The organism is Lacrimispora amygdalina, from assembly GCF_900205965.1.
Lineage (GTDB): Bacteria > Bacillota > Clostridia > Lachnospirales > Lachnospiraceae > Lacrimispora > Lacrimispora amygdalina_A.
Genome location: NZ_OAOF01000021.1, coordinates 1 through 57,671, shown reverse-complemented (window position 1 = coordinate 57,671; position 57,671 = coordinate 1). Strand labels below are relative to the sequence as shown.

Below are 57,671 nucleotides of genomic sequence, written 5' to 3'. Positions count from 1 at the left end.
GATGAGCTGAAAGCGGATGTGGTACCAATTGACATGTTAATCGGTTTTGCAGAATCTGATGACGGAATTCGTGTTTTCGGAGCAGATACTGCAAAGAATATTGCTGGACATGCTAAAAAAATCAAGTCTGCAGGTGCAATCTATTGTGATTGTCCGGCCTGTGCGGCAGCAACGGCAATCCTTGAAAAGAAAGATGTTATTCTGGGATAGACATGGTGTTATAAGGAGGGCCGTGAATTATGATGATTCTTTCGGTTATTAATTTAATTCTTTTACTTATAGGAATATTTGGCATAGGAATGGGCATGTATGCTTTATTTCTTGCTATTAAAGCACTCAAAATTTATATAAAGAAGAATACATGATTGATATGATAAAAAACCGGCTTAATTGCCGGTTTTTTATTATCCAGTTGCATGGAAATGTAGAATCATTAATATATTTGTCGGGACCAGCATAATTTATAGTATAGATTAATTTTATAAGGAGGAAAAAGGAATGAATAAAGAATATCTGATAAGATGGATAAAAGCTGCAGGAATCAGAGCGATAAAAACAATGGCACAGACCGCACTTGCCACAATAGGAACCACAGCGGCTATGTCGGAAGTCAACTGGGTAATGGTAGCTTCTACGGCAGGACTAGCCGGTATTATCTCACTTCTTACGTCAATAGCCGGACTACCTGAATTAAAAGTGGAACAGGAAGATATAAGCATAAAAAAAGCCCCGTAATCACGAGGTTTTCTAACAGCTCCCGGGGGGACTCGAACCCCCGACCCACGCATTACGAATGCGTTGCGCTACCAACTGCGCTACGGAAGCAATCCGGAATTTCGGCAAGTGCCGAACCTTTGACAGTATAACAAATAGAATGTGAAAAATCAACCCTTTTATGAAAAAAAACTTAGATTATGTAATCATTGCCAAACGTTCCATAAAAAGCTATAATTAACATAAAAGAACCAGATGTCAGTTTATATTTCTACAAGGAGTCTGACTTTTATGCATGCTAAGGATGAGATCAGGATTAGAAAATTGGATATGGCGATTCCTGTACTCCTATGGCTGTTTCTGATTATCTGCTGTTTGAGTTTTCTAATCTATATGATACGGAAAAATGAAATAGAAAACAATTATGATTATTATAGTGCAGCAAAGCAAAATCAGTCTACGGTAAAAAGCCAAATTGAAGGAGATATACGCCTTCTGAAAACAATGGCAGCAGGTTTTAGAGGCATGGATTCTGAACATGCCAGACAGCTTCCGGAAATCATTGACCGTATGAATCATTCGAAGGAAGGCATGAAGATTGAGTATGCTAAAAAACTTGACTGGTCAAGGTTAGACAGAGAAGATACCTATTTGACTGTAATGATAAAGGGGGACAAGAACCAGCCCCTGGGATACCTTTATGCAGGGAATGCCCGTTATATGCTGAACCAGATGTTAAATACCCAGACCCTGGCAGGAGTGGGGATCTGCGCTGTTTTAGATAACAAAGGGTATTACATAGCAGCGAATGGTAATCGTGATGCAACAGACTGGAATAGTATAAGAAATAAGACTTATGAAATGATAACCAATCACCAGCAGACATCATCGGAGTTGAATTTTACAAAGAATAAGCATGATTTTACTGTTCTAATTCCGTTGGAATACAATGACTGGTATTTGTTGAATGTTTTTCCTAAATCGGGTTTGCAGGGTATATATATGGAGATGGCTGTTGGGATCGGAATTATGATTTTGATATCCTCAGGTTTATTTTTTGTCTTTTTCTACAAGCAATACAGGACAATTACAGCGAATCAGAAGACATTGGTGAACATCGCCTATACGGATTCCCTGACCCGCAGCCGGAATTTTCATTCATTTAAAAAAGAAGCGGTGCGAATCCTGCGGACCGCTGACTTAAAGCGCTATGCGGTATGGTATTGTGATATCAAAAAATTTAAAATTATTAATGATGTTCTCGGGTATGAGGAAGGAGACCGCATTCTTATAGAGATTGCTGATCTGCTGCAAAAATGCTCGGGGCAGAATTCCCTGTTCTGCAGAGTGTCTGCAGATAATTTTGCAGGTCTATACCAATATGAATTGCGGACGGAGCTGCAGAACTGCTTTCAAAAGCTGATTGAAGAATTTCGACAAAAGGAGTTGTCTTACAATAAAAGAATTGCTACGGAGCTTTGCATGGGAGTTTATTTCCTGGAAGAAGAGGACAGGAATGTATCCATAGATAACATTGTAAATCGTGCCAACATTGCACAAAAATATACAAAAAATCTCCCCGGTAATCAGTTTGGTATTTACAACAAGGAAATGCGGGACAAGGTTGTGGATGAATCAGAGCTGGAATCCGAAATGGAAGGTGCTATTAAAAGACAGGAATTTCGGATCTTTATACAACCTAAGGTCTCTATACAGAAGGATAATGAGATTGTAGGGGGAGAAGTACTGGTAAGATGGGAAAACCCCAGGAAAGGAACCATACTGCCTGGGCAGTTTATTCCAATTATGGAACGGGATGAAAAAATTATTATGCTGGACCGCTATATGTTTGAAAGATCATGCCAATGGCTGCACCAGTATTTAAAATCAGGAAGAAAACCGATTAATCTGGCTGTGAACGTCTCAAAAGTTGGGATACTGAGAGATGATTTTGTCGATTATTATGGAAGTATTAAGGAGAAATACGAGATTCCTGACGGTGTGCTGGAATTGGAATTTACAGAAACGGTTATGCTTACTGATGATACTGTTTTTAATGGTCTGGTGGCAAGACTTCATGAAAAGGGATTTATCTGTTCCCTGGATGATTTCGGAGCAGGCTACTCTTCTTTGAATCTTTTAAAGAATCTATCCATAGATATTGTTAAACTGGATATTATGTTTTTCAGGAAAAGCAATGATATCAGAAGGGAACGCATTGTTATATCCAATATTATTCGAATGGCGAAGGAACTTCAGATTAAAACGATTGCAGAAGGGGTGGAATACACGGAAACAGTCGACTTCCTAAAGACAGCAGGTTGTAATATTGTACAGGGATACGTATTTGCCAGACCGATGCCGGTGGAGTCCTTTGAGAAACTTCTTAATGAAACAGTGACTCTGGTTCCACAAGATGAATAGAAGGCGGTGAATACATGAACAGAGAAATAATCAGACAGCATATTTGTGTCAGCGGAAGAGTTCAGGGAGTGGGCTTCCGCTTTCGGACCATGCAGTTTGCCAGTCAGCTAAAACTGGCAGGCTGGGTGAGGAATCTGGATGATGGACGTGTGGAGTTGGAACTTGAGGGGGAACGAGAGAAAATTGATCATTTATTCGAGCTGTTAAAGGGAGATCGCTTTATCAGAATCGAGAATTATGAAGCAGATCTAATACCTGTCAGACATGAATCTGTTTTTCAGATAAGATGAAATTGAAATATAAATAATCCTGGTATTTACAAGGGAACTTGTATTTACTGGGATTTTTTTATAAATGTGTACAGACTATGAACGAGATCATCGTATTTTGAACATGAGATAGACGTCCACCGCCCTAAATATTATCTCGAAACCAGCCAGAAACCGCTGCCCATAATTATTTAGGCGGATTTAATTTTATAAAAAAAACCAACAAAACAACAATGCTGACGCATCTAAATAACATAATAATAAAGGAGGCAGTAATGAATAGAGTTAAAATTGATACCATATTTGATTTGATAAAAAACAAAGAACCGCGTGGATTTGAAATTTTGTACCAACAGTATTTTCGTCTTATGTACGGCGTGGCATATTCGATTACCGGTAACGAGGATCTGAGTAAGGACGCTGTCCAAAATACGCTTATCAAGCTATTTAGCCTCGAACCTTACAAATTTCCCAAAGCACATGCGCTGACATGGCTGTATTCTGTGGTTAAAAATGAATCGCTTATGCTGCTCCGTAAGGAAAAGCATGCTATTGACATTAGTACTATCGCCGAAATACTGCCAGTTGATGACAAAAGTATCGAGGATTTTGTCGATATGGAAAACTACTACAGTATGATTTCATCTCTGAACGAAAAACAACAGCAGATTGTTACGTTGAAGGTATTGGGTGGTATGAGCCATAAAGAAATATCTCACATGTTGCAGAAGCCGATCGGTACAATTCAATGGACCTATAATATGTCCATTAAAAAACTGCGTGCCGTGCTTTCTACTATGGCTGCGCTTGTCATCATGCTAGGCACAGGCTTTGTTTATAAACTGATTCGAGCATTTGATATAGAATACATTGAAATCCCGGAAATGGAGAAGCCTGGCAATATCCCAACACCACCAGTAATTGATGCGTGGGTTATTGTGCTCGGGATAAGTTTTTTGTTGTCGGTGACAGCTTTAATCGTATTTTTTAGAAATTCAGACAAATTGCCAACAAAACGCAAAGCCAGACGCATCTAAAAGATAGGAGCAAAACAAAATGTTAAAATAAAATTAAGAGGAGAATAACAATGAAAAAAAATAAAACAATCATGTTGATGACACTTGGGTGCGTTATGTGTCTCAGTATAACTGCTTACGCCTATATTAACACCGACTCGAAAGAATCCATTCTAAATAAAACGCCTATAACAGCGCCAGCACAGGAAAGTGAAATCCCCGATGGTACTGAAGCGCCTGGTGTTGTGAAGTTCAAAGGCAAAATTGCCAGCATTGATGGAGACGAAGCAATCGTGACGCCCGATGAAGGTGAAGATATCCGCAGCTCGGGAGATGCTATTCGTATTAATATCGCTGATTACAGCAAACCACTTAATGTAGGCGATACCGTGACCATTTATTATGACGGCATAATTATGGAAAGCTATCCGTTGCAGATCAATCTCCTTGGCATTAACGATGAAATGTTCCATATTAAAGAACCTGGCAACAGTGAGGATTGCCGCCCGAATAATTGATATAGCTATTCGTGCAAAGAAAGAGTTGGCGTATAAATTGTATAGGGTTAATTTCGTGTTCGTGATTTTATCGGGAATGTTCAGCCAGTATATACTGTAAAAAAAATCAAAGTGGTGTCAAACCCAAAAAAAGAGGGCGATCCAGATCATTCCGGAAGTCCTCTTTTTCCTTGTAAATCAAAGGTTTTAAGCAGATAACGGGAATCGGACCCGCCTCCTCAGCTTGGGAAGCTGATGTTCTACCAATGAACTATATCTGCATATTTTTGCTGTTTGACACATTCTGTATTATAGCATAACAGTCTGGAATATATCAATAGTTTTTTCTGAAAATTGGTAAAAAATTCCCCATCAACTTGCCAAAAATGGAAAAACCATTGTATAATGGGTTTTGATAATACAAGATGTGGAGGAGTATCATGGCGAAAACGCAGTATAATGCGGATAGTATTACCGTGCTGGAAGGCCTTGAGGCGGTGCGGAAACGTCCGGGAATGTATATAGGAAGTGTTGGGACAAAGGGACTGAATCATCTGATTTATGAAATTGTTGATAATGCAGTGGACGAGCATCTGGCTGGTTTCTGCAGTCATATCTGGGTGACACTGGAGGCAGACGGGTCCTGTACAGTCAAAGACTCCGGACGAGGAATCCCGGTTGAGATGCATAAAAAAGGTGTTTCTGCAGAACGGGTTGTTTTATCCACTCTTCATGCAGGCGGCAAGTTTGACAATGATGCTTACAAAACCAGCGGAGGGCTTCATGGTGTTGGTTCTTCCGTGGTAAATGCTTTATCAGCTTACATGAGTGTCAAAGTATATAAGAATGGTCTGATTCATTATGACAAATATGAGCAGGGCATACCAACGGTGGATCTGGTGGATGGCCTGCTTCCCACGTTAGGGAAAACCAAAGAGACAGGAACGGAAATCAATTTCCTCCCTGATGAGACAATATTTGAAAAGATACGTTTTAAAGCAGAATGGTTAAAAAGCCGTCTACACGAAACGGCGTACTTAAATCCCAAACTTCATATCACTTATTCCAATAAGAGACAGGGAGAAGAGGAAAAAGTAGAATTTTACGAGCCGGAAGGAATCGTGGCTTATGTAAAAGAGTTAAATGATGGAAAAGAGGCTGTTCATGATCCGGTCTATTTTAAGGGAATCGTTGATAAGGTCGAAGTGGAGGCTGCGATTCAGTTTGTAGACACCTTCGAAGAGAATATACTTGGATTCTGCAACAATATCTTCACCCAGGAGGGCGGAACCCATCTGGCAGGTTTTAAGACCCGCTTTACCCAGCTGATTAACAGCTATGCAAGAGAACTTGGAATTTTAAAAGAAAAAGATTCTAATTTTACAGGAGCAGATACCAGAAACGGTTTAACGGCTGTCATCGCAGTCAAACATCCCGATCCGATATTCGAAGGACAGACAAAGACAAAGCTGGCCAGTGCAGATGCCACAAAAGCTGTTTTTACGGTGGCAGGCGAAGAATTGCAGCGATATTTTGACCGGAATTTAGAAGTCCTTAAGTCTGTTATCAGCTGTGCAGAAAAATCAGCTAAAATCCGAAAAGCGGAAGAGAAAGCTAAGACAAATATGCTCAGCAAGTCAAGATTTTCTTTTGACAGCAATGGTAAACTGGCCAATTGTGAGAGCAGGGATGCATCAAGATGCGAGATATTTATCGTAGAGGGAGATTCGGCCGGCGGCTCTGCCAAAACGGCCAGAAACAGACAGTATCAGGCTATTCTGCCCATCCGGGGTAAAATCCTGAATGTAGAAAAAGCCTCCATTGATAAGGTTCTGGCCAATGCGGAAATCAAGACGATGATTAATACCTTTGGCTGTGGCTTTTCTGAAGGCTACGGCAATGACTTTGATATTACGAAACTCCGTTATGATAAGATTATACTCATGACGGATGCCGATGTGGATGGCAGCCATATTGATACGCTTCTGTTAACCTTTTTGTATCGTTTTATGCCTGAATTAATTTACGATGGTCATGTTTATATCGCCATGCCGCCGCTGTTTAAGGTGATTCCAAAACGGGGCGAAGAACAGTATCTGTATGATGAAAAAGAACTGGAACGTTACCGGAAAACACATACCGGTGATTTCACCCTGCAGCGCTACAAGGGTCTTGGAGAGATGGATGCAGAGCAGCTTTGGGAGACAACTCTGGATCCCGAACGGCGTGTCTTAAAACAGGTGGAGATTGAAGACGCACGAATGGCCTCAGAAATAACAGAAATGCTTATGGGAAGTGATGTACTTCCACGACGGCAGTTTATCTATGAGCATGCGGACGAAGCTGAGATTGATGCGTAAGGAGAAGGAATATGTCAGAAAAAATTATTAAAACAGAATATTCCGAGGAAATGCAGAAAAGCTACATGAACTACTCCATGAGTGTCATTACAGCAAGAGCAATCCCGGATGCGAGAGATGGATTAAAACCGGTGCAGCGCCGCGTGCTTTATGATATGAGCGAACTGCATCTAAATCATGATAAACCTCACAGGAAATCAGCGCGTATTGTGGGTGATACCATGGGTAAATATCATCCACATGGAGACAGCTCCATCTACGAAACCCTGGTGGTGATGTCTCAGGTATTTAAAAAAGGAGTTCCACTGGTAAACGGTCACGGTAACTTCGGCTCAATAGAAGGAGACGGGGCCGCAGCCATGCGATATACAGAAGCCAGACTGGAAAAGTTTGCGGAAGAGGTCTATTTAAAAGATCTGGATAAAACCGTAGATTTTATCCCCAACTATGATGAGACGGAAAAAGAACCGGAGGTTCTGCCCGTAAGAGTCCCCAATCTGCTGATCAACGGCGCAGAAGGAATTGCAGTCGGAATGAGCACAAGCATTCCCCCTCATAATTTAGGAGAAGTGGTGGATGCAGTTCAGGCGTATATTGACAATCCGGATATATCCATAGGAGAACTGATGGACTTTCTGCCTGGGCCTGATTTTCCCACAGGCGGAATTATTGCAAATAAAAGCGATCTTCCGGCTATCTATGAAACAGGAATGGGAAAGATCAAGCTGCGGGGAAAAATAGAGGTAGAGCTTGGAAAGCGAAAAGCAGATAAAGACAAGCTGATCATTACCGAGATTCCGTATACTATGGTCGGAGCCGGAATTAATAAATTTCTGATGGATGTAGCAGATCTGGTGGAGAATAAAAAGCTTACCGATGTAGTAGATATCTCCAATCAGTCGAATAAGGAAGGAATCCGGATCGTTCTGGAGCTTCGTAAGGACGCTGATGTAGAAAAGATCCGTAATATCCTCTATAAAAAGACGAAACTGGAAGATACTTACGGCGTAAACATGCTGGCAATCGCAGGCGGAAGACCGGAAACTCTTAATTTAAAAGGGATTCTTAAAAATTATCTGGAATTCCAATATACCAATGCGACCAGAAAATATCAGGTTCTCTTAGACAAAGAACTGGAAAAGAAAGAGATTAAAGAAGGTCTGATAAAGGCCTGCGATATCATTGATTTGATTATCGCTGTATTAAGAGGATCAAAAAATCTAAAGGATGCCAAAAACTGTCTGATGACAGGTGATACTTCCAATATTTCCTTCCGGGTAAAGGGTTTTGAAGCAGATGCGAAAAAGTTATCCTTTACAGAGAAGCAGGCAAGTGCAATCCTTGAGATGCGTTTATATAAACTGATCGGACTGGAGATTCTCCAGCTGGAAAAGGAATTTAAGGAGACTCTTGCAAAGATAAAAGAATATGAAAAAATCCTCTCCAGCAGAAAGAACATGGCGCAGGTCATTAAAAAAGATTTAAATTATATTAAAACAGAATATGGTACTCCCAGAAAGACCTTAATTGAGGATGGCAAGGAAGCTGTCTATGACGAGGCAGCAGTCACTGTATCAGAAGTCACCTTTGTGATGGACCGGTTTGGATACTGCAAAGTACTGGATAAAAATACTTACGACAGAAATAAAGAAACCATTGAAACAGAGAATCCTTTTGTGGTAAACTGTTTGAATACGGATAAGATCTGTATATTTACCAATACTGGGAATTTACACCAGATTAAAGTACTGGACATACCAGGCGGGAAACTGCGGGATAAAGGGACTCCCGTTGATAACTTAAGTAAATTTGACGGAACCAGGGAAGAAATCATCTATTTATCCCATGCAGCCGGATTAAAAGGGAAGAAATTCCTTTTTGCTACCAGACAGGCTCTGATCAAGATGGTTCCCGGAGAAGAATTTGAGACAAATAACCGTACCGTAGCCGCTACCAGGCTGTTAGATGATGATACGCTCATCATGGTGCTTCCATATGAGGGACAGACAGATACTGTGCTTCAGACCTCTTCAGGTATATTCCTGCGCTTTACAACAGAAGAAATACCTGAGATGAAAAAGAATGCCAGAGGTGTAAGAGGGATTAAACTTTCACCAGGAGAAACTCTGGAGACGGTTTACTTACTGGGAGATGAACCGGTGATACAATATAAAGAAAAAGAAGTCCATTTAAACCGCTTAAAGATTAGCAGGAGAGATGGAAAAGGCAGCAAAGTACGCCTTTAATGCTTTACTGCAACACACATTTAAAGGAAATGTCCTCGAGCCGCGTACAAATGTATTTTTCTCACGAATAAATATTGATTTTTTTTTCACTTTGTTATAGGATAGTTAAGAATTTAGCGTATTATAGTATTACAAAATGAAAAGAAATGAGGAGAAAGCGATGGAAAAGAAGTTGCGAGTTGGTATATTGGGAGCTACCGGTATGGTTGGTCAGAGATTCATATCTCTGCTTGAGAACCATCCATGGTATGAGGTGGTGACAGTGGCAGCCAGCCCCCGTTCAGCCGGAAAGTCATACGAAGAGGCTGTTGGAGACCGCTGGAAGATGACATCTCCTATGCCGGAAGCAGTGAAACACTTAACAGTCATGAATGTGAATGAGGTCGAAAAAGTTGCTGCAGAAGTGGATTTCGTATTCAGTGCAGTTGACATGACAAAAGAAGAGATCAAAGCGATTGAAGAAGCTTATGCAAAGACTGAGACGCCGGTTGTGTCCAACAACAGCGCCCATCGATGGACGCCGGATGTACCGATGGTAGTTCCTGAGATTAATCCGGAGCATTTTGAAATAATAAAAGACCAGAGAAAACGCCTGGGCACACAGCGGGGATTTATTGCAGTAAAACCCAACTGTTCCATTCAAAGCTATGCACCGGTTCTGACTGCATGGAAGGAGTTCGAACCGTATGAAGTAGTAGCTACGACTTATCAGGCAATTTCAGGAGCTGGAAAGACTTTCGCAGACTGGCCTGAGATGGAAGGCAATATTATTCCATATATTGGCGGTGAGGAAGAAAAAAGCGAGCAGGAGCCGCTTCGGCTCTGGGGAACTATAGAGAATGGTCAGATTGTTAAGGCCGCAGAGCCTGTAATTACGTGTCAGTGCGTCCGGGTACCTGTTCTCAATGGCCATACAGCAGCAGTTTTCGTGAAATTCCGCAAACAGCCTGAAAAGCAGGAATTAATCGACCGTCTGGTGAACTTTAAGGGACTTCCCCAGGAATTGGATCTTCCAAGTGCTCCAAAGCAGTTTATTCAGTATTTAGAAGAAGATAACCGTCCCCAGGTAACGCTTGACGTAGATTTTGAAAACGGAATGGGTGTTTCTGTCGGCCGGTTAAGAACAGATTCTGTTTATGATTATAAATTTATTGGTCTGTCCCATAATACAGTACGCGGGGCAGCCGGAGGCGCAGTACTCTGTGCAGAGCTTTTGACAGCTCAGGGATATATTAAAGCCAGAGATTAACTGGATTATGAGGCTCTCTCTGTCCAGGAGGGAGCTTTTATAAAATAGGTATATGGAGGAAGTAATATGGCATACAAAAAAGAGCTTTGGGGTAACATGCCGGATGGCAGAGAAGTGTATCTGTATACACTGGTGAATGAAAACAGAGTTTCTGCTTCATTTACAAATCTGGGTGCAATTTGGGTAACCATGCTTGTACCTGACAGGAGCGGAAAGGAGACAGATGTGGTATTAGGGTATGATTCTGTATCTGATTATCTGCTCAACCCGCCGCATTTCGGGGCTCCCATTGGAAGAAATGCCAACCGTATTGCCGGTGCAAAGTTTACCATTAATGGAAAAGAATATAAACTTGCAGCCAATAACAGCACCAATAACTTACATAGCGGACCGGATCTTTACCGAACCCGTCTGTGGGACAGCGAAGTGGAAGAAAATGAGCTTGGAACCAGCGTGAGCTTTTCTCTGTTTTCACCGGATGGAGATCAGGGATATCCCGGCAATGCCAATATTACCATAACGTATACCCTGACAAAGGATAACAGCCTGGAGATCTCTTACCATATGATCTGCGATGAGGATACGGTAGCAAACTTTACCAATCACAGCTATTTCAATCTGGATGGACATGATGGCGGTAATGCATTAAAGCAGCGTGTCTGGATAGATGCCGATACATATACAAGAGCCGATGAAATCTCAATTCCCACTGGAGAATTTACTCCGGTAAAGGGAACGCCCATGGATTTCACTACCATGAAACCAATTGAACAGGATTTTCATTCAGATTATGAAGATCTTGTTTTTGGAAACGGCTATGACCATAACTGGGTACTTAATCATCCGTTAAAGGAGCTGGCGTTAAGTGCAGCTGCGGAGTCGGATCAGACGGGTATCCGGATGGAAGTTTACACCGATCTTCCGGGTATGCAGTTTTATACCGCTAATTTTTTAAATGACCAGATGACTGGAAAAGGCGGTGCTGTTTATAACAAGCGCTGCTGTTACTGCTTTGAAACCCAGTATTATCCCAATGCAGTGAATACACCGGAATTTCCTTCCCCAATCTTAAAAGCAGGGCAGGAATATCAGACAACGACTATATACAAATTTTCCACAATTCAGTAAAGAACTGATAAAAACTCAGGGACGCAGATGACTGCGCCCCTGTACCTTTGTGAAAGGATGCTTTTTGTATACATATGAATAAAGTGAATGAAAATGGAATAAAGGCACTATCAGTCATAGGACTGATTATCACGACGATTATCTGGGGAAGTGCGTTTGCCGTGATGAAAAATTCGGTAGATGTTATATCTCCGACTTATCTGCTTGCGCTGCGGTTTACCATCGCGTTTGCAGCACTTTCTGCAGTGTTCTGGAAGCGGTTAAGGGAAGTGGGGAAAAAAGAGGTTTACTGCGGAGTGATACTAGGCTTTTTTTTATTTACCAGTTATTTTTTTCAGACCTATGGACTGAAGTATACCACTGCCAGTAAAAATGCATTTATAACCACATTATACGTGATTCTGGTTCCGTTTTTGCACTGGTTTTTTAATAAGAAAAAACCATTAAAAAACAATCTGGGAGCAGCTGTGATTGCTGTTATCGGACTTGCCTTTATTTCGCTTGAGGGAGACTTAAGCGTGAATGTGGGAGACTTACTGACTCTTATTTGCGGACTGTTTTTTGCTTTTCACATCGTTTTTGTCGGGCGATATGCAGAAACTTATGATCCCATTATAATGACAGTACTGCAGATGGGAGTGGCGGCAGGATTAAGCTGGGTAATTGCTCCTTGTCTGGAGGGAAGTTTAAAGCTTGCTGTAATCGACCATTCGATGGCTGTCAGTCTTTTATATCTTGGTATTTTCAGTACCATGATCTGTTTCCTTCTTCAAAATATGGGGCAGAAGCATTTAAGCCCGAATACATCTTCTATTATTCTGTCCTTTGAGTCGGTTTTTGGATTGCTGTTCTCCGTTTTTCTTCTGGGAGAGCCGGTAACTTTAAAGCTTCTCACGGGCTGCGGCCTGTTGTTCCTGGCAGTTATACTGTCTGAATACAGAAAACCAGTTTCCCAACGTTAGCTCTCCATACTCTTGCAGACATCAACCCATTCTATAGCATGAGCAAATAAAAACAGTTCTTCATTTGTCAGTTCAATGGCAGAATTAGAACTGCCGGCGGCTGGAAAAACAGAAGAAAATCTCTGAAGTGACACATCTAAGTAGGTGGCCGCACAGTCCGGATTGGCAAAGGGACATACGCCCCCGATCTCATGACCGGTCAAGGCCGCCACTTCGTTTGCTGCCAGCATTTTTGATTTAATTCCAAATGTTTTTTTGAATTTTGCATTATCAATCTTCATGTCTCCAGCTGTTACCACCAGAATGCAGCGGTTTTCTTCACGGGCGTGAAAAGACATGGTTTTGGCAATTCTTGCAGGAATCACGTCAAGTGCCTTTGCCGCTAATTCTACAGTTGCACTGGAGACTGGAAATTCCATAACATCGCAGTCTCTTCCGGATTCTTTAAAATATTCTTTTACCTTCTGTATTGACATAAGACGAACACTCCTTTGCTTTAATGTAATAGAATTTTAAGTAAATTGTTAATCATTGTACCATTGATATTCAATTTTATCAATGTTATAATAAATTTTGATGTGCCTTTTGGTGAGAGTTGTCAGAAATATTTGCTATTCATGAAGTTTAATGGTATAATAGAACGGTTACTATCACAAAACAGTAGGGAGTTATATGTCAAAATCGTTATATATCGCAGAAAAACCAAGTGTGGCCCAGGAGTTCGCAAATGCGCTTAAGATCAACGGAAGACGCAGCAACGGATACTTGGAAGCTGACCAGGTAATTATCACCTGGTGCGTGGGACATCTGGTCACGATGAGCTATCCGGAACGCTATGATCCTAAATATAAGCGATGGAGCCTGTCCACCCTGCCGTTTCTTCCAAAAGAATTTAAATATGAAGTGATTCCAAACGCAGCCAGGCAATTCGAAATTGTGAGCGGTCTGCTCAACAGAGCTGATGTGGATACAATCTATGTCTGTACTGACTCCGGAAGAGAAGGAGAATACATATACAGACTGGTTGCCCAGATGGCAGGTGTGAATCAGAAAAAGCAGAAGAGAGTCTGGATTGATTCCCAGACAGAAGAAGAAATTTTAAGAGGGATACGTGAGGCAAAGGACGAGGCGGAATATGATAATCTTTCGGCTTCCGCGTATCTGCGTGCAAAAGAAGATTATCTTATGGGAATTAATTTTTCACGTTTGCTTACACTAAGATATGGGCAGCATATATCAAATTATTTAAAGAGCGGGAAGAATACCGTTATTTCTGTCGGGCGGGTTATGACCTGCGTGATGGGAATGGTGGTGCGGAGAGAACGGGAGATCCGGGATTTTGTTAAGACACCGTTTTACCGTGTGATCGGTACATTTACCAGAGAAGATCTGGATTTTGACGGGGAATGGAAGAGTGCACCAGGTTCTAAATTTTATGAATCACCCTATCTTTACAAAGAGAATGGATTTAAAGAGCGAAAGCATGCGGAAGAATTGATTGAAAAGCTTTCCCAGGCAGATCCCATGGAGGCATGCGTTGTTTCAGTGGAAAAGAAAAAGGAGACCAAGAACCCGCCGCTACTTTATAATCTGGCTGAGCTTCAGAATGACTGTTCTAAGATGTTTAAGATCAGTCCTGATGAAACACTGAAAGTGGTTCAGGAGCTTTATGAGAAGAAGATGGTCACTTACCCCAGAACGGATGCCAGGGTTCTTTCTACCGCAGTGGCCAAAGAAATCTATAAGAACATCAGCGGTTTAAATGGATTTTCGCCTTTATCAGAGGCTGTAAAAGAGGCATTAGACCGCGGGTCCTACAAAACGATCGATAAAACCCGATACGTCAATGACAAGCAGATCACAGACCATTATGCCATAATTCCCACAGGTCAGGGACTTTCATCTTTAAGAAGCTTAAACCCTCTGGGGGCAAAAGTTTATGAAGTCATTGCCAGAAGGTTTTTGAGTATTTTCTACCCGCCAGCCATTTATCAGAAGTATGCGCTGGAACTGGAAGCAGACAAAGAGCACTTTTATTCCAATTTCAGGGTAATGCTGGAAGCTGGATTTTTAAAAGTGGCCGATGTGTCCGGCAGCAGAAAAAAAGCGGATGAGAAGGCTTCAGATACTTCTCCTGAAGGTGAAAATCAGGATGAGAATAATTCCGAGTCATCTCAGAAACAAATGGACAATCCTGCTTTTATTGCCATGCTTGGCTCGTTGAAAAAAGGTATGAAGCTGCCGATTAAAAAGCTGGTGATCAAAGAAGGAGAAACTTCTCCGCCAAAACGCTATACATCAGGATCCATGATTCTCGCCATGGAGAATGCGGGACAATTGATTGAAGACGAAGAACTGCGTGCCCAGATCAAGGGCAGCGGAATAGGCACCAGTGCGACCCGGGCTGAGATTTTAAAAAAGCTGTTTCATATTGGTTATCTTTCGCTGAATACGAAAACCCAGGTGATTCTTCCTACTTTGCTAGGAGAGATGATTTTTGATGTGGTGAATGCCTCCATCAGACAGCTTCTTAATCCCGAGCTGACCGCCAGTTGGGAAAAGGGATTGACCTATGTATCAGAGGGCAGCATAACCTCAGAAGAATATATGCAGAAACTGGAGAATTTTGTTGCCGGACGTACCGCTTGGGTATTAAAGCTTAATAATCATTATGATCTGCGTAATGTATTTGATGCTGCGGCAGCTAATTATAAAAAACAGAAATAGGAGATTATAACATGAAAAAAGAAGATATGACAAACCAGGACCTTTTTGATACCAACCATACATTGGCCAAATTATTATTTGAACAGACCACCTATCCATGGGAAATCATTCCTAAGATCAGCGAATTTATCGTTTCTCTGGGACAGCGCCTTCCAAAAGACGAATACGTTCATGTAGGAAAAGCAGTCTGGATTCATAAATCTGTAAATCTTCCGCCAACAGCTTGTATGGGTGAGAATGTGATTATCGGAAAGAATGCCCAGATCCGTCATTGTGCATTTATCAGAGGTAACGCAATCATCGGTGACCGTGTAGTCGTTGGAAACTCATCAGAGATAAAGAATTCCATTCTTTTTGATGAAGTGCAGGTTCCTCATTTTAATTATGTTGGAGATTCTATTTTAGGATATAAGTCCCATATGGGTGCATCCTCCATTGCTTCTAATGTGAAAACAGATAAATCTCTTGTAACTGTACATGCAGAGGATGAAGACATCGAAACTGGTCTTAAGAAGTTTGGAGCAATCCTTGGTGATTATGCAGAGATCGGCTGTGGTGCTGTTTTAAATCCTGGAACAGTGATCGGACCAAAGGCAGCTGTTTATCCGCTTTCCTGTGTCAGAAGCTGTGTAGATGGCAATAAGATCTACAAAAATCAGGGAGAAGTCGTAGAAAAAAATATAACTGAGGAATAAATTCGACATGAACGAAAGAAAACATATCCAGGCGGGTAAAGATAAATTCGGTTCCAGAATAGGATTTATTCTTGCTTCTGTCGGATCGGCGGTTGGCATGGGAAACATATGGATGTTTCCTTACCGGCTGGGACAGTATGGAGGAGCAGCCTTTCTGCTGGTATATTTTGGATTTATATTTTTGTTCGGTCTTGTTGGCTTATCCGGTGAGTTTGCTTTTGGCAGACTTACCGGCACTGGCCCCATCGGCTCTTATGACTATGCTTTAAAGACAAGGGGAAAACGGGGTGGATCTTTCCTGGGAGCGATTCCTTTGATCGGTTCATTCGGTATTGCCATTGGCTACGCGATTATAGTGGGCTGGGTTTTAAGATATTTATGGGGGTCCTTATCCGGTGTTATATTAAAAGAAGAAACAGCAGATTATTTTTCCAGGGCGACCGGTCATTTTGGCAGTGTACCCTGGCATCTTATCGTTGTGATCATAACTGTAACCGTACTGGCAGGCGGGGTATTAAAAGGGATTGAGAAAGTAAACGCAATTATGATGCCTGCTTTTTTTATCCTTTTTTTACTGATTGCAGTCCGGGTATTTTTCCTTCCAGGTGCATTGGAAGGATATAAATATCTTCTGGTACCAAGGTGGGAACTTTTAAAAAAGCCGGAAACCTGGGTTATGGCTATGGGGCAGGCGTTTTTTTCTCTGTCGATTACAGGATCAGGAATGGTGATTTATGGAAGCTATCTGGACAAAAAAGAGAATATACCAAAAGCGGCTGTTACCACCGCTTTTTTAGATACCATTGCCGCTCTATTGGCAGGTTTTGCAATTATTCCTGCAGTATTTGCATTTCAGATGGATCCGGCCAGCGGACCGCCGTTAATGTTTATCACCTTACCGAAGGTGTTTGCAAAGATTCCGGCGGGCAGAGTGATAGCAGTATTATTTTTCCTTTCCGTATTATTTGCAGGAGTCACTTCTCTGGTGAATATGTTTGAAGTATGCTCAGAAGCGATTCAGACGCACCTGCATGTTCCTAGAAAAGCAGCCATTGCATTTGTGGGCACCATTGTATTCGTCATCGGCCTTTTCATTGAATATGAACCGTATATGGGCGCCTGGATGGATTACATCACTGTTTATGTGGTACCTTTTGGTGCTGTGCTGTGTGCTGTAATGATATACTGGGTTCTGAAAAAGGAGACAATCCTGGAAGAGTTGAATAAGGGGCGGAAAAAACCTCTTGGATCTTATTTCATTTTTACAGCGAAGTACATTTACGTGTTATTGGCGCTGCTTGTATTTATATTAAGTATCGTATATAAGGGAATCGGCTGATATTTTTTAAATAAAAGAATCCCGGGATGTTCTGTCTGAAAAGACAATCATCCCGGGATTCTTTATTTTTCTTTATTTTGTTCCGAATATACGGTCGCCGGCGTCTCCGAGACCTGGGCAGATATAAGCATTTTCATTTAACTGACGGTCCAGATGTCCTACATAGATCTGAATATCCGGATGCGCTTCATGAAGCCGTTTTAAGCCTTCCGGAGCAGCAATAATTGCCATGAACTTGATGTGTTTTCCGCCGTACTGCTTGATAAAATCAACAGCTGCAGTAGCAGATCCGCCGGTTGCAAGCATAGGATCCGTAACAACAATGGTTCTCTGCTCGATGGGGCTTGGAAGCTTGCAGTAATACTCATGAGGCTCATGAGTTTTTTCATCCCGGTATAATCCGATGTGTCCTACCTTGGCAGATGGTACAAGTGCCAGTATTCCGTTTACCATACCAAGACCTGCTCTGAGGATTGGAACAACTGCCATCTTTTTACCGGCAATCATAGGAGTCATACAGGTCTCAATGGGAGTTTCCACCTCCACATCCTGTAAGGGAAGATCCCTTAATGCCTCAAATCCCATCAGCATGGCGATTTCCTCAATCAAAGCCCGGAATTCGTTGGTACCTGTTCTCTTGTCTCGTAAAATTGAAATTTTATGCTGAATAAGTGGGTGGGTAAAAACTGTTACATTGTCCATAATTGAATCCATAATAAGTTAATTCCTTTCTTTAATCTCTTGCTGTATCAGGAGTTTCAGGCAGTATCAGGTTCATAAAGACACCTATGACAACAGCGATGAAAAGACCTGAGATGTTTAATGTTACAGAACCTATTACAATGTTAAGTCCTCCAAGCTGGGCCAGTCCCAGTCCGAATACCAGAATAAGGCCAACGATAGTTAAATTTCTGCTGTGTGTAAAATCTAAATCGGATTCTGCCAGAGAGCGAATGCCCACAGCAGCAATCATTCCAAACAGCATGATCTCCACGCCGCCTTTTACCGGACCCGGGATTGTCTGAAGGATTGCGCCGACTTTTCCAAAAAGCCCCAGAATAATGGCAAATACGGCAGTGACACGCAGGAGTCTTGGGTTGTAATTTTTGGTTGTTGCCAGAACGCCGGTATTCTCAGAATAAGTCGTGTTGGCAGGTCCGCCTAAAAATCCTGCAAACAGGGTAGCGACACCGTCGCCCATTAATGTGCGGTGAAGCCCTGGATCCTTGAGGAAATCTTTACCTACAACCGTTCCGTTGGTGGTGATGTCTCCAATATGTTCCATAAATGTAACGCAGGCAATGGGGGCGATGGAAAGTATGGCACCTAAGCTGAATTTTGGAACAGACATAAAGGGTACACCGTTTAAATCCTTTGTTACAAATGGGATATTAATCCATGATGCAGCTGTAATGGCGGAATAATCCATGTGGTAAATACCCAATGCTCCTAAAATGATGCAAAGGATATAACCGGCCGCTATTCCGATGAGAATCGGAACCAGCTTGAAAAAACCATGAGCGAAGATAGAACAGAGAATTACTACGAATAATGTAAATATGGCAATTCCCAGATTCAGCGCAATAGCAGGTGTTACTCCGTCAGCCAGACTTAAATTACCAGTTGCATCACTGACTGCCGTACCTGCCAGATTGATTCCTATGACTACAATTACAGGACCAGTTACTACAGGAGGAAAAATCTTCTTGATTTTCTCTGCACCAATACTGTATGCGATCAAGGCGAAGAGAAGATAAACCAGACCGGCAAAAATAATTCCACCCTGTACTAAAGGTACGTTCTCAGGGATCACGGTTCCTTCTGGTCGGATAATTGCTGAAACCGCGGCCAGAAATGCGAATGATGAACCGAGAAACACAGGAACTTTAAATTTAGTACAGCAGTGGAATATTAAGGTGCCAACGCCTGCAGAGAATAATGCCAGCGATGGATTGAGACCTGTCAGTAAGGGTACCAGCACGGTTGCGCCGAACATGGCGAAAAGATGCTGAATGCTGAGCAGATAGTCTCGGGTTGTCAATTTTGCGTTGTTACTCATGATAATACCCCGTTTCTTTTTATTTTTCCGTCCTATTTTATCAGAGAAAGGGATAATTGGCAACTATTTTTGTTATTTTGTCTCAGGAGTATATTCAATAAGCGCAAAATCCCCCAAAGCATGAGGTAGTGGTATAGAAACAATAATGGTACCTTTGTCCTCATAACTAAAGGATTCCGGAAAAACGGAGTTTTCTTTCTGAGACTGTCCGGAAGAAAAATCAGCATCCTGGAAAATGCTGGTATACGTCCCTGAGTCCATACTGGTCCGCGCATCCATCAGTACACTGGTAAGTTCGGCAGAAGTCTGATAAAACTTACACTGGTCAGAGAGCACATATTGTGCAAGGAGTTTTGGATCTACATAATCCGAAAGCCTGATGTTTTGGAGTGTCTTTAAATCCACTACGCTGGTATAATACAAATTCGTGGGATGAGCAGCCCCGTCAACAGACAGCATTCCGGTATAGACAACACTGACCCGGTTTCTGTCTGCAGAAATAATATCAGCACTGACAGTGAGGCTGTCTTTTGCAGGATCAATGGAATAAGCATTGATGATTTCCAACGCATTATTTTTTAAAAGAGCGTTGACTGCCTCTAACTTGGATTCATCTTCTAATTGGGTAAGGACTGGATACTCAATTGTCACCTTGTCATTCTTAAAAATATAAACAGCGGTGGCAATACCGGATTTCGTATCTGTGCTTAAGCTGCTGCTTTCCGGCTCATTGTTAACCTCTATGGCAGTGGTAGTAAGATTCTCGGCAGCGGAACTTCCGGTTGTCTGAATTCCTGACAAATCAGGTTTTACATAGTTTCGGTGGCTGCACCCGTAAAGTGTCAGTGCGGACAGAAGGGCAGCGATTAAAAGAATATGATGTTTCGTGATTATCACCTCAGATCAATTTATTTTTTCTTATAGCAGTATATCATAATACCGGAATCTTTTCATGGAATATAAGATAAAATTAAGGAGAAATTTGGAAAAAAAGAGAAAAGACTCCGCAAACCTAACTGAATTCGGTTTGCGAAGTCCTGATCCCTGCCAAGGGTGTAGTGCCGGCAGTGGGACTTGAACCCACACGATGTTGCCATCAACGGATTTTGAGTCCGCCTCGTCTGCCATTCCGACATGCCGGCCTGCTCTTACAACGTTCATTATTCTATCACAGGATTTTCCATTTGGCAAGTATTTAAATTGAAAAACGGCAAAATATATTGTATGATAGATAAAAGCTATTGGTAAGGAGGTGTCTGGGCGATGACATGTAAAGAGGCAGAACGTCTGGTTATTCCATATATAAACGGGCAGCTGACAGATGAGGAACTGGAGGAGTTTCTGAAACACACGAAATCCTGTGCAGATTGCATGGAAGAACTGGAAATATATTTTACCATAGAGGCAGGAATCATGCAGCTGGATTCAGAAACCGGGAACTATAATATCAAGGGAGCACTTGAGGCTGCATTAGAACAGTCCAGACAAAGGCTTCAATTAATACAGCTGATCAAAATAGCAAGATATGCGGTATCTACCGTGAGTGTCATGGCACTTATCATTACAGTCCTTCTTCAGTGCAGAATCTGGCTGCAGTTGGGCTTGCTTGGATAGGAGAACAGATGAACAGAAAAAAAGCAGTACTGATTGACGGAGCCACTATGCTGGAGAATGCTTATTATGCACTTCCAGCCGATTGTGTAAAAGGAATACGCAATGTTGTGGTTCGTATAATAGAAGAAAAACAAACGGAGTATATGGCCGCCGCATTTGGCAGTGTTCTGAACAAAAAGCCGGCAGCGCAGGATTGGAAGGAAAAAGAAGAACTGTTAAAAGAAACATTTCATTCCCTGAACATTCCTGTATATACCGTTGAGGGAGCGCGGGGAAAAGACCTTATTGCTTCCCTGGCAAAGAATTGTGAGGCGGATGGTAAAGAGGTTGTTGTGCTGACTGGCAGCGAGGAACTTCTGATAACTGTAAAAGAGCATGTAACTGTCTGGATTCCTGATCTGGGAGAACAGGGGCTGGAATTAAAAGCCTGGTCTGCAGATGAAGTTAAGGCACAGTTTGGTGTGGAAGCGGAACAGTTAAACGATGTATTTGCTCTGGAACGAGGGGCAGATTTAGGACGTAAAACGGCTTCCAGGTTAATTTCACAATATGGTTCCCTGCAAACCCTTTATGAGCAAAAAGAGAATGTACAGTCAAAACAAATTAAGGATGCCCTGGTTCTATATGAGGCGCAGATAAAAAAAGAGGCGGAAGAACTCGTTATCAAAAGTGATTACGACCTCCACTTAGATGAGACGAAATCCATTGCTGAGACAGAGATTTCTGAAATTATGGAGATGGATTTTGAACCGGCCCAGTTCCCGGAAGAAGGACAGGAACCCGCTTCCTCTGGATGGCGGATAAAAGAAGTTACATCTCTTTCTGAAGCAGAAGCTGTTTTTGCAGGATGCGGCTCAGACAGCAGTGCGGGTATGCAGCTGGCAGGAACGGATAAAGAAATTACTGCTCTGGCTCTATGTCTGTCAAATGAGGAATGCTGGTGCTTTACTGCCCAGGGAGAGATCACGTCACATTATCTGAAGGAAAAGGCACTAAAGTTGTGCAAACGGGCAGGAGAAGTTATATTTCTTGATTTAAAAAGCCAGCTGCCATTTTTGAATCTGAATGAGGAAACAACGGTATTTGATGCATCGGTTGCAGCCTATTTGTTGGACCCTCAGAAAAGTTCCTACGAATATCATGAACTGGCAGAGAGTTACCTTCAGTTATCCCTTCCCTCCCGGACAGAACTGTTGGGGAAACGCTCAATAAGCCAGTCGATGATTGAAAATCACCAGCAGGCAGTTACCTGTATCTGTTCGATGGCAGCCGTTTCTTTTTTGTGCGGAAAGATTTTGAGGGAAGAACTGAAAAAGACGGATATGGAACAGCTGTTTTATGAGATTGAGATGCCACTGATATTCAGTTTGTTTTCTATGGAAGAAACGGGAATCCGTGTTGAGCGGGACAGATTGAAAGAATACGGAGACAGGCTGAAAATCAAAATCAAAGAAACAGAACTGAAAATATATGAGCAGACAGGTGAAACGTTTAATATCAATTCACCAAAACAGCTGGGAGAAGTTCTTTTTGAAAAGATGAAGCTTCCAGGCGGGAAAAAAACAAAAACAGGTTATTCCACTGCTGCGGATGTGCTGGAAAAACTGGCCCCTGACTATCCGGTCATAAGCCTGATTCTGGATTACAGGCAGCTGACTAAGTTAAACTCTACCTATGCCGATGGACTGGCTTCCTATATCGGACCGGATGAACGGATTCACGGTACCTTTAATCAGACGATTACGGCTACCGGGAGAATCAGCAGTACAGAACCTAATTTGCAGAATATTCCTATCCGCATGGAACTGGGAAGAGAGATCAGAAAGGTTTTTGTTCCGAAAGAGGGCTGTGTTTTTGTTGATGCCGATTATTCCCAGATCGAACTGAGAGTGCTGGCTCATATGTCGGGGGATAAAAGACTGATCGATGCTTATCAGCAGGCAGAGGATATTCACGCCATCACTGCCTCAGAAGTCTTTCATGTACCGCTTAACGAGGTGACCTCTCTTCAGCGGCGGAATGCAAAGGCAGTGAACTTTGGGATTGTATATGGAATCAGTTCATTTGGATTAAGCGAAGGTTTAAGTATAACCAGAAAAGAAGCTACGGAGTATATTGAAAAATATTTTGAAACCTATCCCGGAGTAAAGGCTTTTCTTGATAAACTGGTGGCGGATGCCAAAGAAACCGGATATGCAGTCAGCATGTTTGGAAGACGCCGTCCGGTGCCGGAACTGAAATCCTCTAACTTTATGCAGCGGTCATTTGGAGAACGTGCAGCCATGAATTCCCCTATACAGGGAACCGCAGCGGATATTATTAAAATTGCCATGATCCGTGTGGACCGTGCATTAAAAAAACAGGGACTGAAGTCCAGAATCGTTCTTCAGGTACACGATGAACTTCTGATTGAAACCCACATGGAAGAACTGGACCAGGTAAAGAATCTGCTGGTGGAAGAGATGAAGCAGGCTGCAAAACTGGCAGTGCCTCTGGAGGTTGATGCCAATGTTGGAGAATCCTGGTTTGATGCAAAATAAAGGAATGGTGGATTGTATGAACGTAATTGGACTGACAGGCGGAGTGGGAGCCGGAAAAAGTCTGGTCCTGTCGATATTGAAAACAAAATTTAATGCAAAAGTAATCGAAGCAGATAAGGTGGCACATGAACTGATGTTGCCGGGAGAAGAAGGGTATTTTCGGTTAATTGAAGTGATGGGGGAAGCAATTCTTGATTCTGACGACATCATTGACCGCACTGCATTGGGTAAAATAATTTTTAAAGATACATCTTCAAGAGAGCTGGTTAATTCCCTGATCCATCCTCTTGTATGGAAACGGATCGGAGAAAAAATTTCTGCTTCCCAAGCCGGGCTTATTGTGGTAGAATTTGCAATTATGGGTGAAGAAGCAAAAGACCTCTTTGATGAGATATGGTATGTACGTGCGAAAGAGGATGTCCGAATCAGGCGCCTTTCAGAGAACAGGGGTTATACGAAAGAACATTCGGAAGAAATTATCAAAAGTCAGGTCTCGGAGCAGGAGTATGCAGGACTTTGTGACCGGATCATCGAAAACAATGGTTCTGTCATGGATTTAGAGAACCAATTAGGGGAAATATTAAAAAGCAGGGGATCGAAAACAATATGAGACTGGTAAGCATTGCTAGCGGGAGCAGTGGAAACTGCATTTATGTAGGTTCTGACACAACTCATATTCTGGTTGACGCCGGAATAAGCAACAAGAGAATTGAACAGGGCTTAAATGAAATCGGGTTAAAAGGAAGCGAGCTCACTGGAATTGTGATCACTCATGAACATTCTGATCATACCAAAGGGCTGGGAGTGCTGGCCAGAAAATATGGTGTTCCTATCTACGGAACGAGGGAGACTCTGGAGGAAATTTCCAAACAGAAATATCTGGGAGAATACCCCCGGGAATTATTTTGTGCCATTCGTCCTGATGTGGATTTTTTTGTGGGTGATTTAGAGGTCAAACCGTTTTCCATTGACCATGATGCGGCCAATCCGGTAGCTTACCGGATTCAGCATGAACATAGGTCCGTTGCAGTGGCAACGGATATGGGCCATTACAATCAGTACATTATCGAGCATCTGCAGGGACTGGATGCGGTTTTATTAGAATCCAATCATGATGTGAATATGCTTCAGGCAGGACCTTATCCTTATTATCTGAAACGAAGAATATTAGGAGATCATGGTCATTTATCCAATGAAAATGCGGGACGGCTGCTGTGCTGCATTCTTCACGAGAACTTAAAGAAGATTCTGCTGGGTCATTTAAGCAAGGAGAATAATTATGAAGAGCTTGCTTATGAAACCGTAAAGCTTGAAATCTCAGAAGGAGATAATCCATTTAAGGCATCTGATTTTTCCATAGCCGTTGCAAAACGGGATCAGATGTCGGAAATTATCACTATATAAAGAGGAGATGCATGATGAATAAGACGATTATTACAGTAGTTGGCAAAGACACAGTGGGGATTATTGCTAAGATTTGTACGTATCTTGCAAACAACCAGGTGAACATATTGGATATTTCCCAGACCATTGTACAGGGATATTTTAATATGATGATGATTGTTGACATGGATGAAGCAGCGAAGCCTTTTGGAGAGCTTGCAGATGAACTGGAGCAGATAGGCGATGAGATCGGTGTAAAGGTAAAATGCCAGAGGGAAGATATTTTCACAAAAATGCATCGGATCTGATTACGCAGTAAGGCTTAAGAAAAGGATGGGTTTTCAATATGTTGAATATGTTTGAAGTAAATGAGACCAATAAGATGATCGAACAGGAACTGCTGGATGTGCGTACCATCACCATGGGCATCAGCCTCCTTGACTGCTGTGACAGCGATTTACAGGCAGTAAATGAGAAGATCTACAATAAGATTACCACTGTCGCTAAAAATCTGGTACCGGTTGGTAAAGAGATCGAGAAGGATTTTGCAATTCCCATTGTAAATAAACGGATTTCAGTAACCCCAATTGCCATGGTCGGAGGTGCAGCATGTAAAACTCCGGAGGATTTTGTTACCATTGCACAGACGCTTGACCGCGCTGCAAAAGAAGTAGGTGTTAATTTTATCGGCGGATATTCTGCATTGGTCAGCAAGGGCATGACAACAGCAGACAAAAACCTGATCTGTTCCATTCCAAAAGCGCTAGCCTGTACAGACCGCGTCTGCAGTTCTGTAAATGTAGGCTCTACAAAAACAGGAATCAATATGGATGCCGTTGCACTTATGGGCAGGATCGTACTGGAAACAGCAGAAGAGACGAAAGAGAATGATTCTCTTGGCTGTGCAAAACTGGTTATATTCTGCAATGCGCCGGATGATAACCCATTTATGGCTGGTGCCTTCCATGGTGTGACAGAAGCAGATGCCATCATTAATGTAGGTGTCAGCGGACCGGGCGTAGTAAAACGGGCGATTGAAGCTGCCAGAGGAAAGGACTTTGAAGTCCTTTGCGAGACCATTAAACGGACTGCATTTAAGATTACCCGTGTGGGGCAGCTGGTTGCACAGGAGGCTTCTAAAAGGCTGAATGTTCCATTTGGTATCATTGATCTTTCTCTGGCTCCCACACCTGCAGTCGGTGACAGTGTGGCTGAGATTCTGGAAGAGATCGGTCTGGAACGTGTTGGTGCTCCCGGTACCACTGCAGCTCTTGCTCTACTCAATGATCAGGTTAAAAAAGGCGGAGTTATGGCTTCGTCCTATGTAGGAGGATTAAGCGGAGCCTTTATACCAGTCAGTGAAGATCAGGGAATGATCGATGCAGTTGCCATGGGTGCTCTGAATCTGGAAAAGCTGGAAGCCATGACCTGTGTCTGTTCCGTAGGACTTGACATGATTGCCATTCCCGGAGACACCTCTGCTTCTACCATATCAGGAATCATTGCAGATGAATCAGCAATCGGCATGGTGAATCAGAAGACAACGGCAGTTCGAATCATTCCGGTAATCGGTAAGACGGTTGGCGAAACGGTTGAATTTGGCGGACTTTTAGGATATGCTCCTGTTATGCCTGTAAACCAGTACTCCTGTGAGGCGTTTGTCAGCCGGGGGGGAAGAATCCCTGCGCCGATTCACAGTTTTAAGAATTAAGTATGGAACAGATAGAAAAGAGAAAACTGGCAAAAGCGATTGGAGAATTTCTTGATGAATTCCTGGTCCGCATCATTATCAGCAACCCAACTGAGAAACAGGGGGTGTCGAAAGTGAAGATCCGTCCCCTGAAACAGAAGGAGCTGGTGCTGTTTCAGGCGGAAGAGTTGAAAGGAAACCAGGCATTTCATAAGAATCTTCGGGAATCAGAATGTGCAGACTATGTTACGGATTTATTGGATGGAACGTTTCGGCAGATGGAACTGGAATCCGCCAAAGGACAGGTCAGAGTTCTGGTAAGCAAAAAAGGGGTGCCAGGCATTAAGGTAAAACGCACTCCGCAAAAGATCATGGCAGCTCCCCCTGTTACTGATCATAACAGGCAAAAAAACTATATTTTAAAAGAAGGAACCCCTGTTCCGTTTTTGGTTGATCTGGGAGTAATGACAGAAGAAGGCAGGATCGTAAAGTCCAGATACGATAAATTCCGCCAGATTAACCGGTTTCTGGAATTTATTGAAGATATACTCCCCAGGCTTCATAAAGACAGGGAGAATGTAATTATTGACTTTGGCTGCGGCAAATCCTATCTGACCTTTGCCATGTATTATTATCTTCATGAGCAAAAAGGGTATTCCATCCGCATTATTGGTCTGGATTTAAAGCAGACGGTAATTGACAACTGTAACCGGTTAAGTGAAAGCTATGGTTATGAAAAACTGAGATTCTATCACGGTGATATCGCTTCTTATGAGGGCGTGGATCAGGTTGATATGGTTGTAACACTTCATGCCTGCGATACAGCTACTGATTTTGCACTTGCAAAAGCAGTCCGGTGGGGAGCATCTGTTATTCTTTCTGTTCCCTGCTGTCAGCACGAACTCAATAAACAGATAGAGAACAGTCTGATGGCCCCTGTGCTGCAGTATGGACTGATTAAAGAACGTCTGTCTGCCCTGTATACGGATGCGCTGCGGGCGGAAATTCTGGAAAACCAGGGGTACAGAACCCAGATACTGGAATTCATTGATATGGAACACACACCAAAGAATATTTTAATCCGTGCGGTTAAGCAGGGAGAAAAGAAGAATAATCGGAAGCAGATTGATGAAATTATGGAATTTCTTCATGGAAATCTGACCCTTTATGATCTTATTTTTAAAGAGCAGACTATTGTAAAATAATGGGTGAAATTTACTGCTATATATGATATGATGATTTTAATAATTGAAGGAGGAATGTTCATGCCTTTTATTAATTCAAAAGTAAATGTTACATTATCAGAGGAAGAGAAGGAACTGTTAAAAGAGAAGCTCGGGCAGGCTATCAGCCTGATTCCAGGCAAATCAGAAAGCTGGCTGATGGTTGGTTTTGAAGATAACTATTCCCTATATTTCAAAGGAAAGAACAACACGAAAATTGCTTTTATAGAAGTTAAAATTTTCGGGCATGCTGCTGACCGGGACCTTGACTACCTGACCGCTGAAATTTCCAGGATATATAAAGACGTATTGGGAATTGCGCAGGATAAGATCTATATAAAATACGAGGAAGCAAATCACTGGGGCTGGAACGGATCAAACTTTTAAATTTAACTGTTGACACGTCAGACAGGGGAATGGCTTATGGAACTTTGGGATATCTACGATGAGAACAGAGCGGCAACCGGAAGGACACATGTTCGAGGGGTTCCGCTTGGTAAAGGGGAATACCATCTGGTGGCTGATATCTGGACCGTTAATCAGAAGAATCTGATTCTTCTGACCAGACGGCATCCGGATAAGCCATATGGATTAATGTGGGAGTGTTCCGGAGGTTCTGTGCTTGCAGGAGAAACAAGCGCAGAAGGAGCATTAAGAGAGCTTTTGGAAGAAACTGGTATTCATGCTGATAAAGAAGATTTAAAGCTGATTCATAGCATTCGTCAGAAGGAACGGTTTGTAGATACCTATATTACCAGACAGGACATTACCATAGAGGATGTTAAACTGCAGAAGGAAGAAGTTGTTGATGCCAGGCTTGTAACCTTTAATGAGCTGCTTGATTTATGGAAACAGGAGGTAGTGGTACCAAAATCCCGGTTTCTTCTATATAAAGACAGTATCAGAGAATTCATCAATCCGCCGTCATAGTATGACGACGGATTGTGTGAATTCATTTTTGATTTTTGTATCATATTTTGCCTGATATACAGTTTGATAGATATGTGAAGAATAAAAATCGTGCCGGAGCATCGAAGCGGCTGCTCCCGTCAGGCTGGTTTCTGCGCCTGCAGTTTTAGTAATGAGAGGGATGCTCCCTCTTTTTTTTATTTCTCCCATCAGAGGTACGGAGTCTTTTCTAAATCCCAGTATTCTTGCATAAGGAGCATAACCGGCCTGTCTGCCTTCAGCAGTCAGCTGATTTGTTGTGCCTGTAAGAATATGAAGCAATGCACGGCTGATTCTGGTATATGTGTATTGTCTTGTTTTTAGCTGATTAATTTTCTCTTCACAGGAATGATAATCTGGAAGTTGTTTAGTTATCCTGGCTGCCAGTTCCTCCGACACGTCGGCAAAGGTCTGAAACGGAATCCCTTCCATTGAAAGCCGGAGCAGTGTTGTATTTAAAAGCAGGCTGAAATCGTCATAGAAAAGAGGCCTGCTCTCCATGATTTTCTTTTTCACTGCTTCCGGTACATACTGAAAGACTGCCGGGTTTTCGCTGGAAGAACTTTCTGATTCCTTTAACGCTTTTCTAAGTCCGGTAGCGGAGCAGAATCGGTCAGGTGTGAGCAGCGGATCATGGTATCCGCTGCCGTTTCTTGCAATGGTTAGCGGAGTGAGAAAAGAATGCTGCCTGCAGATCGCTTTTAAATATTCAATTCCTAAAATATTATTGGGTGAGGCAAGGACTTTAGCATCTTCGTTACTGACAGCACCGCTTGTGATCAGAGCGGTATTTCTTGCTTCGGGGAATGTAGCTCCTTTTTTCAGCTGACTGCGCAGTTCCTCTGAATAAACGGGCGGCTCCTTGGCGAGAATAGAAGCAATGGAGGAAAGTTTTCCCATATCTGCGCACTCACTGCCAAAGCATACGCTGTCAACGGCTCCAAGACCGTTTAACAACGAAACGGCGCAGGCGGCAAAATCCTCCGCACTGCTGGTTGCAAATACGGACGGAAGCTCCAGCACCAAGTCGGCTCCGCAGGAAAGTGCCATGGCTGTTCTGGTATATTTGTCGTAAATTGCCGGTGAACCGCGCTGCACAAAGTCTCCGCTCATGACTACAACCACATACTCTGCATTGGTCAGTTCCCTGGCTTTTTTGATGTGATAGGCGTGTCCGTTATGAAATGGATTATACTCAGCAATTATTCCTACCGCATACGAATTTCTCTCTTTTATCATAAAAAACGTCCTTTTTCTTTATTTCAACCTATATTATGCTATTGTTTCGCAAAAAATGCAAATTATTTTATCACAACACTTGAAAATTTTCGGGAATGCTCATAGAATAGAGTGAGAATCAAGAAGAATCATTGATTAATAAGAACAGGAGAATAGATAAGTATGAATTTTATCGTTGAAACATCAGCTCGTCATGTACATTTATCTCAGGAACATCTTGAGATTTTATTTGGACAGGGATATGAATTAACCAAGAAGAAAGAATTATCCCAGCCAGGTCAGTTCGCTTGCGAGGAGAGAGTTACTGTTGTTGGATCCAAAGGTGAATTCAAGGGAGTTTCCATTTTAGGACCAGTCAGAAAATCTACCCAGGTGGAACTTTCTCTGACAGACGCCCGTTCAGCAGGAATTGCAGCACCAGTAAGAGAATCCGGAGATATCGCAGGCAGCGGACCTTGCAAGATAATCGGACCGGCAGGTGAAATTGATATCACAGAGGGCGTAATTGCTGCAAAGCGTCATATACATGCAACGCCTGCAGATGCAGAAAAGCTGGGTGTTAAAAACGGCGAAATCGTTTCTGTAAAAATTGACACAAATGGCAGAAGCCTTGTTTTTGGAGATGTAGTAGTACGTGTAAGCGAAACTTATGCACTGGCTATGCACATTGATACAGATGAATCCAACGCAGCAGGCTGCGGCAGAGAACAGTACGGCGAAATTGTAAAATAATCAAAGGAGAATTCGGTTTTATGAAAATTTTAGTTATCAACTGCGGAAGCTCTTCCTTAAAATATCAGCTGATTGATATGACAAATGAGGGAGTTTTAGCAAAAGGATTATGCGAAAGAATTGGTATTAACGGATCCAAACTGACTCACAAAGCAGAGGGAAAAGACGAATTTGAATTAGATAAAGAGATGCCAAACCACACTGTAGCAATTCAGCTTGTTATGGATGCCCTGGTTGATCCTCAGCATGGAGTTATCAAAGATACCAGTGAAATTTCCGCAGTAGGACATCGTGTTCTCCATGCCGGTACCATTTACAGTGATTCCATCGTTGTGAATGAAGACGTTAAGAAAGTAATTCGTGACTGCTTTGATCTAGGACCTCTGCACAACCCTGCAAACTTAATGGGGATCGAGGCTTGTGAAGCAGCTATGCCTGGAACACCCAATGTAGCAGTGTTTGATACTGCTTTTGGTATGGGTATGCCGGAGAAAGCTTCTCTTTACGCAATTCCCCAGGAATATTATGAGAAATACAGCATCCGCCGTTACGGCTTCCACGGAACAAGCCACAGCTTTGTATCCAAAGAAGCACTGGATTTTTGCGGGCTGGATCATGAGAAGGGAAAAGTTATCGTTTGTCATTTAGGTAATGGAGCAAGTATTTCTGCTTCCATCGGAGGCAAATGTGTGGATACAAGTATGGGTCTGACTCCGTTAGAAGGTCTTATTATGGGAACCAGAAGCGGTGATATTGATCCTGCTGTTGTTCAGTTCATCTGCAACAAAGAAGGCAAGACCGTTAATGAAGTACTGGATATCTTAAATAAAAAATCTGGTATTCTTGGTATGTCCGGCGGAATTTCCAGTGACTTCCGTGACGTTCAGAAAGCACAGGCAGAGGGAAATCACCTGGCAGATACTGCAATTAATGCATATATCTACCGTGTAGCTAAATACATCGGTGCTTATACTGCAGCAATGAATGGAGTGGATGCCATCGCATTTACAGCAGGCGTAGGCGAGAATGATAAGCCGATCCGTGCAGGAATCTGTACCTATTTAACCTATCTTGGAGTAGAAATCGATGCAGAAGCAAATAGCCACAGAGGCAAACGCATGATGATTTCCGCACCGGATTCCAAGGTGAAAGTATGTGTGATCCCAACCAACGAAGAACTTGCAATTGCAAGAGAGACAAAAGCTTTGGTATAATTCCTTAAATATTGGCACATTATAGTTTTTATAGTGTGAAATATGGAAATATTTTGTTGACAAATAGTGTGCCCCTATGTATAATAACATAGGTGCGTATTAGGAGATTATCATATGCTTATTAATTTAACCGAGTTGTTTACCCTGGAAGGGAAAGAGAAAACCTATACACCTGATATAGAGATGAAGACTTATCATGGACCCAATGGAGATTATGAGATCGCAGATGCCAAACCGGTTGTGCTGCGGATTATTAATCTGGGGGGAAAGAAACTGGAACTGGAAGGAAAAGCAGAACTTACTTTGCTTATTCCTTGTGACCGTTGTCTGGAGCCTGTGCCTAATAAGCTGAGTTTCGATATCATTCGTACGGTTGATTTAAGCGAAACCGACAAAAAGGATGAAGAGGGTCTCGATGAACAACCATTTGTCAGTGGTTATAGTCTGGATGTAGACCAGTTAGTTTGTGATGAACTCATACTGAATCTGCCTATGAAGGTTCTCTGCAGTGAAGACTGTAAGGGAATTTGTAATAGATGTGGAACAAATCTCAATCATGAGACTTGTGACTGCGATGTTAGGTCTGTTGACCCCAGGATGGCAGTCATCCAGGATATTTTTAAACAGTTTAAGGAGGTGTAACCATGTCTATCTGTCCAAAGAATAAATCTTCTAAAGCTAGAAGAGACAAACGTAGAGCAAACTGGAAGATGAGCGCTCCGAACTTAGTGAAATGCAGCAAGTGCGGTGAACTTATGATGCCACACAGAGTATGCAAAGCTTGCGGTTCTTATAACAAGAAAGAAATCATTTCTGTTGCTGAATAATTTCAGTATGGAAATAGCTCAAAACATAAAAAGACGAGGATTCTGATTTTTCAGAGCCTTGTCTTTTCTTGTTTTATAAAGCTAATTTTGATAATAAGGCCGCAAGTATTTTGTTTTTTCTCAAAATAATCTGTGCTATACTGAAGAAAATATTTAATCAGCTTATGGGGGTGTAATATGGCACGGATAAAACTGCCTGAGATTTTTCAAAATGGAATGATTGTTCAGCGCAATAAAAAGATAAAAATATGGGGAGAAGCCCAGGAAACAGAGAGGGTAATCGTCCGCTTTTGCGGTGACAGCAACTCTGCAGAAGTCAGGGAGGGGAAATTTTATTGTGAGATACCGGCAAAGGAAGCAGCATGCGGACAAAAATTAGAGTTTTTTACAGATGGTAAAAAGGATCCGTTACTTACCCTGGAAGATGTCTTAATCGGTGATATTTACATAGCTGCCGGTCAGTCCAATATGGAATATTTTTTAAGATACGATGCCCATTGGAATGAGATAAAGAATTGGAATAGAAATGACATGATTCGGATGTTTAACTGCAGAAGAATTGCTTTTCCAGAACAGGTCAGGGAACTTCCGGATTGCGGGAGCTGGTTTAAGGAACATGATTATCAGTGGGAGAGTTTTTCTGCTCCAGGTTATTGTTTTGCAAGAGCGATTCAGCCGGAAATTGGTGTTCCGGTGGGAATAATAGGCTGTAACTGGGGCGGAACACCGGCTTGTGCATGGATGGATTCCTCTTATCTGAATGAGGAACCCCTTTCTATATTTCTAAAAGAATATGAGGAAGCTTTGCAGTACGCTGATATGGATGAGGTAAAGCAGAAGAGTCTTGAGGCATGGGCATATGAGGACTCTTACATGCATCAGATCGCGTGGAGAGCAATGATGTACGGGATGAATCAGCGGGATCAGGAAGAGTGGATGAAGGAGAACGCGGGCTCACCGGTACTGCCTATGGGGCCTTATCATCATTACAGGCCTTCCGGATTATATGAACTGATGCTAAAAGAACTGGCTCCATTTTCTGTCAGGGGCGTGTTATGGTATCAGGGAGAATCCGATGCCGGACATGGGGAGATCTATGATCAGACGTTTTCTTCGCTTATCCGTTGCTGGAGAGATTTATGGCAGGATGAACTGCCGTTTCTTTTTGTTCAGCTGGCTCCTTTTGGCAAATGGCTTGATATTGATGGACGGGATTATCCGGTGGTGAGAGAAAGCCAGGAACGGGTGGCTGAGAATGTACCGGGTACAGGCATGATTTCCATAATGGATCTGGGAATGTATGAGGATATCCATCCGAAACAGAAAAAAGAAGTGGGAGAGCGGCTGGCTCTTTTAGCCAGGGGACTGATCTATGGAGAGGATATTTTATACGAGTCTCCGGCATTTATGGAAGGAAAAAGGGAGGGAAACTGGCTCCGTCTTCGCTTTTCCCATACTGGAAAGAGACTGTATATAAAGGGAGATGCCATAAAAAGCTTAAACATCCGGCAAAATGGTATTCCGAGAGAAATAAAGGAATTCAGACTGGATCAGGATCTGCTTATACTTCTTGACCTGCTGACCGAAGAACCGGTTGAGATCGAATTTGCAAAAGAAGCATACTGTGAAGTTAATCTGTTTAATGAAGCAGATCTTCCGGCAAAACCATTTACTGCAGTCATTGAACAGGGGGGAATATGATAAAAATAACCAATCCAATTCAAAGAGGCTTCTATCCGGACCCATCCATATGCAGAGTTGGAAACGATTACTACATGGTTCATTCCACGTTTGCATACGCACCGGGTATTCCTGTATTTAAAAGTTCGGATTTAAAGAACTGGCGCTTAATCGGCCATGTGCTGGAGCGGAAAGAGCAGCTGCGCCTTTTTGGAGCCAATATTTCCAAGGGCATTTATGCGCCTGTCATCCGATATAATAAGGGATTGTATTATGTAATAGCCACCAATGTATCCGGAGGCGGAAACTTTTATGTTACTGCAGTAAATCCTCAAGGCCCGTGGTCGGATCCGGTATTTCTAAGGGAGGCACCAGGCATAGACCCAAGTCTTTATTTTGAGGGTGATTCCTGCTACTATATAGGACAGCGGACAAAGGAACAGCCAGCTTATTACGGAGATTGTGAGATCTGGATTCAGGAACTTAATTTAAAAGAAAAAAAGCTTGTTAAAAAGCCAGTTGTTTTATTTGACGGCAGTATGAAGCGGACGATATGGGCGGAGGGACCTCATCTGTACCGGATCGGCCAGATGTATTATCTCCTTCTTGCAGAGGGAGGAACCGGATTTAACCACAGTGTTTCAATTGCACGAAGCCAAAACCTGTTCGGTCCTTATGAGGCTTGTCCCAATAACCCTGTACTGACACACCGCCATCTGGGGCATGATTATTCTGTGCAGAATATCGGGCATGGGGATCTGATTGAGACGGCAGATGGAGAATGGTTTATGGTAATGCTGGGTACGAGACCTTTTCAAGGATGTGCGGAACTGGGGCGGGAAACATTTCTTGCAAGGGTGGTATGGGAAGATGGCTGGCCTGTGGTGAATCCAGGTGAAGGAAAGATTTTGGAATGCATGGAACTGCCTGTATCAGATGAGGAGCAGACGGTTATGCTGTCTGCTGGAGACATTGAGTGGACCTATCCCCTTGATATGCGCTGTATCGGGCTGAGGGATCATCCGGACCGTTTGCCTGTAAAGATAACCGATGGCAGACTTAAGCTTCCTTTCCTCTCTGAAACAATCGAGGATCTGTCGGTTCCGGCCTATATCGGAACCAGGCTTTTATCCAGAAATTTTCTGATACAGGTCACGATGGAGTCAGAACCCACGGGATCAGAGGAGGCCGGGCTGCTTTATTTTTACAATGAAACGCATTATGTAAAAGTGGTCATTCGCGAACGAAAAGAGGGTCTGGAGGCGGTCACTGTGATCAGAACAGGGAACGAACGGATGGAATGGAGCAGAGCAGAGGTAAAAGGGAAGGTTCATGAGATATGTCTGAAGGGGCATAATCAGATGCTGACTGTAGAAATTGACAGTCAGATAACCGGACAGCCCCTGGATGTGAGAGATCTCTGCGCAGAAAAAGCCGGTGGGTTTACCGGCTGTACGGTAGGCGTTTATGCATCTGCAGAGCATAAGGTCTCCGACCATTTTGCGGTATTTGGACCACTTCACCTTGATTTTGATCATTAATCCTGTGTATACATCTGCCGGAACTCGGTAGGAGTACAGGATTTTACGATTTTAAACATACGGATAAAAGCGGAGGGGCTGGAAAAGCCGGAACGCAGTGCGACCTCGGTTACAGACAGCTGGGGATTAATCAGCAGTGTTTCGGCAACAGCAATCCGCTTTTTATTTACATACTTATAAAAAGATATATTTGCAAATTGCTTAAACAGGCGTGAAAAGTGATATTTACTAAAGCCCAAAAGAGCAGCAACTTCCTCCAGGGTCAATTCTTCCGTGCAGTGGCTGCTGATGTAATTGCAGATATAAATGAATTTCTCCGCATATTTCTTCTGCTGGATATTTCCAATGTCCAGAGAACTGATCTGCTGGGTATGGTTGCGTCCGATGAGAGCGAACATCTCCAAAAGTCTTGAATAGATCTTTGTCTCAGTCAAAGGCATGTCTTTTCTGTATTCTTCCATAATTTCCAGTGTGTACCGGTAGAGCTGGTCATGTATAGAGGGGAAAAGTTCAGGGGTGACAAGATAAGTAGGGTTCAACAGTGTAAGTATGGACTCCAGCTCTTTGATCTCATGGAACATGGGCAATTCAGCCTGAAAGATGATCCTGCGTCCTGATTTAGGTGCTTTTAAAGCGTGTATGACACCTGGGCAGATTAAAATAATATCACCTGGTTTTAAATCAATGCTATGTGTACTTAAAACAATTGTATATTTGCCGGTAAGAGGCATAATGATCTCCAGGGGAGTATGCCAATGTGCGGGATAGTCCTCTGCCTGGGTATTGTCATACAGACGAATGTTGGTATATTCCTTATAATTTACAGTCTCATGAGTTCCTTTCAGATTTTCAATCAATGTAAGTCCTCCCCATAATCATTTGTGATAATAAATAATTGCTTTTATATATAAAAAATTATAAGATATATTACTTTAAAATTCAATATAAAATAGTAAAACAGAAGTGTTTTATTCTTTTTATCGTTAAAAGATACAAAAAACAGGCATATAAAAAGTTTATTATGCATATTACATTTAAAAGTAAAATATGAACGGAATTATATAATAGCAACAATTAGTAATAGAGAGGCAACAATTATAAAGAAAACCGGACAATTTTCTGATAGAGTTATAGCATATCATAAAGCTTCATAAAATGTAAAAGTTGTTAAGGAGGAAAGGTATGGTAAAGAAATTAGTTTCGGGGTTTTTGGCAGCTGCACTTGTATTGGGTTCACTTTCCGGATGTGGGGTTTCAACGGATACCAGCGGGGGTGCTGGATCATCGGGGGGTGCAGCGGAGACCACTTCCGCCGCTGTTGCTGCAACAGGCGATGAAGAGCAGATCACCTGGATGTTCTGGGATGACTTAAATGCTACGGAAGATTTGGTCAGCAAAGGCTATAAACAGGTAATAGACCGGTTTAACGAGCAGTATAAGGGGAAATATTACTGCAATGTAGTAACAACAAACCTGGAGGAATACACAGCAAAGCTGAATGCGCTGGTTGCATCAGGCAATACTCCCGATGTATTCATCTGTAACCCGGGACCTAACTTAACTCAGTATGTGGAATCCGGAGCTGCTGCAGATTTAACAGATATTTTAAAGAATCAGGAATCTGAATGGTATGGTAATTTTACAGATGGTATTTTTGAACGTATTACATATGACGGCAAGATCATGGCAGTTCCGACAAACTTTGCAGCTGCCTGTGTATTCTACAATACAGACATATTTAAGAAAGCAGGAGTTGAAGTTCCGAAAACCTATGACGAACTGCTGGCAGCCTGTAAAAAGATTAAAGAAGCCGGTTATACACCAATATCATGTTCTGCAGGTACAGCATGGTGTCTGTCTATGATAGCCGGATATTTATGTGACCGTGAAGGCGGCCCGGACAATCTGGTTGGAGTTAATGCAGGTACTCTTGACTGGACCAGTCCGACTTTCGTTGATGCAGCAAAGAAATTAAAAGAGCTTTCCCAGTATTTCCAGGATACAGCAGCCGGAGATTCCAATGATCAGGCAACTGCAAACTTCTATAATGGAGACGCAGCCATGCTGGTACAGGGATCATGGGCAATTGCTCAGATCAACGGAAATAATCCGGAGTTTGAAGACAAATGCGGCGTATTCCAGTTCCCGGCAATTGAGGGTGGTTCAGATCCAAACCGTATGATTGTTAAAACAGATAACCTGGTTATGAGTTCGACCACAAAACATAAAGAAGCTGCACTGGCTCTTATGAAAATGTTTACCGATGACACTGCTCAGAAATATACGGCAGAAGTAGCAGGAAAAATTCCGGTTACCAAGGTATCCATTGATTACGACAAGGCACCAAAGCAGTTTGCATATATTAATGACATCTTAAAGAACGTAACCGGAACGCTGGGATTTTATAATGAATCACTGGCAAGTGTAGAAGCGGGAGATACATTTGATGCTGCCATGGTGGATGTATTCCTTGGGAATGCCTCACCGGAAGAAGCACTTCAGAAGGTACAGGATTTCTACGATAAAAATGTCTTCAAAAAATAATTGACAGAATGAGAGGGTATGCGAAGCATAAACGCCTTTGCATACCCTCATTATAGAAAGAGAGGCAGCCATATGAACAGGCTATTGGAGGATAAAAAAGCAGCTTTTATTTTTATTGGGCCGGCATTCCTTTTATTCACTCTGATTTTATTCGTTCCGATTATCCAGGTTATCTATTATTCCCTGTGTAACTATACGGGACTGACAAAACCGGATTTTGTCGGATTAAAAAATTACATAGACTTATTCACCAGTGACGAGACCATGAAGATCGCTTTAAAAAACTCCATATTTTTTATGCTTTTCTCTGGTGTGACCCAGCAGATTGTAGGTTTATTACTGGCGGTTTTACTGACTAATATTAAGGCAGGCAGAAACTTATTTAAAAACATCTATTACCTTCCCTGTGTACTTTCATCCGCCGCACTTGGTCTTTTATGGGCATTTCTTTTCAATCCCAAAATAGGTATTAATAATCTTCTGGGTACGCTTGGCATCCAGGGACCAAACTGGCTGTTTAATACCAAAGGATTTATACCGCTTCCCATGTGGGTCATCGGTTTTGTGGCATTATGGCAGTATGTAGGGCAGAATATGATGCTTTATATGGCACAGATCAGTGGAATTTCAAGAGATATCTACGAAGCTTCCTATATTGACGGTGCTTCAAAAGGTCAGTCCTTCCGTTTCATAACGCTGCCGTTGATTAAGCCTATGCTGATTACAACTCTTTCTTTGAACTGCATTGGTTCACTTAAGTTCTTTGATCTGATCTATAATATGACCCAGGGCGGCCCGAATCACCGGACTGATGTGCTTGCGACCCACTTGTATACACAAGGATTTAAATATTATAAATATGGTTATGCCAGTGCGATTTCCATGGTACTTCTCTTTTTATGCCTGTTTACTACAATCCTGATTAGTAAATGCATAAAAGTAGAGACTTACGAGTCATAGAGGGAGGAAAACTATGAGATTAGAAAATAACCAGAAAAACAGAAAACCGGTCACTGTGACCAGTGTGGTTTTATACGCATTACTGATTGCATTGGCTCTCATTTATTTACTTCCCCTGGTCTGGATGCTTAGTGTGTCTTTAAAATCAAACCGGGAAGTACTGACTTCGCCCTTTACACCTCCCAGTGTTCTTCAGCTTGGAAACTATATTTTTGCATGGACAAACGGACAGCTGGGAGTTGCTACCTTAAATTCCGTGATTGTCTGCTTTACCGCATTGGTTGTCAGTCTGCTGATTGGCGCAATGGCAGCATTTGCCATTGCCAGAATGAGACTAAGCTTTTTAAAATATATGATGCAGTATTTTTTGATTGGAATGATGATACCGGTCCATTGCGTGCTGATACCGCTTTTTGTACGTTTTTCTAACTGGCATATGACTAATGAGAGAATTGGACTGATTATTCCATATATTACATTTTCCCTTCCAATGACAATTTTCTTGATGGTGGGATTCTTTAAAAGCATGCCAAATGAGATATTTGAAGCGGCATGTATTGATGGGTGCTCGATCTATGGCTGCTTTGTCAGGATAGCACTGCCTCTCTCCAGAGTGGGGATGTTTGTTGCAGGTATTATGACATTTGTCGGTAACTGGAATGAGCTGTTACTGGCTATGGTATTTATATCTGACACGGCGAAAAAGACTCTTCCTGTCACTCTGACTTACTTCGTAGGTCCCTATGCCACAAACTATGTACAGATGTTTGCGGCTATTATCATAGCAATTGCACCAACAATAGTCGTTTACAGTATATTCAGTAACCAGATAGTAGACGGACTGACGACAGGCGCAGTAAAGGGATAAGACATCATTTTCAGGAGGAAAGATAAGTGAATCGAAAAGAAGCGCGAAAAAGAGCGGAACAGTTAGTATCAAATATGACATTAGAGGAAAAGGCAAGCCAGCTGCGATATGACGCACCGCCGATACGCAGACTTAATATACCAGCTTATAACTGGTGGAATGAAGCGCTTCATGGTGTGGCAAGAGCCGGTACCGCTACCAGCTTTCCTCAGGCCATTGGTATGGCGGCGGCTTTTGATGAGGATCTGGTGCATGAGATTGCAGAGACTATTGCGGAAGAAGGCAGAGCCAAATACAATGCTTTTGCTAAACAAGATGACAGAGATATTTATAAAGGACTGACATTCTGGTCTCCCAATGTAAATATTTTCCGCGATCCCAGATGGGGAAGAGGTCAGGAGACTTACGGGGAAGATCCTTACTTAAGCAGCAGACTTGGCGTTGCCTTTATCAAAGGGCTGCAGGGAGATAAGGAGACCATGAAGGCGGCGGCCTGTGTAAAACATTTCGCGGTTCATTCCGGTCCGGAAGCGCTGCGTCATGAATTTAATGCGGAGGTTTCCAAAAAGGATTTGAGAGAAACCTATCTGCCGGCATTTGAGGCAGCAGTGAAGGAAGGAAAATCCGAAGCTGTTATGGGCGCCTATAACCGTACCAACGGTGAAGCCTGCTGTGCAAGCAAAACCTTAATGCAGGATATTTTAAGAGGTGAATGGGGATTTGAGGGTCATTACGTTTCAGATTGCTGGGCAATCCGTGATTTTCATGAGCACCATTTAATCAGTCCGGATGCCAAAACTTCTGCAGCTATGGCAATCAATGCTGGCTGTGATTTAAATTGCGGCAATACGTACCTGCATATATTAAACGCATATGAACATGGAATGGTCAGTGAGGAGACGATTACAGAAGCCTGTACGCGCCTGTTTACCACCAGATATTTGCTGGGACTGTTTGATGAAAACGAATTTGATTCCATTTCTTACGAGAAAGTGGAGTGCAGAAAGCATCTGGAACTTTCCGAACGCGCTGCCAGAGAAAGTATGGTTCTGTTAAAAAATAACGGCATACTTCCTTTGAATAAAGAATCGGTGAAGACAATAGGAGTCATTGGACCGAATGCAGACAGCAGAGCAGCTTTGATCGGAAACTACCATGGTACGTCTTCGGAATATATTACGATTCTCCAGGGAATCCAGGCGTTTGTAAAAGATGACGTCAGAGTTCTTTATTCGGAAGGCTGTGATATAAGCAAACCCAAAACTGAAAATCTGGCATTTGATCACGACCGTATCTCAGAAGCATTAATTGTAGCAAAACACAGCGACGTCGTTGTTTTGTGCCTGGGTCTGAATGAATACCTAGAGGGGGAAGAAGGAGATCAGGGGAACCAGTACGCTTCCGGGGATAAGGATTCCCTGCTGCTTCCTGAACCCCAGAGAAAGTTAATGGAGGCACTTGAGAAAACAGGTACTCCTGTTGTACTGTGCATGATGGCAGGCAGTGATATCGATTTAAGCTTTGCCAGTAAGCATTACGATGCCATTATTCAGGCATGGTATCCGGGGGCAAGAGGCGGAAAAGCATTTGCAGAGATCCTGTTTGGTCTGTATTCACCATCGGGAAAATTGTGCGTAACGTTTTATGATCCGGAAACTCCTCTGCCAGAGTTTACAGATTATTCCATGAAGAACAGAACCTACCGATACCTGGAGAGTAAGCCCCAGTATCCTTTTGGATTCGGTCTGACCTATGGGCAGGCAGCAGTAACTGAGGCTGAGTTTAATATGGAAGAAATGGAAATAGAGGCAGTGGCTGAGAATATCGGAGGCAGAGATATTGAGGAAGTTATCCAGGTCTATGTTAAGGTTGTGGATTCAGAATTTGCTCCTCTTCATCCCAGACTCTGCGGTTTTAAGAGAGTATCACTTGAGCATAACGGGAAAAAGCGCGTGAAAATCAAGCTTGATAAACGGGCCCTCATGGTGGTGAATGACAACGGAGAATATATAAAAGACGGAAAGAACGTTGAGCTATATGTAGGCTTTAGCCAGCCGGATGAAACCAGCATACAGCTTATGGGCGGGAAACCGGTAAAGCTGACAGCAGAAATTTAAAATATACTTTTATAAAAAGACGGACTTGCATAAGCATGCAGCTCCGTCTTTTTCTGATGGGATTATGACTGTTTAAAAATTACCTTATCATTATGCCTTTTTATATTTACCGCTTGGGTTTCTGATATGTTAATCTATAGATAACCTAAGAAGAGGAGGGATTGATATGATTAAAATTCTTGCGATAACGGCCTGTACTGCGGGGATTGCCCATACGTACATTGCCAGGGAAAAGCTGGAAAATGCTGCAAAGGAAATGGGGGATTTTATCAAAGTAGAAACACAGGGGTCCATTGGGGTGGAAAATGAATTGAAACCGGAAGAGATCCGGGAGGCGGATATCATTCTGATTGCAGCGGATATTCGGGTTAATAAGGACCGTTTTATGGGGAAAGCGGTTGTTGAAATACCCATCAGCATGATTATGAAAAGTCCAAAAGGTGTGATCTCGAAAATTCACCAGAAATTGGGGAAATAACTGGCGGAGAAGGTATCGTATCAGAAGGGAGAAGAAATGGCGGGACAGAAATTCAATGTGAAAAAACATGTTATGACGGGAATCTCTTATATGATTCCGATTGTGGTATGCGGGGGTATATTGTGTGCTCTGGCAAAAGGGTTTGGGGGCTATAACATCGGAAGCGCTGTGGAAGCAGGTGCAACACCGTTTTCCAATTTAAATCCCTTTACATGGTCAGGCTTCTGGTGGGGAGTAAATAAGCTTGGCTCCGTAGCGATGGATTTTGCTGTTGCAGTGATGACGGCTGGAGTTGCCTATTCCATTGCAGGACGTCCGGGGATTGTACCTGGAATTGTAATCGGTTATTGTTCGGCTCAGTCAAAGGCCGGCTTTCTGGGTGGTCTGCTGATGGCTTTTATTATCGGGGCCTTTGTAAACTGGATGAAAACCTGGAAGTTGCCAAAGTGGTGTGAAGGTCTGATGCCTGTTATGATCATACCCGTTATCTCTACATTTATATGCGGAATGATATTCTTATGCCTGTTTGCAATTCCGTTATCCATTATCATGAATGTTTTTCAAAAATGGATTGTTTCTCTGAATGGAGGCGCTAAGGCAGTGATAGGAGGAGTTATCGGGGCCTGTATGGGATTTGATATGGGAGGTCCTGTTAATAAAACGGCATCAATGGCTGCCAATGCATTGGGTGCAGATGGTATCTATGGTCCTATGGCTGCAAAGATTATAGGAGGCATGACACCTCCCATCGGTATTTTTATTGCAACTCTCATAAAAAAGAATAAATTCTCGAAAGTAGAGCTGGAAACAGCAAAAACTGCTTTTCCCATGGGGCTGTGCTTTATTACGGAAGGGGTGCTTCCATTTGCTGCAGCAGATCCGGTAAGGGTAATTCCAAGCTGTATGATAGGTTCCGCACTGGCTGGTGCAATTGCGGTTGGCATGGGCTGCGAATCAGTGGCTGGTCATGGAGGTATATTTGTTGTTCCTATGATGAAAAATCCTGTCTGGTTTTTAATTGCACTGATTGCTGGTTCTGCTGTGACTGGTATTATATATGGATTATTAAAGAAGCCTGGAACGGAAGACGGGGAAGAAAAAGAGACAGATCTAGACATAGATCTGGATATTCAGATACAGTAATGAATATTTTAAAAGAAAGGACAGGTTGCAATGCTGGTATCAATGAAGGCAATTCTTGAAGATGCAAATAAACATTATTATGGTGTAATGGCTATGAACAGCATTAACATTGAAATGGCAAGAGCAGGCATTCTGGCAGCAGAGGAAGAACACTCTCCCATAATCATTCAATTTGGCCCGGGGCAGATGAAAAAACACGCCCATGCGGAAGATATGCTGCCTGTAATAAAGGAACTGGCTGAAAGAGTCTATGTACCAGTGGCCTTAAATCTGGATCACGGCACGGATTTTTATGTAATAGCGGACTGCATTAACCGGGGGTTCACAAACGTTATGTTTGACGGGTCGGCTCTTTCCTTCCAGGAGAATATCAAAAGAACTTCCGTCATTACTGCTCTGGCACACCAAAAAGGCTGCTCAGTAGAAGGGGAGCTGGGGCATGTCGGTCAGGCCGTGAATTCTGATGATACTGATCGTGATTTATATACAAATCCGGACCTGGCAGTTGAGTTTGTTAAAAAAACCGGTATTGATGCTTTGGCTGTGGCTATTGGAACTGCACATGGAGCATACCCCAAAGGGAAAATACCAAAACTGGACTTTGAAAGACTGATTCAATTAAAGTCAGCGTTAAATATGCCTCTGGTACTCCATGGCGGCTCCGGATCCGGAGAAGAGAATCTAAGAAAAGCTATAGCAGGGGGGATTAATAAGATTAATGTGTGTACAGATGCATTTGAGGCGGGAAAACAGGCAATGCTGGCAGTTCTGAAAGAGGACTCCTCACTGGACTATATGAATCTGTGTATGGCGGCAGAAGCTGGAATCAAGAGTTTTGTTAAGGACTATATGAGAATCATCGGATCTGCAGGCCGATATTGCTATGGGGAAACGCTGGCGTCTGGTAATGAATAAAGATATAATGATCTGGTGCGGCAAATGATAAAATATCGTCTGCCGCCCATGGAAAAACTGAGGTGATTATTTGAAAAAAGATAAGAACACATTATATTATAACCGAATATTAAAATGTCTTCTTTCAGGAAAGAAATTTACTCTGCTTCAGCTTGCAGAGAGTGCGGGATTATCTGAAAAGTCAATAAGAACCAAAATAAATCAGCTTAACGAATGGATGTCAGTCAATCAATTAGGCTGTATTAAAAAAAAGCAGGGCACCGGAATCTGGCTGGAAGCCAGTTCCGCTCAGAAAGAGACTTTAAAAGAACGAATGAATACTTCCAGAGACGATGATTTCTGTGAAGAACTGGAAAACAGAAACAGACAGCTGACTGGAAAACTGTTAAAGCTGAAGCCTGGAGAAATTATCACGATCTGCCAGCTGGCCGAAAGTCTTTATTTAAGTCCGCCAACGGTTGCCGGTATGTTAAAAAAGGTATCTCCGTGGTTTGAAAAGAGAAATTTAAAAATTATCTCTGTGCGGAATAAAGGGATCTGTGTGGCGGGAAATGAATACAATTACCGCATTGCCATAAAGGATTATATTATCTACATGATGCCGGATATTATGGAAGCACTCCTCGGCACTTATGCGTCAGGTCTGGACATTTACAGGATCAGAAGGATGATTGTTGAGGCTGAAAATGCATGGAGGGTGGAACTGGCGGATGTATCGTTTCATATGGTCTGGATTATGACCTGCCTTTCGCTTTCAAGAACTCATATGGGTGATCATGATATATTCGGAAAAGACAATGATGAAGAGGTGGAGCATTATAACGAATATTCTTTTGCAGAATCTATTTATCAAAGAATTGAGTCAGAATACAAAATTAAAATATCGCCTGCAGATGTGAAGCTTTTATCAATACTTCTTCTGTCTGCCCGGAAGATTGAAGGATTTTTCTGTCTTGGAGAGGAGGATTATGCAGGCCAGTATGATAAGAATTTGAAAAGCTTTGTGAGGCTTGTGATAGAAACAATCGATTCTGTACTGGATGTAGACCTCTCGTCTGACGGGATATTGTATGAGAGCCTTCTGATTCATATGCGGTCAGTTATCTTTCGGCTCAAATATTCGACTATGACGTCGGACAGCATCAGCAAATATGTTAAAAATGAGTATAAACAGACGTTTCTAGCAGCCTGGTCCACAAGCAATCTGTTTGAAGAATATTATGGAGTGCAGGTAACGGAAGAGGAACTGGCTGGAATTGCTCTTTATATTCAGGCTGCTCTGATTCGAAAGAAAAAGAACAGGCCTCTCCTGGCATTAATGGTGAGTAAACGGGGCCTCGCCTCCAGCCAGTTCATGATCGAACTGATGAAATACAGTATTCCGGAAATATCTGAAATAAAAGCGGTCAGCTTTCACGATTTTCGCATTGAGTTCTATTCTGATGTGGATTTGATTATCACATCTGTCGACTTAAAAGAAGACGATCCCCGAATTGTCGTGATAGAAGACCACTTGTCAGAAGCAGCGGTTGAAGGGGTCAGACGGAAGGTAAGAGAAATCAGAAAAAATATTTCTGCATCCATATTCCGCTTTGATAATCTTTGCCATCAGCTGTTTGATGTAGATCTTATTTTCTTTCATCCGGACGCGGCTGATAAGGATGAACTTTTAAAAATGATGGTCAGCCGGCTGGAAGAAAAAGGGGATGTAACAGGAAATTATATGGATAGTGTATTCTTTCGTGAGAAGGCAACCACCACAAGTATTGGTCATGGAATTGCAATCCCCCATGGAAATATGATGGAAGTAAATGAATCCAGAATAGCAGTGGCTATTTTGGAACAGCCGGTTGACTGGTCCGGGGATCTGGTTGATGTAGTTTTTTTGCTGGCAGTAAAAATGACATCAAATTACGAGATACGAAGAACAAAGCAGTTTTATAAGGATTTTCTTTTGCTGACTGAGAGCAGTGAGAATATGGATACAATCAAACGCTTTGATTCTGCATTTTCAATATATCAATATTTTATACGATAAAGGAGTAGTCTATGGCAGTGGAAGAAATTTTGGATCAGAGAATCATTGATCTGAATATGAAAGCAAAAAACAAAGAGGAAGTTCTAAGTTATCTGGCTGAACTGCTTAAAAGAGCCGGGTATATTGATGATTTAAATGGTTACTTACAGGATGTTTATCTGAGGGAACAGGAGGGGATTACAGGAATCGGCAATCATGTGGCAATTCCACATGGAAAATCAGATTCTGTAAAACAAGTGGGCATTGCCATAGGAAAAACGGATCAGATGATTGAATGGGAATCCTATGATGGAGAACCATCAAATTTGGTTTTTCTTTTTGCTGTACCCCGAAACAGCGAAGGGACGAAGGAACATCTGCGCTTAATATCAGAATTAGCCGGCAAGCTGGGGAATGGCGTTACTCTTGAAAAATTAAGAATGGCTAAGAATTACACCGAATTAACAAATGCTTTTCTATAAACATATTTAACAAAAACTATTTACAATCTAATATAAATATGTTAATATTTTACATGTAACCGGTTACACAAGGAGAGCTTGAAATGAACATACGAGATATAGCAAGAAAAGCGGGTGTTTCTTCCGCAACTGTTTCCAGGGTAATTAATGAATCTGGATACGTAAAAGAGGAAACAAAGCAAAAGGTATTATCGGCAATTCAGGAAGCGGATTATGTACCCAATGCCATAGCCAGAAGTCTCAGCATACGTGATTCTTCCAGCATTGGAGTGATTGTTCCGGATATTGCCAATGAGTTTTTTTCAGGCATTATTAGTGGAATTGGAGAAAGGGCCGCCAATAATCAGTACAATATCGTGTTATTTGATACAGGAGAACAGCCGGAAAGAGAACATCAATGCCTTATGGTGGCGGAAAGCCAGAGATTGTCCGGGCTTTTGATCACGCCGATCTCTGAGCTTGATGAAGTGACCAGGGATAAACTGATACAATTTGAGAACAAAGGAATTCCTGTTGTATTAGTTGACCGCAATATAAGAAATTCCAGTTTGGACGGCGTTTTCGTAGAAAACCAGGAAGCAGCATATAAGGGTGTGGAAGCGCTGATCCAGAACGGACATAAAAAGATTGCAGTGATAACAGGTCCCAACACTTCCATGCCGGGTAAGGACCGTCTCAATGGATACAAATCAGCTCTCAGGGATCATGGGATTGGGGTGAGAGAGGACTATATTGTATCCGGTGATTTTAAGATCATGAAAGCCTATGAACGGACAAAAGAATTACTGGAGCTTCCGGATCCGCCGACTGCTATTTTTGCATCCAACAACCAGACCAGCCTGGGGGTGTTAAAATATTTAACAGAGCATAAGCTGAAAATAGGCAGAGATATTTCCATTGTGGGATTTGATCAGATCGAATCTCTTAAAATCATTGATTACAGTCTTTCGACCATTGACAGAGATGCAAGGAAACAGGGGTATCAGGCAATGGAAATGCTGATTGACAAGCTGACCCGTAAGGAAAGCAAAAGCTCAGGACGCAAGGTTTTTGTTCCCTATCAGATCGTACTACGCGGTTCAGAAAAGATAAAATAGACTGCAGATTGGCAGTTTATTTTTACCCCAATATGTAACCGGTTACATACTACAATAATTAATAGTGGAGGATGGATATGAGCATAGCAAACATGATAGACCATACAATGCTGAAGGCGGATGCCGGAGCGGAAACAATCAGAAAATACTGTCAGGAGGCGAAAGAATATGGGTTTGCATCCGTATGTGTAAACACTTCTCAGGTACCTCTGGCAGCAGAGGAGCTGAAGGACACAGGCGTGTCAGTCTGCTGTGTGGCAGGCTTCCCTTTGGGAGCCATGCTGACATCTGCAAAGGCATTTGAAGCGGCAGAGGCAGTAAAGGCAGGAGCGGATGAAGTGGATATGGTAATAAACATCAGCGCCCTGAAAGATAAAAATTATGATCTGGTCCGCGAAGACATAAAAGCTGTTGTTGATGCATGCCATGGAAGAACCGTAAAAGTGATTCTTGAAACCTGCCTTTTAACAAAAGATGAAATCGTAAAGGCCTGTGAACTTTCCATGGAAGCAGGAGCACATTTCGTCAAAACATCCACAGGTTTTAGTACCGGAGGTGCAACTATTGAGGATGTGGCACTTATGAGAAAAACGGTGGGAGGAAGAATGAAAGTAAAGGCCAGCGGAGGAATAAGGACACCGGAGGAAGCCAGGGCCATGATAGAAGCAGGAGCAGACCGAATTGGTGCCGGTAATGGGGTTGCTCTGCTGTAAAGAGAAGAGGAGAAACTTATGGGTAGGAAAATAACGATATTTGGGAGTTTTGTTGTAGATTTAATGGGAAGATGTCCGCATCTGCCTGTGCCGGGAGAAACGGTGAAGGGAAGTTTATTTAAGATGGGACCAGGAGGAAAAGGGTTTAATCAGGCGGTTGCTGCTCATAAAGCGGGAGCAGACGTAACCATGGTGACGAAGGTTGGTAAAGACACCTTTGCAGATCTTGCCATTGAAACGATGACAAAGCTGGGCATGGATACAAAACGGGTTTTCAGTAGTGAAAAGGCAGAGACAGGAACAGCGCTTATTATGGTAGATGAGAATACCAGCCAAAATGAAATTGCTGTGATCCCGGGAGCCTGTAATACGATTACTGATGAAGAGGTGGAATCAATCTCTGACCTTCTGGACCAGTCAGACTATCTGCTCATCCAGCTGGAAACAAATCTTTCATCCGTTAAGAAAACGGTTGAAATAGCATCTGAGAAAGGGGTTAAAATTATATTAAATACGGCACCTGTACAGCCTGTCAGTGACAGCATTCTAAAACGGGTGGAACTGATTACGCCCAATGAAGTGGAAGCTGGAATTCTGACCGGCATAACGGTAGATGGAGAAGAGAGTGCAGGAAAAGCAGCGGATTATTTCCTGGAAAAGGGAGTGCGGAATGTAATGATAACCATGGGAAGCAGAGGGGTTTATATTGCATCTCATAAAAAAAGAGGAATGCTGCCCGCCTATCAGGTTGAGGCCGTGGATACAACTGGAGCAGGGGACGCATTTAACGGCGGTCTTGTCACAGCTCTGGCGGAAGGAAAGGATTTATGGGAAGCAGCGGAATTTGCCAATGCCCTGGCAGCTATTTCAGTCCAGAGGATCGGAACAACACCTGCAATGCCGGAACGATCTGAAATTGATGCATTTATGAAATCTCATAAAATGGAGGGATGATAATGTTAAAGACTGGTATTTTCCACCCGCAGCTTTCAAAAATCCTGGCAGAAATCCGGCATATGGATATGCTTGTAATTGCCGATGCCGGGCTTCCTGTTCCAAAAGGAGTGGAGCGTGTGGATCTGGGATGGAAACAGGGAAGTCCGCCCTACTTAGAGGTACTTGAAGAGATTGAAAAGTATATGGTAACGGAAAGGGCTGTTTTTGCCCAGGAAGCACTGGAGGTAAGCAGAGATCTGCATAATAAAGCACTGGCTCTTCTGCCTGAGGGGATTCCTGTGGAATACATTCCTCACAGCGAACTGAAAAAAATGACAGAAGGAGCAAAAGCAATTATACTCACAGGCGAGTTTACTGGTTATACCAACGTGATTCTGATCTCAGGGTGCGCCTATTGAGATCAGGCGAGGAGAAGGGGAATTAAAATGGGAGGAAGGTTAATTTTAAAACTGGAATCAATCGTAAAGACATTTCCTGGCGTAAAAGCTCTTGATGGGGTGCATCTGGAAGTATATGAGGGTGAGGTTCATGCTTTGTGCGGGGAAAACGGAGCAGGAAAATCCACTTTAATGAAAATTATTGCAGGAGCTCAGCCTTATACATCCGGAGCTATGTATTTAAATGAAAAAAAGGTGGTATTTCATTCAGCCAGGGACGCAGAAAAGTCAGGAATTGCCATGATTTATCAGGAGTTTAATATGGTTCCAGAATTATCAGTTGCTGAAAATATGTATCTTGGAAGACTTCCGGTAAACGGTTTTAGGAAGGTGGATTGGGACAAGCTTTATAATAATGCGCAGGATAACTTAAACCATTTAGGTTTAAAATTCAGTTCAAAAACCAGAGTAAAAGATCTTTCTGTTGCTGAAGCACAGATGACAGAAATAGCCAAGTGTCTCACTATAGGTGCCAGAATTATCATTATGGATGAACCAACTGCCGCACTGGCAGAGGAAGAGATTAAAGTCCTGTTTCAGATTATTGAAGAGCTGAAAAAGAAAGGGATTGCAATTATCTATATTTCCCATCGTATGGATGAGATCTTTCGGATTTCAGATCGTCTGACTGTGTTCCGGGATGGCAGATATGTGGCTTCTAAAGAGATAGGTGAAACAGACTATGATGATGTAGTATCCATGATGGTAGGCAGAAGTGTTTCTAATTTATATCCTGCCCGGGATTTTAAATCCCAGGAAATAGTCATGGAAGCAAATAATATTAAACACAAGAAATTACATAATGTAAGTCTCCAGCTTCATAGAGGAGAGATTCTAGGCATTACCGGGCTTTTGGGCGCAGGAACTACAGAACTATCTAAAATTTTATACGGTGCCATACCAATGGAAAGCGGAGAACTCTGGATACATGGAGAGAGAAAAGACTGTTCTGCACCTGTAAAAGCACTGAAAGCCGGAATAGGCTTTGTGTCTGATGACCGGAAACAGGAGGGACTGGTACTAATAAGAAGTATTCGGGAGAATATTTCCATGTCGTCCCTGAAGAAAATGACAAAAGGAATTCATTTAAATACCAGATTGGAGACGGAGCGGGTAAATCATCAGGTGAAATCATTAAATATCCGAATCAGTTCTACTGCACAGCTGGCCGGAAAACTAAGCGGCGGCAATCAGCAGAAGATCGTTTTTGCAAAGGTATTGGAAGCGGATTCTGACATTCTTATTCTCAATGAACCTACAAGAGGAGTAGACGTGGGGGCCAAAGCGGAAATATATTCCATTATGGATCAGTTGACAAAAAATGGAAAAAGCATTCTTATGGTTTCCACAGATTTACCGGAGCTCATTGGAATCAGTGACCGGGTTATAGTGATGCGGGAAGGGCGTATTGTATTGGAGATTTCAGGAAAGGACATGAATCAGGAAATGATTTTAGCACATGCATCTGGAGGGGTGAGGAAAAATGAATCAGAAAGCTAAGAAACAATTGATAAACCAGATCAATATTTATCGGTCAGTTTTAATACTACTTATCATTTGCCTGTTTGCAGCATTCTTATCAGGAAGCTTTTTAAATATTTCAAACCTGTTTAACGTATTTAAGCAGGTTACTGTCGCAGGCATTATTGGCTGCGGAATGACCTTCGTAATACTTACCGGAGGAATTGACTTATCCGTTGGTTCTATTCTGGGGCTCTCCGGTGTTGTGGCGTCAGGAGTTCTTGCTTCCACCGGAAACGTGTTTCTGGCGGCAATAACGGCTGTTACCATAGGTGCCGTATGCGGTGCTGTCAACGGTTTATTTATATCTCAATGCGGAATCCCTCCGTTTATAGCAACTCTGGGCACAATGACTTTGCTGCGGGGGTGTGTTTTAATCTACACGAAGGGTTCACCGATTCCGGTAAAATCTGATGCTTATAAATTTATTGGAAAGGGCTCTGTTTTAGGAGTACCAGTTCCTGTAATTATTCTTATACTCCTTTTTCTGGCAGCACATTACATATTGACTCAAACCCGGTTTGGAAGGAGCATTTATGCACTTGGGGGAAATCGGGAAGCAGCCCGGCTGTCAGGCATATTAGTAAAAAGAACAGAATGGACCGCTTATATTATGAATGGACTTCTAAGCGGGATTGCGGCTATTGTATTGACTGCAAGGCTGGGGTCAGCCCAGTCCACCAGTGGACAGGGAATTGAAATGGATGCGATTGCAGCGGTTATACTTGGAGGTACCAGCTTAAGCGGAGGGACGGGATTTGTTCTTCCGACCGTAGTGGGCGCCATGATTATGGGAATTATAGACAATATCCTCACATTAATGAATGTTAACCCTCATGCAACCAGTATCGTGAAAGGTGCTGTTGTACTGATTGCCGTGCTGGTGGACAAAAAGGTAAAGGATTTATCTGCGAAAGCGGAATAAATAGAAACTATTTAATGTATTTGAGAAGGGAAGGGAACAATTATGATGAAAAAAAGAATTGCAGCAGCAATGGCAGCAGGTCTGATGGTGTTTACACTCGCGGGATGCAGCACAAAAGCAGCGTCAGAGTCTCCAAAAGAGACCACTCAGACAGAATCCACTGTTAAGAAATCAGAGGAAACCACAGCAAAAACAGATGCAGGAACAAAGAAAAAATATGTAATCGGTCTGGCAATGAATACCCAGACGAATCCGTTCTTTGTTGATGTTAAGGATGGGGTTCAAAAGGCAGCCGATGAGCTGGGAGTGGAATTATACATTACGGATGCTCAGGATGACCCGGCTGTTCAGATGAAGGACGTAGAAAACCTGATAACGAAAAAACCTGACTGTATTATTATTGATACCTGTGATTCGGATGCCATTGTTTCATCCATCGAGGACTGCAATAAGGCAGGAATTCCGGTGCTTACCATGGACAGGGAAGCCAGCGGAGGAGATGTGGTCTCTCATATAGGATATGATGCAATCAAATCCGGAAAGCTGGCAGGGCAGTATCTGGCAGATACTCTGGGCGGAAAAGGTAATATAGTAGAACTTCAGGGGATTATGGGGACCAATGTAGCCCAGAACCGTTCCAAAGGATTTAATGAAATTATAAGCCAGAACCCGGATATGAAAATAGTTGCATGCCAGGTGGCGGATTTTGACCGGGCAAAGGGTATGAGTGTGATGGAGAACATTTTACAGGCCAATGATCATATTGATGGTTTATATGCTGCCAATGATGAAATGCTTCTGGGAGCATTAGAAGCCATTGAAGCTGCAGGGCGTCTTGATGAAATCACAATGATTGGCTGTGATGCCATTGATGACACCATTGAGGCAATTAAAGCAGGAAAGGTAGAAGCGACCATAGCAGAGCCTCCGTTTTTCCTTGGAAAAGCAATATTAAAAACAGCTTATGATTATCTGGAAGGTAAGAATGTCGAAAAATACGTTATTCTGGACAATGAACTGGTTACCTCTGAAAATGTAAATGGATTAGTTACAAAAGAATAAACGATACATATGCAAGGCGGCTGCCAGATCCCTTAAAAACGGTTTCTGGCAGCCGTTTTTATGTGGCAAAGAAGGATAGAAGTTAAAACAGTTTGAAAAGAACCGTGACAAGTGCATGATATCATGGTAAAATACGTCTGTGCCTCATGGTAAAGTATGGCAGAATAATAAACAGGCAAAGGGTGAAAGATTATGGAGACCGATATGACGAGAGGCAATCCGCTTCCCATCATTTTAAAATTTACAATTCCGCTTTTAATCGGAAATATATTTCAGCAGTTTTACAATATGGTGGATACCATTATAGTGGGACGTTTTGTGGGACCGAATGCATTGGCAGCAGTGGGGTCAACCGGAACCATTATGTTCCTGGTTATTGGATTCTCGCAGGGAATGTCGACCGGATTTACAGTTCTGACCAGTCAGCGGTTCGGTGCAGGCGACGAAAACGGAACGAAGAGATCTGTGGCAAATGGCATTCTATTGTCTTTGTTTGTCATAGTGATTATGACTGTATCCAGTCTGTCCTTTATGAGAATACTTTTAAGACTTATGAATACTCCTTCTGATATTATGGGAGACGCATACACTTATATCTCTATTATCTGCATGGGAATTATAGCAAACGTATTCTATAATCTGTTTTCCTCGTTTCTACGCGCCGTTGGTAACAGCCGCATACCACTCATGTTTCTGGTGTTTTCCGCATGTTTAAATATCATGCTTGATTTGATTTTTGTAATCAGTTTTAAGATGGGAGTGGCAGGCGCAGCCTGGGCGACCAACGTGTCTCAGGGTGTTTCGGCGCTATTGTGTATCATTTATATCACCAGAAAAATGCCTGTTTTAACTCCCGAAAGGCATCATTGGAAGCTTCATCAGTACGACACAAGAATCCAGCTGTCTGTCGGAATACCCATGGCTCTGCAGTTTGGTATCACTGCGTCAGGTACTATGATCATGCAGTCTGCAGTGAATCTTTTTGGTTCCGTAGCAGTAGCATCAAACACGGCGGCTAATAAGTTTCAGAGTATGGTCATTCAGGGAATGATTGCTATGGGACAAACCATGGCTACTTATGCAGGTCAAAACTATGGAAAGGGAGATATCGGAAGGATCAAACGAGGGGTTCGTCTTGCTTTGACTACAGAAGTGATTTATGCTGTTGTTTCCACGATCGTTGTAGTCCTGGGACTTCCCTTTGCACTAAAGCTGTTTTTCTCCGGCAATGTTGATCTGGCAGAAATTCTTCCCTGGGCGAAAACCTACAGTTATTTGTGTGCTGCTTTTTACATTCCTCTCGGGACTATCTTTATTTTCCGCAATACCATGCAGGGGTGCGGATACGGATTTCTTCCTATGATGGGCGGCGTCGTAGAACTGGCAGCCAGATTGATTACGGCAATGCTTGCCATAAAGCTGTTAAGCTTTCCTCTTGCATGCGCCTGTGATCCTGCAGCATGGTTAAGCGCAGCTATATTCACGGGAGTATCTTATATTTATGTTATAAAAAAGGTGGAAAATCAGCAGGCTGTCTAGGCCGATTTTTTCTGGTTTAAATTTCTTAATTTATTATTGATTTATAGATTAATATTTAGTATATTATGTAATAGATTATCTTTAGGAAACACTTGAAAGGGGAATCATGATGATAAAAGTAGCTGTGGATGCCATGGGCGGTGACTATGCACCGGTACAGACGGTAGCAGGTGCCGTGGAGGCGGTAAACGCGAATAAAGAGATCCGGGTTCTCTTAGTAGGGCAGGAACAGATGATATCTGAAGAACTTACAAAATACACATTCAATAAGGACCAGATACAGATTGTGAATGCGACAGAGGTAATCGAGACGGAAGAACCTCCGGTTAACGCTATACGTAAGAAGAAAGATTCTTCCATCGTTGTGGGAATGAATCTGGTAAAACAAAAAGAGGCGGATGCATTTGTATCGGCCGGTAGCTCAGGCGCCATACTGGTTGGCGGACAGGTGATAGTCGGACGGATCAAGGGTGTCGAAAGACCACCGCTTGCACCGCTTATTCCTACAGAAAAAGGTGTTTCCCTGCTGATTGACTGTGGTGCGAATGTGGATGCCAGACCCTCTCATCTGGTACAGTTTGCCCGAATGGGCTCTCTTTACATGGAGCATGTTGTGGGCATTAAGAATCCTACAGTAGCCATTGTCAATATCGGCGCAGAGGAAGAAAAGGGAAATGCGTTAGTAAAAGAAACATTTCCGCTGTTAAAGGATTGTAAGGATATTCATTTTACCGGAAGCATTGAGGCCAGAGAGATTCCGCATGGCGGTGCAGATGTCATAGTATGTGAGGCATTTGTGGGCAATGTAATCCTGAAGCTGTATGAAGGAGTAGGCGCGACCTTGATTAACAAGGTAAAGAGTGGTATGATGGGGAATTTTAGAAGCAAAATCGGTGCTCTGCTAGTGAAGCCTGCTTTAAAAGAAACTTTAAAATCATTTGATTCATCCCGATATGGCGGAGCTCCGCTTCTGGGACTGAATGGTCTGGTAGTAAAGACTCATGGGAATTCAAAAGCGGCAGAAATTAAAAATTCCATACTTCAATGCGTAACCTTCAAAGAACAGGGAATTAATGATAAGATAAGAGAAAGTCTTAAAATGAAAGAAGAAAATCAAGAATAGGAGAGAGGAAGGAAAACAAATGGAATTTGAGAAATTACAGGTAATTATTGCAGAGGTATTAAATATTGAGCCGGAGGAGGTTACCATGAACTCCACATTTGTGGATGATCTTGGTGCTGACTCCCTTGATGTGTTCCAGATTGTTATGGGCATTGAGGAGGAATTTGATATTGAGATTCCAACTGAAGTGGCAGAAAATATCGTGAGTGTCAGTGACGCAGTAGAACAGATCAAGAATGCATTAAATTAATAGATGTGGGTGCTGCTAAGACCATATGGTCTGACCGCAGCACCTTCTTTCATAGAGGGACACCCTTCGGGTATCCCTTTATGTCCAAAAATCGTGGACAATAATAAGGAACACCCTTCGGGTACCCCTTTATGTCCAAAAATCGTGGACAATAATAAGGAACACCCTTCGGGTATCCCTCTATGTCCAGAAATCGTGGACAATAAT

The 57,671-nt window shown here is 42.5% G+C and carries 54 protein-coding genes and 3 tRNA genes (1 of these 57 running past the window's edge); 48 read left to right on the top strand and 9 right to left on the bottom strand.

What is annotated here, in order from left to right:
- Together CRO04_RS21570 and CRO04_RS21565 are read left to right on the top strand one after the other, a co-directional pair.
- Window positions 1-210, top strand: the 3' portion of a protein-coding gene (locus CRO04_RS21570; RefSeq protein WP_097006311.1) for a molecular chaperone Hsp90. Its footprint begins 150 nt before the window's first position; the window shows 210 of its 360 coding nt (coding positions 151-360); its start codon lies off the left edge, out of view; the stop codon is at window positions 208-210.
- 288 nt (window positions 211-498) lie between these two features.
- Window positions 499-735: a holin gene (locus CRO04_RS21565; RefSeq protein ID WP_097006310.1), complete on the top strand. Its 237-nt coding sequence runs from the start codon at window positions 499-501 to the stop codon at window positions 733-735.
- A 17-nt stretch (window positions 736-752) separates the two neighbouring features.
- On the opposite strand, the gene CRO04_RS21560 is transcribed toward CRO04_RS21565, so the two are convergent.
- Window positions 753-825: transfer RNA gene (locus CRO04_RS21560), tRNA-Thr, on the bottom strand.
- 180 nt (window positions 826-1,005) lie between these two features.
- Here CRO04_RS21560 and CRO04_RS21555 point away from each other — a divergent pair.
- The 4 genes from CRO04_RS21555 (at window position 1,006) to CRO04_RS21540 (ending at window position 4,941) form a co-directional block, all read left to right on the top strand.
- Window positions 1,006-3,138 carry a putative bifunctional diguanylate cyclase/phosphodiesterase gene (locus tag CRO04_RS21555; RefSeq protein ID WP_166432636.1) on the top strand — a complete coding sequence of 711 codons (2,133 nt, stop codon included), beginning with the start codon at window positions 1,006-1,008 and terminating at the stop codon, window positions 3,136-3,138.
- 14 nt (window positions 3,139-3,152) lie between these two features.
- On the top strand, window positions 3,153-3,428 hold the full coding sequence (locus tag CRO04_RS21550; RefSeq protein ID WP_097006308.1) for an acylphosphatase: 276 nt from the start codon (window positions 3,153-3,155) through the stop codon (window positions 3,426-3,428).
- Window positions 3,429-3,682: 254 nt separating this feature from the next.
- The gene (locus CRO04_RS21545) at window positions 3,683-4,444 is read left to right on the top strand and encodes an RNA polymerase sigma factor (RefSeq protein ID WP_166432635.1); all 762 of its coding nucleotides are present in this window, start codon (window positions 3,683-3,685) and stop codon (window positions 4,442-4,444) included.
- A 50-nt stretch (window positions 4,445-4,494) separates the two neighbouring features.
- Window positions 4,495-4,941, top strand: coding sequence for a hypothetical protein (locus CRO04_RS21540; protein ID WP_097006306.1), 447 nt, complete (start codon window positions 4,495-4,497; stop codon window positions 4,939-4,941).
- 189 nt (window positions 4,942-5,130) lie between these two features.
- Here CRO04_RS21540 and CRO04_RS21535 read toward each other — a convergent pair.
- Window positions 5,131-5,201 (bottom strand) — tRNA-Gly (locus CRO04_RS21535).
- A 159-nt stretch (window positions 5,202-5,360) separates the two neighbouring features.
- On the opposite strand from CRO04_RS21535, the gene CRO04_RS21530 reads away from it, so the two are divergent.
- The 5 genes from CRO04_RS21530 to CRO04_RS21510 all read left to right on the top strand — a co-directional run bounded on the left by CRO04_RS21530 (window position 5,361) and on the right by CRO04_RS21510 (window position 12,865).
- Window positions 5,361-7,280: a DNA gyrase/topoisomerase IV subunit B gene (locus CRO04_RS21530; protein WP_097006305.1), complete on the top strand. Its 1,920-nt coding sequence runs from the start codon at window positions 5,361-5,363 to the stop codon at window positions 7,278-7,280.
- Window positions 7,281-7,291: 11 nt separating this feature from the next.
- Window positions 7,292-9,526 carry a DNA gyrase/topoisomerase IV subunit A gene (locus CRO04_RS21525; RefSeq protein WP_097006304.1) on the top strand — a complete coding sequence of 745 codons (2,235 nt, stop codon included), beginning with the start codon at window positions 7,292-7,294 and terminating at the stop codon, window positions 9,524-9,526.
- Window positions 9,527-9,686: 160 nt separating this feature from the next.
- Entirely contained in the window at window positions 9,687-10,775 is a 1,089-nt protein-coding gene (gene asd / locus CRO04_RS21520; protein ID WP_097006303.1) for an aspartate-semialdehyde dehydrogenase, read from the top strand.
- 66 nt (window positions 10,776-10,841) lie between these two features.
- Window positions 10,842-11,903, top strand: a complete 1,062-nt coding sequence (locus CRO04_RS21515; RefSeq protein ID WP_097006302.1) for an aldose epimerase family protein — start codon at window positions 10,842-10,844, stop codon at window positions 11,901-11,903.
- 74 nt (window positions 11,904-11,977) lie between these two features.
- On the top strand, window positions 11,978-12,865 hold the full coding sequence (locus tag CRO04_RS21510) for a DMT family transporter (RefSeq protein ID WP_097006301.1): 888 nt from the start codon (window positions 11,978-11,980) through the stop codon (window positions 12,863-12,865).
- On the opposite strand, the gene CRO04_RS21505 is transcribed toward CRO04_RS21510, so the two are convergent.
- Window positions 12,862-13,341, bottom strand: a complete 480-nt coding sequence (locus tag CRO04_RS21505; RefSeq protein ID WP_097006300.1) for a YbaK/EbsC family protein — start codon at window positions 13,339-13,341, stop codon at window positions 12,862-12,864. The genes CRO04_RS21510 and CRO04_RS21505 overlap by 4 nt on opposite strands.
- Window positions 13,342-13,537: 196 nt before the next feature.
- Here CRO04_RS21505 and CRO04_RS21500 point away from each other — a divergent pair, with 196 nt between their 5' ends.
- The 3 genes from CRO04_RS21500 to CRO04_RS21490 are packed head-to-tail and all read left to right on the top strand — an operon-like array spanning window position 13,538 to window position 17,626.
- Complete coding sequence (locus CRO04_RS21500) at window positions 13,538-15,592, top strand: DNA topoisomerase (RefSeq protein WP_097006299.1); 2,055 nt, start codon at window positions 13,538-13,540, stop codon at window positions 15,590-15,592.
- Between the two features lie 11 nt (window positions 15,593-15,603).
- The gene (locus CRO04_RS21495; protein ID WP_097006298.1) at window positions 15,604-16,287 is read left to right on the top strand and encodes a UDP-N-acetylglucosamine pyrophosphorylase; all 684 of its coding nucleotides are present in this window, start codon (window positions 15,604-15,606) and stop codon (window positions 16,285-16,287) included.
- 7 nt (window positions 16,288-16,294) lie between these two features.
- Window positions 16,295-17,626 (top strand): sodium-dependent transporter, encoded by a 1,332-nt coding sequence (locus tag CRO04_RS21490; protein ID WP_097006297.1) that lies wholly within the window; start codon window positions 16,295-16,297, stop codon window positions 17,624-17,626.
- 72 nt (window positions 17,627-17,698) lie between these two features.
- Here the strand turns inward: CRO04_RS21490 and upp are convergent, their stop codons facing one another.
- The 4 genes from upp to CRO04_RS21470 form a co-directional block, all read right to left on the bottom strand.
- Window positions 17,699-18,328, bottom strand: coding sequence for a uracil phosphoribosyltransferase (gene upp, locus CRO04_RS21485; protein ID WP_097006321.1), 630 nt, complete (start codon window positions 18,326-18,328; stop codon window positions 17,699-17,701).
- A 31-nt stretch (window positions 18,329-18,359) separates the two neighbouring features.
- On the bottom strand, window positions 18,360-19,685 hold the full coding sequence (locus CRO04_RS21480) for a uracil-xanthine permease family protein (protein WP_097006296.1): 1,326 nt from the start codon (window positions 19,683-19,685) through the stop codon (window positions 18,360-18,362).
- 72 nt (window positions 19,686-19,757) lie between these two features.
- Entirely contained in the window at window positions 19,758-20,582 is an 825-nt protein-coding gene (locus tag CRO04_RS21475; RefSeq protein ID WP_097006295.1) for a DUF4163 domain-containing protein, read from the bottom strand.
- A gap of 162 nt (window positions 20,583-20,744) precedes the next feature.
- Window positions 20,745-20,827: transfer RNA gene (locus CRO04_RS21470), tRNA-Leu, on the bottom strand.
- A gap of 121 nt (window positions 20,828-20,948) precedes the next feature.
- Here CRO04_RS21470 and CRO04_RS21465 point away from each other — a divergent pair.
- From CRO04_RS21465 to CRO04_RS21425, 9 genes are read left to right on the top strand one after another with little or no spacing between them, the layout of a single operon-like run.
- Window positions 20,949-21,299 carry an anti-sigma factor family protein gene (locus CRO04_RS21465; protein ID WP_097006294.1) on the top strand — a complete coding sequence of 117 codons (351 nt, stop codon included), beginning with the start codon at window positions 20,949-20,951 and terminating at the stop codon, window positions 21,297-21,299.
- Between the two features lie 8 nt (window positions 21,300-21,307).
- Window positions 21,308-23,839, top strand: a complete 2,532-nt coding sequence (gene polA / locus CRO04_RS21460; RefSeq protein WP_097006293.1) for a DNA polymerase I — start codon at window positions 21,308-21,310, stop codon at window positions 23,837-23,839.
- Window positions 23,829-24,449 carry a dephospho-CoA kinase gene (coaE, locus tag CRO04_RS21455; protein WP_242974593.1) on the top strand — a complete coding sequence of 207 codons (621 nt, stop codon included), beginning with the start codon at window positions 23,829-23,831 and terminating at the stop codon, window positions 24,447-24,449. The genes polA and coaE overlap by 11 nt, the downstream gene beginning before the upstream one ends.
- Window positions 24,446-25,243: an MBL fold metallo-hydrolase gene (locus tag CRO04_RS21450; protein WP_097006292.1), complete on the top strand. Its 798-nt coding sequence runs from the start codon at window positions 24,446-24,448 to the stop codon at window positions 25,241-25,243. Before coaE ends, CRO04_RS21450 begins: the two co-directional genes overlap by 4 nt.
- 14 nt (window positions 25,244-25,257) lie before the next feature.
- Window positions 25,258-25,530 carry an ACT domain-containing protein gene (locus CRO04_RS21445; RefSeq protein WP_097006291.1) on the top strand — a complete coding sequence of 91 codons (273 nt, stop codon included), beginning with the start codon at window positions 25,258-25,260 and terminating at the stop codon, window positions 25,528-25,530.
- Between the two features lie 38 nt (window positions 25,531-25,568).
- On the top strand, window positions 25,569-26,933 hold the full coding sequence (locus CRO04_RS21440) for a PFL family protein (RefSeq protein ID WP_097006290.1): 1,365 nt from the start codon (window positions 25,569-25,571) through the stop codon (window positions 26,931-26,933).
- A 2-nt stretch (window positions 26,934-26,935) separates the two neighbouring features.
- Window positions 26,936-28,117, top strand: a complete 1,182-nt coding sequence (locus CRO04_RS21435) for a class I SAM-dependent methyltransferase (RefSeq protein WP_097006289.1) — start codon at window positions 26,936-26,938, stop codon at window positions 28,115-28,117.
- Window positions 28,118-28,177: 60 nt separating this feature from the next.
- Entirely contained in the window at window positions 28,178-28,522 is a 345-nt protein-coding gene (locus CRO04_RS21430) for a phenylpyruvate tautomerase MIF-related protein (RefSeq protein ID WP_097006288.1), read from the top strand.
- A 36-nt stretch (window positions 28,523-28,558) separates the two neighbouring features.
- On the top strand, window positions 28,559-29,065 hold the full coding sequence (locus CRO04_RS21425) for an NUDIX hydrolase (RefSeq protein WP_097006287.1): 507 nt from the start codon (window positions 28,559-28,561) through the stop codon (window positions 29,063-29,065).
- Here the strand turns inward: CRO04_RS21425 and CRO04_RS21420 are convergent.
- Window positions 29,060-30,322: a nucleotidyltransferase gene (locus tag CRO04_RS21420; RefSeq protein ID WP_097006286.1), complete on the bottom strand. Its 1,263-nt coding sequence runs from the start codon at window positions 30,320-30,322 to the stop codon at window positions 29,060-29,062. The genes CRO04_RS21425 and CRO04_RS21420 overlap by 6 nt on opposite strands.
- Window positions 30,323-30,484: 162 nt before the next feature.
- On the opposite strand from CRO04_RS21420, the gene CRO04_RS21415 reads away from it, so the two are divergent.
- The 6 genes from CRO04_RS21415 (at window position 30,485) to CRO04_RS21390 (ending at window position 36,316) form a co-directional block, all read left to right on the top strand.
- A complete protein-coding gene (locus CRO04_RS21415) occupies window positions 30,485-31,054 on the top strand; it encodes a PduL/EutD family phosphate acyltransferase (RefSeq protein WP_097006285.1) in 570 nt (189 codons plus the stop codon).
- A 20-nt stretch (window positions 31,055-31,074) separates the two neighbouring features.
- Entirely contained in the window at window positions 31,075-32,268 is a 1,194-nt protein-coding gene (locus tag CRO04_RS21410; protein ID WP_097006284.1) for an acetate/propionate family kinase, read from the top strand.
- Between the two features lie 114 nt (window positions 32,269-32,382).
- Window positions 32,383-32,910, top strand: a complete 528-nt coding sequence (locus tag CRO04_RS21405; protein ID WP_097006283.1) for a YceD family protein — start codon at window positions 32,383-32,385, stop codon at window positions 32,908-32,910.
- Window positions 32,911-32,912: 2 nt separating this feature from the next.
- Entirely contained in the window at window positions 32,913-33,095 is a 183-nt protein-coding gene (gene rpmF, locus CRO04_RS21400; RefSeq protein ID WP_097006282.1) for a 50S ribosomal protein L32, read from the top strand.
- Window positions 33,096-33,272: 177 nt separating this feature from the next.
- Window positions 33,273-34,796 carry a sialate O-acetylesterase gene (locus CRO04_RS21395; RefSeq protein ID WP_097006281.1) on the top strand — a complete coding sequence of 508 codons (1,524 nt, stop codon included), beginning with the start codon at window positions 33,273-33,275 and terminating at the stop codon, window positions 34,794-34,796.
- Window positions 34,793-36,316: a glycoside hydrolase family 43 protein gene (locus CRO04_RS21390; RefSeq protein WP_097006280.1), complete on the top strand. Its 1,524-nt coding sequence runs from the start codon at window positions 34,793-34,795 to the stop codon at window positions 36,314-36,316. The genes CRO04_RS21395 and CRO04_RS21390 overlap by 4 nt, the downstream gene beginning before the upstream one ends.
- On the opposite strand, the gene CRO04_RS21385 is transcribed toward CRO04_RS21390, so the two are convergent.
- Window positions 36,313-37,173, bottom strand: a complete 861-nt coding sequence (locus tag CRO04_RS21385) for an AraC family transcriptional regulator (protein ID WP_097006279.1) — start codon at window positions 37,171-37,173, stop codon at window positions 36,313-36,315. The genes CRO04_RS21390 and CRO04_RS21385 overlap by 4 nt on opposite strands.
- Window positions 37,174-37,498: 325 nt before the next feature.
- Here CRO04_RS21385 and CRO04_RS21380 point away from each other — a divergent pair, with 325 nt between their 5' ends.
- The 19 genes from CRO04_RS21380 to acpP all read left to right on the top strand — a co-directional run bounded on the left by CRO04_RS21380 (window position 37,499) and on the right by acpP (window position 57,464).
- Entirely contained in the window at window positions 37,499-38,860 is a 1,362-nt protein-coding gene (locus tag CRO04_RS21380; protein WP_097006278.1) for an ABC transporter substrate-binding protein, read from the top strand.
- Between the two features lie 72 nt (window positions 38,861-38,932).
- The gene (locus tag CRO04_RS21375; RefSeq protein ID WP_097006277.1) at window positions 38,933-39,820 is read left to right on the top strand and encodes a carbohydrate ABC transporter permease; all 888 of its coding nucleotides are present in this window, start codon (window positions 38,933-38,935) and stop codon (window positions 39,818-39,820) included.
- 13 nt (window positions 39,821-39,833) lie between these two features.
- Complete coding sequence (locus tag CRO04_RS21370; RefSeq protein WP_097006276.1) at window positions 39,834-40,688, top strand: carbohydrate ABC transporter permease; 855 nt, start codon at window positions 39,834-39,836, stop codon at window positions 40,686-40,688.
- Between the two features lie 26 nt (window positions 40,689-40,714).
- Window positions 40,715-42,805 (top strand): glycoside hydrolase family 3 protein, encoded by a 2,091-nt coding sequence (locus tag CRO04_RS21365; protein ID WP_097006275.1) that lies wholly within the window; start codon window positions 40,715-40,717, stop codon window positions 42,803-42,805.
- 169 nt (window positions 42,806-42,974) lie between these two features.
- Window positions 42,975-43,283 (top strand): fructose PTS transporter subunit IIB, encoded by a 309-nt coding sequence (locus CRO04_RS21360; RefSeq protein ID WP_097006319.1) that lies wholly within the window; start codon window positions 42,975-42,977, stop codon window positions 43,281-43,283.
- Between the two features lie 36 nt (window positions 43,284-43,319).
- The gene (locus CRO04_RS21355) at window positions 43,320-44,426 is read left to right on the top strand and encodes a PTS fructose transporter subunit IIC (RefSeq protein WP_097006274.1); all 1,107 of its coding nucleotides are present in this window, start codon (window positions 43,320-43,322) and stop codon (window positions 44,424-44,426) included.
- A 30-nt stretch (window positions 44,427-44,456) separates the two neighbouring features.
- A complete protein-coding gene (locus CRO04_RS21350; protein ID WP_097006273.1) occupies window positions 44,457-45,341 on the top strand; it encodes a class II fructose-bisphosphate aldolase in 885 nt (294 codons plus the stop codon).
- Window positions 45,342-45,411: 70 nt separating this feature from the next.
- Entirely contained in the window at window positions 45,412-47,379 is a 1,968-nt protein-coding gene (locus CRO04_RS21345) for a BglG family transcription antiterminator (protein WP_097006272.1), read from the top strand.
- Between the two features lie 11 nt (window positions 47,380-47,390).
- Complete coding sequence (locus CRO04_RS21340; protein WP_097006271.1) at window positions 47,391-47,840, top strand: PTS sugar transporter subunit IIA; 450 nt, start codon at window positions 47,391-47,393, stop codon at window positions 47,838-47,840.
- An 83-nt stretch (window positions 47,841-47,923) separates the two neighbouring features.
- Window positions 47,924-48,937, top strand: coding sequence for a LacI family DNA-binding transcriptional regulator (locus tag CRO04_RS21335; protein WP_097006270.1), 1,014 nt, complete (start codon window positions 47,924-47,926; stop codon window positions 48,935-48,937).
- Between the two features lie 77 nt (window positions 48,938-49,014).
- A complete protein-coding gene (gene deoC, locus CRO04_RS21330; RefSeq protein ID WP_097006269.1) occupies window positions 49,015-49,650 on the top strand; it encodes a deoxyribose-phosphate aldolase in 636 nt (211 codons plus the stop codon).
- Window positions 49,651-49,668: 18 nt separating this feature from the next.
- The gene (gene rbsK / locus CRO04_RS21325) at window positions 49,669-50,604 is read left to right on the top strand and encodes a ribokinase (protein ID WP_097006268.1); all 936 of its coding nucleotides are present in this window, start codon (window positions 49,669-49,671) and stop codon (window positions 50,602-50,604) included.
- A gap of 2 nt (window positions 50,605-50,606) precedes the next feature.
- Window positions 50,607-51,005 carry a D-ribose pyranase gene (gene rbsD / locus CRO04_RS21320; RefSeq protein WP_097006267.1) on the top strand — a complete coding sequence of 133 codons (399 nt, stop codon included), beginning with the start codon at window positions 50,607-50,609 and terminating at the stop codon, window positions 51,003-51,005.
- A gap of 27 nt (window positions 51,006-51,032) precedes the next feature.
- Entirely contained in the window at window positions 51,033-52,544 is a 1,512-nt protein-coding gene (locus CRO04_RS21315; RefSeq protein ID WP_097006266.1) for a sugar ABC transporter ATP-binding protein, read from the top strand.
- Entirely contained in the window at window positions 52,528-53,490 is a 963-nt protein-coding gene (locus CRO04_RS21310; RefSeq protein WP_097006265.1) for an ABC transporter permease, read from the top strand. Before CRO04_RS21315 ends, CRO04_RS21310 begins: the two co-directional genes overlap by 17 nt.
- A gap of 42 nt (window positions 53,491-53,532) precedes the next feature.
- Window positions 53,533-54,552 (top strand): substrate-binding domain-containing protein, encoded by a 1,020-nt coding sequence (locus tag CRO04_RS21305; RefSeq protein WP_330400909.1) that lies wholly within the window; start codon window positions 53,533-53,535, stop codon window positions 54,550-54,552.
- Between the two features lie 192 nt (window positions 54,553-54,744).
- On the top strand, window positions 54,745-56,091 hold the full coding sequence (locus CRO04_RS21300; RefSeq protein WP_097006264.1) for an MATE family efflux transporter: 1,347 nt from the start codon (window positions 54,745-54,747) through the stop codon (window positions 56,089-56,091).
- Window positions 56,092-56,200: 109 nt separating this feature from the next.
- Entirely contained in the window at window positions 56,201-57,214 is a 1,014-nt protein-coding gene (gene plsX / locus CRO04_RS21295; protein ID WP_097006263.1) for a phosphate acyltransferase PlsX, read from the top strand.
- A gap of 19 nt (window positions 57,215-57,233) precedes the next feature.
- A complete protein-coding gene (gene acpP, locus CRO04_RS21290; protein ID WP_097006262.1) occupies window positions 57,234-57,464 on the top strand; it encodes an acyl carrier protein in 231 nt (76 codons plus the stop codon).
- Window positions 57,465-57,671 lie beyond the last annotated feature (207 nt).

What these genes read in the sequence shown, in the direction of transcription:
- CRO04_RS21350 (WP_097006273.1), top strand. Translation starts at nt 44,457, where the DNA reads ATGCTGGTATCAATGAAGGCAATTCTTGAAGATGCAAATAAACATTAT.
- rbsD (WP_097006267.1), top strand. Translation starts at nt 50,607, where the DNA reads ATGTTAAAGACTGGTATTTTCCACCCGCAGCTTTCAAAAATCCTGGCA.
- CRO04_RS21380 (WP_097006278.1), top strand. Translation starts at nt 37,499, where the DNA reads ATGGTAAAGAAATTAGTTTCGGGGTTTTTGGCAGCTGCACTTGTATTG.
- CRO04_RS21480 (WP_097006296.1), bottom strand. Translation starts at nt 19,685, where the DNA reads ATGAGTAACAACGCAAAATTGACAACCCGAGACTATCTGCTCAGCATT.
- CRO04_RS21355 (WP_097006274.1), top strand. Translation starts at nt 43,320, where the DNA reads ATGGCGGGACAGAAATTCAATGTGAAAAAACATGTTATGACGGGAATC.
- deoC (WP_097006269.1), top strand. Translation starts at nt 49,015, where the DNA reads ATGAGCATAGCAAACATGATAGACCATACAATGCTGAAGGCGGATGCC.
- acpP (WP_097006262.1), top strand. Translation starts at nt 57,234, where the DNA reads ATGGAATTTGAGAAATTACAGGTAATTATTGCAGAGGTATTAAATATT.
- CRO04_RS21340 (WP_097006271.1), top strand. Translation starts at nt 47,391, where the DNA reads ATGGCAGTGGAAGAAATTTTGGATCAGAGAATCATTGATCTGAATATG.
- CRO04_RS21435 (WP_097006289.1), top strand. Translation starts at nt 26,936, where the DNA reads ATGGAACAGATAGAAAAGAGAAAACTGGCAAAAGCGATTGGAGAATTT.
- CRO04_RS21375 (WP_097006277.1), top strand. Translation starts at nt 38,933, where the DNA reads ATGAACAGGCTATTGGAGGATAAAAAAGCAGCTTTTATTTTTATTGGG.
- CRO04_RS21450 (WP_097006292.1), top strand. Translation starts at nt 24,446, where the DNA reads ATGAGACTGGTAAGCATTGCTAGCGGGAGCAGTGGAAACTGCATTTAT.
- CRO04_RS21440 (WP_097006290.1), top strand. Translation starts at nt 25,569, where the DNA reads ATGTTGAATATGTTTGAAGTAAATGAGACCAATAAGATGATCGAACAG.
- CRO04_RS21410 (WP_097006284.1), top strand. Translation starts at nt 31,075, where the DNA reads ATGAAAATTTTAGTTATCAACTGCGGAAGCTCTTCCTTAAAATATCAG.
- CRO04_RS21395 (WP_097006281.1), top strand. Translation starts at nt 33,273, where the DNA reads ATGGCACGGATAAAACTGCCTGAGATTTTTCAAAATGGAATGATTGTT.
- plsX (WP_097006263.1), top strand. Translation starts at nt 56,201, where the DNA reads ATGATAAAAGTAGCTGTGGATGCCATGGGCGGTGACTATGCACCGGTA.
- CRO04_RS21565 (WP_097006310.1), top strand. Translation starts at nt 499, where the DNA reads ATGAATAAAGAATATCTGATAAGATGGATAAAAGCTGCAGGAATCAGA.
- CRO04_RS21505 (WP_097006300.1), bottom strand. Translation starts at nt 13,341, where the DNA reads ATGTCAATACAGAAGGTAAAAGAATATTTTAAAGAATCCGGAAGAGAC.
- CRO04_RS21305 (WP_330400909.1), top strand. Translation starts at nt 53,533, where the DNA reads ATGATGAAAAAAAGAATTGCAGCAGCAATGGCAGCAGGTCTGATGGTG.
- CRO04_RS21540 (WP_097006306.1), top strand. Translation starts at nt 4,495, where the DNA reads ATGAAAAAAAATAAAACAATCATGTTGATGACACTTGGGTGCGTTATG.
- upp (WP_097006321.1), bottom strand. Translation starts at nt 18,328, where the DNA reads ATGGACAATGTAACAGTTTTTACCCACCCACTTATTCAGCATAAAATT.
- CRO04_RS21415 (WP_097006285.1), top strand. Translation starts at nt 30,485, where the DNA reads ATGAATTTTATCGTTGAAACATCAGCTCGTCATGTACATTTATCTCAG.
- CRO04_RS21555 (WP_166432636.1), top strand. Translation starts at nt 1,006, where the DNA reads ATGCATGCTAAGGATGAGATCAGGATTAGAAAATTGGATATGGCGATT.
- CRO04_RS21510 (WP_097006301.1), top strand. Translation starts at nt 11,978, where the DNA reads ATGAATAAAGTGAATGAAAATGGAATAAAGGCACTATCAGTCATAGGA.
- CRO04_RS21515 (WP_097006302.1), top strand. Translation starts at nt 10,842, where the DNA reads ATGGCATACAAAAAAGAGCTTTGGGGTAACATGCCGGATGGCAGAGAA.
- CRO04_RS21420 (WP_097006286.1), bottom strand. Translation starts at nt 30,322, where the DNA reads ATGATAAAAGAGAGAAATTCGTATGCGGTAGGAATAATTGCTGAGTAT.
- polA (WP_097006293.1), top strand. Translation starts at nt 21,308, where the DNA reads ATGAACAGAAAAAAAGCAGTACTGATTGACGGAGCCACTATGCTGGAG.
- CRO04_RS21550 (WP_097006308.1), top strand. Translation starts at nt 3,153, where the DNA reads ATGAACAGAGAAATAATCAGACAGCATATTTGTGTCAGCGGAAGAGTT.
- coaE (WP_242974593.1), top strand. Translation starts at nt 23,829, where the DNA reads ATGCAAAATAAAGGAATGGTGGATTGTATGAACGTAATTGGACTGACA.
- CRO04_RS21530 (WP_097006305.1), top strand. Translation starts at nt 5,361, where the DNA reads ATGGCGAAAACGCAGTATAATGCGGATAGTATTACCGTGCTGGAAGGC.
- CRO04_RS21370 (WP_097006276.1), top strand. Translation starts at nt 39,834, where the DNA reads ATGAGATTAGAAAATAACCAGAAAAACAGAAAACCGGTCACTGTGACC.
- CRO04_RS21465 (WP_097006294.1), top strand. Translation starts at nt 20,949, where the DNA reads ATGACATGTAAAGAGGCAGAACGTCTGGTTATTCCATATATAAACGGG.
- CRO04_RS21445 (WP_097006291.1), top strand. Translation starts at nt 25,258, where the DNA reads ATGAATAAGACGATTATTACAGTAGTTGGCAAAGACACAGTGGGGATT.
- CRO04_RS21545 (WP_166432635.1), top strand. Translation starts at nt 3,683, where the DNA reads ATGAATAGAGTTAAAATTGATACCATATTTGATTTGATAAAAAACAAA.
- CRO04_RS21495 (WP_097006298.1), top strand. Translation starts at nt 15,604, where the DNA reads ATGAAAAAAGAAGATATGACAAACCAGGACCTTTTTGATACCAACCAT.
- CRO04_RS21425 (WP_097006287.1), top strand. Translation starts at nt 28,559, where the DNA reads ATGGAACTTTGGGATATCTACGATGAGAACAGAGCGGCAACCGGAAGG.
- rpmF (WP_097006282.1), top strand. Translation starts at nt 32,913, where the DNA reads ATGTCTATCTGTCCAAAGAATAAATCTTCTAAAGCTAGAAGAGACAAA.
- CRO04_RS21430 (WP_097006288.1), top strand. Translation starts at nt 28,178, where the DNA reads ATGCCTTTTATTAATTCAAAAGTAAATGTTACATTATCAGAGGAAGAG.
- rbsK (WP_097006268.1), top strand. Translation starts at nt 49,669, where the DNA reads ATGGGTAGGAAAATAACGATATTTGGGAGTTTTGTTGTAGATTTAATG.
- CRO04_RS21500 (WP_097006299.1), top strand. Translation starts at nt 13,538, where the DNA reads ATGTCAAAATCGTTATATATCGCAGAAAAACCAAGTGTGGCCCAGGAG.
- CRO04_RS21525 (WP_097006304.1), top strand. Translation starts at nt 7,292, where the DNA reads ATGTCAGAAAAAATTATTAAAACAGAATATTCCGAGGAAATGCAGAAA.
- asd (WP_097006303.1), top strand. Translation starts at nt 9,687, where the DNA reads ATGGAAAAGAAGTTGCGAGTTGGTATATTGGGAGCTACCGGTATGGTT.
- CRO04_RS21490 (WP_097006297.1), top strand. Translation starts at nt 16,295, where the DNA reads ATGAACGAAAGAAAACATATCCAGGCGGGTAAAGATAAATTCGGTTCC.
- CRO04_RS21315 (WP_097006266.1), top strand. Translation starts at nt 51,033, where the DNA reads ATGGGAGGAAGGTTAATTTTAAAACTGGAATCAATCGTAAAGACATTT.
- CRO04_RS21405 (WP_097006283.1), top strand. Translation starts at nt 32,383, where the DNA reads ATGCTTATTAATTTAACCGAGTTGTTTACCCTGGAAGGGAAAGAGAAA.
- CRO04_RS21300 (WP_097006264.1), top strand. Translation starts at nt 54,745, where the DNA reads ATGGAGACCGATATGACGAGAGGCAATCCGCTTCCCATCATTTTAAAA.
- CRO04_RS21390 (WP_097006280.1), top strand. Translation starts at nt 34,793, where the DNA reads ATGATAAAAATAACCAATCCAATTCAAAGAGGCTTCTATCCGGACCCA.
- CRO04_RS21335 (WP_097006270.1), top strand. Translation starts at nt 47,924, where the DNA reads ATGAACATACGAGATATAGCAAGAAAAGCGGGTGTTTCTTCCGCAACT.
- CRO04_RS21310 (WP_097006265.1), top strand. Translation starts at nt 52,528, where the DNA reads ATGAATCAGAAAGCTAAGAAACAATTGATAAACCAGATCAATATTTAT.